Below are 57,671 nucleotides of genomic sequence, written 5' to 3'. Positions count from 1 at the left end.
CTTGTTGCCAAAAGAAATGATTGTCGAATTGCAAAAGCTACAGGACAATGTGGAGGCAAAGCCTATTGAAGTAAAAGAACTGCTGTGCAAAGATTTGAACATAGACACGGAAGCTTATTTCTCACATATTGACGAAATACCTTTTGCCTCGGCTTCCATTTCCCAGGTTTATAAAGCTACGCTGATTACCGGAGCGGATGTTATTCTAAAAATTAAACGGCCAGGAATTCGCGAAATCGTGACCTCTGATATGTTGATCATGAAAGACATTGCTAAAGTACTCATCAGTTATAGCGAGGTATTTCGCAGGATTAATTTGGTGGAAGTGCTCGAAGCATTTGAAAAATCTATATTTCATGAGCTTTCTTTTGTGAATGAACTGGATAACATTGAGCGCTTCTCCCGGAACTTTAAAGGACATCGCTCTATTTACCTTGCTAAGGTATTCCCCGAACTTTCTAATGATAATATCCTTTGCATGGAGTTTATAGAAGGGGCGAAAATTACCGATAAACGGGCTTTGATTAAGATGGAATTGAAACCCGATCAGATTGCAGAGAATGGGTTAGATTTATACCTGATTCAGGTACTCGAGCATGGTTTTTTTCATGCCGACCCACATCCAGGAAATCTGATCGTCTTACAAAGTGGACAAATTGCCTTTATCGACTTCGGTTCTATGGGCAGTATGATGCCGATTGAAAAAGAGATGTTAGAAGATTTCATTTCTCATTTTATGGCTCAGGATGCAAGAAGATTGATCATGACCTTGAAAAGAATGGCTATCCGTTTTAATGTAAGTGATGAAAATCGACTGGAACGTGACATCCATGGTTTCTTTAATTTACTGGAAGGCGCATCGCTTCAAGAAATGGATATCAAAGAGGTACTTACGAAGTTCTCCGCTATTTTGAATCAAAATGAAATCTTGATGCCCGATCATCTTTACCTTTTGGTTCGTGGAATTGTACTCATTGAAGGGATCGGAAGAGCGCTGGTTCCTGATTTGAATATTGTAGAAAGCTTAAGGCCCTACATTTTAAAGATTGCGTTGCGGAAACTCAGTCCGGATGAAATGAAAAAGAATGCGTTAAACCTGCTGAGAACGCTTACGGAAGCATTGAAAACCATGCCGGAAGAATTTCAGTCGGTTTTGAGCAAACTAAATAATGGCGAGTTAAAGGTGATTCAGGAAGTGCCACAATTGGATACTACCAGAAAAATGATGGTTAGCCTGATGAATAGATTGGTGATGGCGCTACTCTTGTCGGGCTTATTGATCGGCTCAGCAATTCTGATTTCTGCAGATCGGCCGCCAAAATTCCATGGCGTCCCAGTAATGGCTGTCGCCGGATTACTACTCAGTTTGATCCTTGCCTTCTGTATTTTTATTCCCCTTCTTTTTAAAAGAAAATGAAAATCATGAATTTTCATGATGAAAATATGGAGTTTATTAATGAAGCGAAATTTTGTCATAAAAATGAAAAATTGACACCTAAGAATTTGTATTACAGTGTTTTTGTTGCTTGTGGCATACCTGTTGCTATGGACTAACTGTGAGGATATAATTTATGGTTTTACTAAAAGGAAAGGAGGTTTTTTAAATGTTAAAGATGTTCCGAAATGAAAAATATAAGAACGATTTGACCACTAATGTAGGTGATTTTTTGGATTCTCTGCTTGGTGATATTCCTGTTTCTGCAATAAATAGCGCTCATAAAATACAGGTAACCTGCACTGTACCAGTGTTAAATAATGGGGTTGCTGCCGTGTCTGGTGAATTTGATCAGACAAATTCCTGTAAAGAATAAACCTTTTTGAAGATTTTTTGTTGTCTTCATAATTGTCTTTATGAGGAATGACGCTTTCATATACTTGCCATTATATATTGGTTAATAGATTTGATGGATTCGACATAAAAATAACGATCAGTACAGACATCAAATTTTTAATATAAAATCAATACTATGGAAACACAAGTTTTAGGAAACATCAGAAAGACGGTTAAATATTGGTATTTACTGGCTTTATTGGGCATAGCCCTAATTTTAGTAGGTATATGGGTCTTCATGACCCCCTTAGCATCTTACATTACCCTTTCTATGTTGTTTGCGGTAACATTTCTTTTTACCGGAATTATGGAACTCGTGTATGCAATTTCCAATCGCAAGTCCCTGGATAATTGGGGCTGGTCACTGGCAGGTGGTATTGTAGATTTCCTAATTGGGGTCATGTTGGTTGCAAATCCCCAAATCTCTTTATTGGTGCTTCCGTTTTATGTCGGTTTTGCTATTTTATTCCGTTCGATCATGGCTATCGGCTGGTCGATCGCATTAAAAAAACAACATGTACAAAGCTGGGGTAGCTTATTAGGGATCGGCATTATAGGATTAATTTTTTCTTTTATCATGCTTTGGAATCCAATTTTTGCAGGAATGACAATCGTTTTTTATACTGCCGCATCATTTATTGTCATCGGAATTTTTCAGGTTTATCTTTCGCTAAGATTGAGGAAACTTAAAGATTAATTGTCCCGGAAAAAATATAAAAATGCCTAAATAAGAAAGGGATAGTCATGACGATTATCCCTTTCTTATTTAGTATTTATCGTTGGTTGTTTGGTATTTGAAATGTAATTGAACAGCGGGAAGAAAGAGCGTATATAGGCTAAGAAGGTGGAACTAAGTTTAATTTTTGTGAAAGCATTTATTTTTTGATAACATTGCATTGGCTCTCATTGAACGAGACAGATTAATTGCTTTTTCATGAACTTGTTGTGCATCATTTTACTCTCTCTATCTACGATTAATAGCCTTGCACTAATTTTTAAAACCGGGAATCAACTCCTAAAGAATAAAATGTTGGGCATTGCGCTACTTTGCTATAACATTTCTTTACTGGTCTATTTCCTCTGGATAGATACCGGGTTTATAGTCGAGTACCCACATCTATTGCGCTCTATCAGCCCCTTAATGTATCTTAATGCACCATTCTTTTATTTTTACATCAGAAATTCTCTGACAAATAGGAATGGATTGGAAAAATACGACTACCTGCATTTTCTTCCGGCAGTACTTCATTTGGTTGATTTGATCCCATTTTATCTCTTACCACTTGCTGAAAAACGGGAGATCGCTGAGGCTATATTTAAGAATAAAGACCTCTTGAATTACGTTGGTTCAGGAATTATTCCCATCTCATTCCATTATCTTTCCAGATTGGTATTGCAGGTGGGATACCTTTTTTATAGTTTTTATCTAATTCACAAGTTACAACCGCAGTTTTTGAAATCCATTCAGAAAATACAATTTAAGAACTGGTTGTTTATTTCTATAGCGGTGATGGGGATCATTATCATCAGCAATTTTTGCTTTATGATGTTCACTTATTTTGGGGAGAATCAGGATCAATATTCCGGGCCCAAATTTATCTGTTCTGTAGTTGCTTTCTTAGGGATCCTTTTTCTCAATGCCTATATTAATTTTAAACCAGAGTTGGTTTATGGATTTCATCGGGAGATTTCGACTCTTGAAACAACAGAGCCCAAGCTCAGTATGGAAGAGCTGAATCCGGTAGAATTGGAAATTAAAGATATGGATAGACTCATGGAGAAGATCAGATTTGCCTTGGATGAAGAGCGAATTTTTCTTCAAAAAGGCATTACCATTCTTGATCTGGGAAAGAATGTAGAAATTTCCCCAAAGGTATTATCTGTACTGATCAACCGTAAATTTAAAACGAATTTCAATGAGCTGATCAATAATTATCGCGTAGAATACGCGAAAGAGTTACTCGAACAGCATATTCTTGAACGCTATTCTATTGAAGGATTAGCCTTAATGGTAGGGTTCAACTCTAGAATCACTTTTTTTAATGCTTTTAAAAAGAAAGAAGGACTTAGCCCTAAAGAATATTACAAGTCTATGTTAACTGTTAGTGGTTCAGAGGTGTAAGATGCTTTTTTTGAGCTTTTATCCAATTTTTTAAAAGGATAAGTTGTTTCGAATTCCTCTTTTGAAACAACCAATGGTTGTGAGTACCCTTTAATTTGCGGTATTTTGTTTCAGCAAGTAACGTATTAAGCACATACGAAATCAATTAACAATCAAGCCTAGTTCCTCTCTTTCTAAAAGGAGAAATCAAGATAATTTAATACGCTCAATAAAGGGCGGCCGGAATTATTCGGCCGCTTGTTTTTTTATAGAAGTATATTTCCTGAAAACAGTTTTTATAAAACCAATACTAAGGTTCCTCCAATAATTAATACTGCACCTATTGCCGTTTTTATCGTTAGTGTCTCTCCTAAAAACAGTACGGAAAGCAAAATCGTAATCGCCACACTGGCCTTATCCACTGGTGCTACCTGAGAAACCTTCCCCATTTGCAAAGCTTTAAAATAAAAGATCCAAGAAAGACCGGTGGCAATACCTGAAAGGATCAGAAAAGTCCAGTTCATACGCGATAAACCGCTCAATCCGGCGCCTGCATGTTTATAAAAGACAATTGTCCAGGCCAGCAAAAGGATGACTACCGTACGGATGGCTGTCGCCAGGTCTGAGTCTACTCCTTTAATCCCAATTTTCGCTAGAATAGCTGTTAAAGAAGCGAAGAAGGCCGATAATAAAGCATATATCCACCACATAGGCTTTTTAATTTAAATATAAGGTATAATTCTGTAGAAATCTGGTAGTTGAACTTCAAAAAGTCCACAGATTCCATGGCTAGTTTTGAAGAAAAAACCGTAAAGCCATTTAACCCTTTTTCTATGCAAAGATTCCTGATTACTTTTTTACTGATGCTTGTTTCATCTTTAGGCTATGCACAGACCATTAAAATTACGCTCTCTGGACGTATTAAAGATGGCCATACCAAATTGCCACTGTCTTTTGTGAATGTTGGACTTAAATCTATTAAAGACAGTAGTTTTGTTGCTGGAACCGTTACCGATGAAAATGGGATTTTCCAAATATCAGCGTTAAATAGTGGCAGTTATCTCTTAGTAAGCTCATTTATGGGGCATCAAACGAAAAGCCAGGAGGTGCTGATCGGACAGTTGACGCCATTTCTAGATCTGGGGGTAATTTTGCTGCAAGCTGAGACTAATAACCTTGCAGAGGTTGTTATTTCAGGAAAACAGGAAGCGGTAGGTTCTAAAATGGATAAGAAAACCTTTAATATGGCTGATCAGTTAAGTCAGGCAGGCGGTTCTGTATTACAGGCCATGAAAAACTTGCCAGGTATCAGCACCACTTCGGATGGAAAACTGATGTTACGCGGTAGTGATAAAATATCGGTACTCATTGATGGAAGGCAAACGGCATTAACCGGTTTTGGCGGGCAAGCGGGATTGGATAACATTCCGGCATCAGCTATAGAACGCATTGAAATTATCAATAATCCCTCGGCTAAATTTGATGCAAATGGTAATGCAGGGATCATTAATATTATCTATAAGCAACAGAAACAAGAAGGATGGAATGGAAAAATAGGCATGACGACAGGGGTTGGAGCGCTTTGGGAGAAAAAGGCAAGCCTGCCAGGTATCCGACCTCAATACCAAGGGACACCTAAAATCAATCCTTCTCTTTCATTGAATTACCGAAAAAACAAGTTGAACACCTTTATACAAGCAGATTGGCTTTATACCCAAACGTTGAATCGCAATGAGTTTGCAACGCGGGCCTATGATGGCGGTGAAATCATTCAGCAACAGGTGAAGCGAAATAGAAATACCTCTTATGCAACAGTAAAAACCGGAGCCGACTGGAATCTCGATGAGCAAAATGTATTCTCATTTTCCGGGTTGTTTAATCGGGAAAAGATTATTGATAAGGGGGATGTGCCTTATTTTAATGCAGACCTATCGACGAGGTTACGCTTATGGCAGTTTCTGGAAGATGAAGTAAAGTATACAGCTACGGCTACAGCCAGCTATCAGCATAAATTTAAGCAAGCCGGACAGGTGCTTAACGCCAATTTTAACTATACCTTTCATCGGGAAGATGAGCAGTATTTCTTTACCAATATCATGCCTACATTTACTGGAGAAGATGCATTTAAGTTACTTTCCGATGAGCATGTAGCCGATTTGACGGTGGATTATGTGCGTCCACTCAAACATGGTAGGGTAGAAGGTGGCTTGAAATTTCGCAACAGAAGCATTCCTGTAAATATGCAGTTTTTCCCAGGCCTAAATTCTCCCTTGGATGTAAATGCAGGTGGTTGGGCAGATTATAAAGAAACCATTCCAGCTTTGTATGGCAATTATGTTTTTGAGAGCTCAAAAATTGAAATCGAAGCAGGGTTGAGGTTAGAATATGTGAAAGTGAGTTATGATGTAAACCCCAATCACCCGACCTATAAAAGCAGTGGATATGATTATACGCGCCCTTTCCCAAACCTACGTTTCGCTTATAAATTGGATGCACAAAATAAACTGTCTGTCTTTTATAATCGTCGGGTAGATCGACCAAATGAAGTGGACATTAGAATCTTTCCTAAGTATGATGAACCTGAGGTGATCAAAGTAGGGAATCCAGGATTGCGTCCACAATTTACGAATAGCCTGGAGCTAGGGTATAAGAACAATTGGGACAAAGGGTCGTTTTATTTTGCAGTCTACCATAGAAATACAGAAGGCACCATCAGCAGGATTGCCACACAAGCTCCGGGAAGCAACCTGATTTATAATGTGTTTCAAAATGCGGGTCATAGCAGCAATACCGGTGCTGAAATGGTAGCTCAACAGCAGCTGAGTCCATGGTTAACTGTAAATATGAACGCCAATGTTTACCAGAATAAATTTGATGCCTTTACCGTGGAGAACCTTTACCCTGTTCCGGTGATTTATACCGCGCAAAAAGATGAATTGATTTCCGGGAATGTAAAACTAAACGGGCTCTTTAAATTTCCAAAATTTGCAGAGTTCCAACTAACGGGTGTTTATTTGGCTCCAGACCTGATTCCCCAAGGAAGAATTGCCTCACGATTTTCTTTAGATATGGGATTGAAAAAGCAATTGCAAAAAGGAAAAGGAGAGTTATTTTTAAATGGTTCAGACCTTTTAAATACGCTGAAAATTAAGAAAACCGTTCAAGGGAATGGTTTTAACATGATCAGTACCGATTACTATGAAACTCAAGTATTCAGATTAGGTTATAGTTATAAGTTTTAGCTCGATTACAAGCCTGCGTAATAATCATAGCCCCTTTCAAACCAATAATCCGGAGGTCGCTCTTCACTAAAGGAGAGCACTCCGATTCTTTTTAAGCTTTTAATGCCATATTTAACGGGGATAATCAGCCTTAGGGGATAGCCTTGGTTTAGTGGTAAAGGTTTTCCATTCATCTCATAGCATAAAATGGTTTGAGGCTGCATAGCACTATCCATATCAATGCCAACATAGTACTCTCCATCCGGGGTAACCAGGCCAATGTATTTCTTATCCGTCAGTTTATCGAGGTGATAGGCTTTGATAAAATCGCTAAACCGGACGCCAGCCCAATCTGAAATCTGGCTCCAACCTTCAATACATTTAAAATTAAAGATAACTTGTGTTTTTGGAAGCTTTTGTAGGTCAGCAAGGGTTAGTTTTAAAGTATCCCCTTTGGCTCTGACTACATTTAACCGCCAGTTCTTATCATCAAGATCAGTCATTAAACCTAAAGCTCCATTTAGCCTGACCACTTTAGCTGCCGCAGATTTCGGGTAGGCTTTCGCCAGATTCTGCTTGCTAAAAGTCTTACTGAATACTTTCTCATTCGCATTCAATACCTTTCTCAATGGAATCTGTACGCCACCTGCAATGTCGTTATCGAGGGGTTGATTTTTTAGTTTTAGCCAGAAAAATATGGCTGCAAAAATAAATAAGGTAAACCCAGTAAGGGATAGCCAGTTTCTCCACCTGATTTTCCTGTCAATAGGAGACAAGTTTTGCTTCTTTGTATTTCCCATATCATTTCTTTTTAGAGGTTAAGATGTCAAAACCGGTTACCATGCTGCGGAAATTTCTCCATCCTGCACGAATCACCTGGGCAATATGGATCAGGAAAAATAAACAGTAGCCAATAGTCAGCATGAAGTGAATTAGCCTTGCCGATTGGTAACCTCCTAATAAATTACATAAAGTCTGAAATTGTATAGGTTTATAAATCGCCAGGCCTGTGAGTACAGAGCCCAATCCCATAATGATAATTGCAGAATAGGCGATTTTCTGAGCCCCATTGTATTTCATTTGGGGAGGAATAGTTTTGCTGAGATGAAGGTCATGGAGTAAAACCAGCCAGGCCTCTTTAAAGGAATGTTTGTTGGGGATCAGGTATCTCCATTCGCCGGAAATCCAAGTGTAAAGCACATAAAGGAATCCATTGATAAAAAAGACCCACATAAATACAAAGTGAAAGGCCATACCCTCTGCAAGGCGTTGCTCCAGGTTGAGCGATTGATAAAACCATTCCGGAAAAAAATGAAAGAGGGTAACTGAGCCTACAGAAATATGGTAAAGATCATTTGCCCAGTAAATGAGCAATCCACTCCAAATCATGATGGTTAAAATGGGGAAATTTACCCAATGGAACCACCTGATGGCGAAAGGATGTTTTTCCACTATCTTTTTCATACCAGATTGGTCCTGGTTAGGAATTCAATAGCAAGGGAAAGATGTTTTTTTCTTGTGCTTTTTGGAATGTAGCGTTGAGGTAGTGCTTTCATTATCTGATGTTTAATTGCCTGTTGACAATAAACAAGATAATCATTTTTTGAGCGTTTTTTATAAAAACCGGTTGGGAAAATTGATTCCCAACCGAGTTTTAAAATTATTTCTGTACGAATTCAGTGTTTGCAGTCAAAGTAACTTCTTCACCTAACATTGCTGAACCATATTTGCTACCAAATTTAAAGTCAGCTCTTTTGATTGTTCCTGTAACTTTGAAACCAGCAGTAGGTTTTTTAGACATTGGATTAGTAGTTACACCTCTTAAAACAGCATCTAAAGTAACTGGTTTAGTTACACCATGGAAAGTAAGGTTTCCAGTAACTTTGTATTTGTTACCACCAACTTTTTTCACTGAAGTGCTTTTGAAAGTTAATGTAGGGAATTTAGCCACATCAAAAAAGTCTTCGCCTTTTAAGTGACCATCTCTTTGATCATTGTCAGTGTTTACCGAGTTTAGATCTGCAGTCAAAGTAATTACTGCATCAGAGAAATCTGGTTTCGAAGAAACGATTGTAGATTGGAAGTTTTTGAAAGATCCTTCTACATCAGAAATCATCATGTGAGTGATTTCAAAACCTATTTTAGAGTGAGAGGCATCAGCTTCCCAAGTGGTTTGTGCATTAGATTTGAAAGAAAAAAGGGTAGTACCTAAGACTACAACAGCTAAGATTAATCTTTTCATTGTTTTTTTTATTGATGAGTTTTAAATATTTGATACAAAGAGAAGGATTAATCGCCACAGCTATCTTGACCTATGATAAGAAAAACAAAAAGATTGATTTAGATGGTGTTATTTCCTGGCGAACTTATCAGCGATTAGGTTTAAGTTAATGCCATGTTCCAGATAGGCTTTTAGCCCATCTAAGACGGTTGTGAAACCACCACTTGCATTATTAATTTCTACCAGTAACTCCTCACCAGTAGTTTGAAAATCATATTGTTTGATCGTCACATAGGTGGTTACCGGACCAGTGGCTTCAAAGAGGAAGTCTACGGGAGTAGCGTATTGATCCCATTCTATGGCGATTTTCTCATTAGGGATAATCTCTATGACCTGTACCTTACTGGATACCTGGTACATTTCCCATTCCCAGGTTACGCTTTTCCCGGCCTCCAGGTGGCCACTACCTTTTGTAAACCAAAAATTTTTTGTGATTTCGGGATCAATAAATGCCTGGAAAACGGTGGCGGCAGGTTTTCTAATCAACATTTGTGCAGTTACAGCAGCTCCGTTTTTTTTCATAAGATTTTGTTTAAATGGGAGAATATCAGGAAGGAGCAGCGCTCCTTCCTGAGGATTTTAGTATAATTTAAGTATTACAGCAAACCTCTTTTTGCCAACATTGGTTTGATATCCGGTTGATGACCACGGAAGTTATAGAACATTTTGCCCAGGTCTTCCGTGTTTCCTCTCGATAGAATCATATCGCGGAAGCGTTGTCCATTGGCTCTGGTTAACCCGCCGTTTTGTTCAAACCAGGAATAAGCATCGTTTTCCAACATGGAAGTCCAGGTATATGCATAATATCCGGCGGCATAACCATTGCTCCAAATGTGTAGGAAATAACTGGAGCGGTAACGCGGTGGAACCTCATAAAGGTCTAGTTTTGTTTTCTTTAATGCATTGGTTTCAAATTGATCTACATCCTGTAAAGGTAGGCCTGGGGCTAAAGTGTGCCATTGTAAATCAAGTTCTGCAGCAGACAGGGCTTCAGTAAATTCATAACCTTGATTAAAGGTACTTGCCTTTTTAATCTTATCCAGCAATTGTTGTGGCATAGGCTGACCGGTTTTATAATGTAGCGCATAATGTTTCAGGATTTTAGGATCTGTAGCCCAATGCTCATTGAATTGTGAGGGAAACTCTACATAATCACGGGCGACATTGGTGCCTGAAAGGCTTACATATTGTTGATCAGCAAAAAGACCATGTAAACCATGTCCAAATTCATGGAACATGGTGATCACATCATCAAAGCTGATGAGTGCAGGTTCCCCAGTTTTTGGTTTTGCGAAATTGCATACATTGTAAATGACAGGTATGGTACCTAGTTTTTTAGATTGTGGCACAATATTGTCCATCCATGCGCCACCATTTTTATTGTCGCGTTTGTAATAATCGGTGTAAAACAGACCTAGCTGACTCCCATCTTTGTCCATCACATCAAATACGCGAACATCCTTTTGATAAACAGGAAGGTCCTTACGTTCCTTAAATGTGATGCCATACAATTGGTTAGCCGCATAGAATACTCCTTTTTCTAGCACCGTATCCAGCTCAAAGTAAGGTTTGATTTCATTTTCATCCAGGTCGTATTTGGCTTTACGTACTTGTTCGGCATAGAAGTTCCAGTCCCATGGTGCTAATTTAAAGCCCCCTTTTTGTTGGTCAATAACGGCCTGTATGTCTTTTGCTTCTGCTCGGGCTTTTGCAGTCGAGGCTGGAACAAGTTTGCTAAAGAAGCTGGCTACCGCCTCTGGTGTTTTTGCCATCTGATCCTGAAGTTTCCAACTTGCATAATTTTTGAAACCTAGGAGCTGAGCTTGTAAAGCGCGAATTTGAGCAATTCTGGATATTACTTTTCGCGTATCATTCTCATCACCTTTTTCGGCGCGGGTCCAGGAAGCTTGGAATAGTTTTTCACGGGCAGTACGATCTGCCATACCCGAAAGGGGAGGTTGCTGGGTTGTATTGGCCAATCCTTTACCTGCAGCCAACAGTTTAGTGCCAAAACTAGTGCTTAATGTTGATTCTTCCTTATTTAATATTTTTAGTTTTTCTTTGTCGGCCTCAGAAAGTTTTGCCCCTGATAGTTCAAAGCGTTGATAGTAATAGTCCAGTAGTTTTTTAGATTCAGGATCTAGTTTTAGCTGCTCACGTTGCTGATAAACAGCTTCTACACGCTTAAATAGCTTTGTGTTTAGGTAGATCGCATCATTGTTTGCGGTTAATTTTGGCGCTTCTTCTTTCTGTATTTTTTGTAATTCAGGATTGGTATTTGCAGCGGTCAGTAAATTGAAAACCCGATTGACACGGCCTAGTAATTGTCCGCTATTCTCTATAGCTAGAATGGTATTGTCGAAGGTTGCTGCTGCTTGATTGTCAACGATCTTTTGTATTTCTTCCATCTGCTGCTTCATCCCTGCTTCAATCGCAGGTTGGAAGTCGCTGTCTTTAATTTTATCGAATTCTGGTGCCTGAAAAGGAAGCTTACTAGCCTCATAAAACGGGTTGGCAGAAGAGAAGTCTTCGCTGCCCGATGTGGTTTTATTTTGAGCCTGATTGCAGGAGCCAGTGATGGCAAGCAGGGCAAGAAAAGGGAGGTAAGATAGTCGTTTCATAGTTTTATAAAAATGGTTAGTTATTTATAAAAATAAGGTTTTATCAGCGATCTATTTCATCTGTATGGAAATTGTAATACCTGGGGAGGTAGTTGTTGTGGCTGCCATGCGGCTGAAAGATAAAGTATTATAAAACTATCCTTTATTTTTATAATTTCGTTCCGGGGACCTAAATGAAATGTTGCAATATAAAATACTCAGTGATCAGGAATTGACCAGCCTGCTCAGAGTAGGTGATAAATACGCCTACACTGAGATTTATAATCGTCACAAAAACTTACTTCAAAATCATTTGTATAAAAAACTGGGCGACTTGGAGTTGGTTAAGGATGTATTACAGGATCTATTCGTGAAGCTATGGGATCAAAAATCAGAGTTGCCAATCACGGATAATCTTCCTGGGTATCTGTTTTCTGCAGCGAGAAATCGTGTTTTTAACCATTTATCCCGTCAGCAAGTAGCTTCTAAGTATATTAGTTCCCTGCATACTTTTATCAATGAGGATAATTATATCACTGATCTGGCGATTAGGGAAAAAGAATTCGCCAAAATTATTCGTCAGGAGATTGAGGCTTTGCCAGCCAAAATGAGGGAAGTATTCCTATTGAGCAGAGATGGACATTTTTCCCATGAAGAGATTGCGAAACAATTGGGTATATCGCCTCAGACGGTCTCTAAACAAATTAGTAATGCCCTGAAAACCCTAAGACTTAGATTGGGCGTACTTTTCTATTTCCTGTAGCAAGCAAAAAATATTTTCTCATGATCTACCTGTTAGGGTACCCTTTAACTGTCATGGTATAAAGGAGAAAATTCTTGATCACTTATGCAAAAAGAAGAGGTAGCCGATTTATTAAAGAAGTATCTGGCAGGAAACTGCTCAGCTCAGGAGCGTGGATTGTTGGAAACCTGGTACCTTAAATATGAGGAAGCGGAATTGCCTGAATTTCCTCAGGAAAAGAAAGACCTGCAACTGGAAGAAATATGGGGATTCCTTGCTGATCAACTAGATCTCCCTCCGGTTATAGAAAGGGACGTAAAATCAACTCTTTTATGGCAAAAAATAGCTGTAGCAGCAATGGTATTGATTACTTTAAGCCTGGGCTATTATTTTTATAATTTCCAGGATAAGGTCATTTCCGATGTTCAGCAGAAAACTGTTCATCAAGAGCAATCATTTAACAATAAAGCCACACTGACCTTGGCTGATGGTCGGGTAATTTCTTTGGACGAGGCTAAAAATGGGGAAATTGCAAAGGAGGATGGTATTACGATCACGAAAACTAAGGACGGGCAGCTGGTATATGAAGGGAAGTCAAAACTAGATGCTTTAAACAACATTAGTACGCCTAAAGGTGGGCAATATCAAATCAATCTCCCTGATGGGACAAAAGTCTGGCTCAATGCAGTTTCTTCTTTAAGTTATCCCGCAGCTTTTAACGGAGATAAAAGAACCGTAAAGCTTATTGGAGAGGCCTATTTTGAAGTGGCTAAGAACAAAAAAATGCCTTTTGTAGTCAGTACTAACGGGCAGGAGGTAATGGTTTTGGGAACGCATTTTAATGTCAATGCTTATGGGGATGAATCGCAGACAAAAACAACCTTGTTGGAAGGTGCTGTGAAGGTGAAACTGGATAATTCAGAGGTAACAGCAGTCCTTAAGCCAGGCCAGCAAACCATTTTTAAAGCCAATCAACTTGAGATCACTCCTGTAGATGTCGAGGAAGCCATAGCCTGGAAAGATGGCTATTTCCTTTTTCAGGATGAAGACATCAGATCGATTATGAGGAAGATCGCACGATGGTATGATGTAGATGTGGTGTATGATAGAAACGTTAGTCCTAAAGAAATTGGCGGACGAATTTCCCGTCATAAATCTTTGAATGAAGTATTAAAAATGCTCTCTAATACCGATAAATTTAATTTTAAAGTTGAAGGAAGGAGGGTTACAGTTATGCCTTAATTTTTACGATCTAAAGGCCTGTAACAAAAAAAACCAGAAGCGTTGAAGCCGCTCCTGGCCAATTAATTTTTTACAGGTATCCATTACATAAAACACGAACGCATTACAAATGACCAGGAACGAGGGTTACAGCATTGCTATGCCTCGTTCATTAAAAACCAACTAAACCAAATGTATGAATTTATAACCTTTAATTCATATGGCTATCGCCGTATGAAACGTAAATTATTGTTGACAATGAAGCTTACAGTACTGTTATTATTGTCTTGTTTACTACAAGTAAGTGCTTCGGGTTTTGCTCAAAATAAAATTACACTTTCAGAGAAAAATGTCTCTTTGAAAAAAGTACTCAAAGAGATTTCCAGACAGAGTGGCTTCGATCTGGTATTTGTTTCAGATGCAGTCAAATTTGCCAAACCCGTAAACATCAATGTTAAAGAGGTGAGTCTGGAGGAAGCGCTACGACAGAGCTTTAAAAATCAACCGCTGATCGTTTATGACATTGAAGGACAGAGTGTGATTGTGAAAGATAAAAAGATGAGTCCAATATCACTAAATCAATTGATTGGTATCTTCGGGATTGAAGTCAAAGGAAAAGTACTGGATGAAACCGGGCAAGGAGTTCCGGGCGCAACGGTAAAGGTAAAAGGCACCGGGCAAGGGACGGTAACAGATCCCAATGGGCAGTTTATTTTGAAAGGTGTAGACGAAAATGCAACCTTACAGGTTTCTTACCTGGGCTATATCAGTCAGGAAGTGCCACTAAAAGGCCAAAAACAGCTGACTGTGAAATTGCAAGCAGATTTAGCTGAGCTAAGCGAGGTGGTGGTAGTGGGCTATGGTACCCAAAAGAAAGTGAATCTTACCGGTGCAATATCTGTGGTGAAGGGAGATGAATTGCAAAATAGACCCGTGGCGAATGCCACACAAAGTTTGCAGGGATTAGCTCCAGGGCTTAATGTTTCAGTGGGCGGAAATACTAAACCGGGTCAAAGTTTCAACCTCAATATCCGGGGGGCTGGAAATATTAGTGGTGGAGATGGTCCTTTTGTCTTGGTAGACGGACTAGCCATGTCCTTGTCTGATGTAAATCCCAATGATATCGAATCTATTTCTGTATTGAAAGATGCCGCTGCTTCTGCAATTTATGGCGCTAGAGCTCCTTATGGAGTAATTCTGGTGACTACAAAAAAAGGTGTGGCCGATAAAACCACTTTATCTTATTCCAGTAATGTTGGTTTAAGCTCCCCGTTACTGTTGCCTAAGATGGCCAATTCCTATGACTTTGCTACTTATTTTAATAGTGCAACATTCAATGCCACAGGAAGTAAACAGTATTCTGAGGAGAAGCTAGCGCTGTTGCAACAGTACATTAAAGACCCTAAGGGAATGAATATTTTTCCGGAGGCAAATGATAATTATTATTCTAATTGGGAGAATACAGCAAATGGGGTAGCGAATACCGATTGGTTCGCTTTTCATTATAAGCCTTATGCTGTGCGCCAGTCGCATAATGTAAGTGCCTCCGGTGGAAATAAAAATACGCAGTTTTTTGTTTCAGGAGCCTATTATAATGAGGGTGGTACCATGCGTTATGCGGATATCAATTACGACAGGTACAATTTGAACGCCAGCATCAGTTCACAGTTGGCCAGTTGGGTAAAACTGAAATTGAATACCAAATTCACACAATCTAATTATAAATCACCGTTCGCAGATTTTGAAGGCTTATTTTTTCATAATCTGGCCAGAATGAGACCCAATGTTTCTCCTTACGACTTGAACGGGAATTTTTCTGAGATGTCTAATGTTCCTTATCTACAGTCTGGTTCCAGTGATGTGGTCAAAGAAACTACGCTGGCTATTTTACCCGGTTTAGAATTGGAACCAGTTAAGAACTGGAAAATTATGGCTGATTTTAATATCCTGAAGAAAAACAACAATGAGGATATTCTGAAATTGCCGGGCCTGATTTACGGAATTGATGGGACACCGAAGTTTGTCAACAGGTCGGAATATAATATTCCATTGTTAGGTGGATATTCCCGTAACATGGGTACTACCGATTACTTTTCACCAAATATCTACAGTTCTTACAATTATACCCTGAACGAAGACCATAATTTCAGCGTCATGGCGGGTTTTCAACAAGAGTTAAATGAATATAAATGGCTTTCATCTTCTGTTCAGGATTTAATTAGTGCCGACAGACCTGGTATTTCTCTGGCTACTGGAAGCCAAACTACTCAGGAAGTGCGGAACCACTGGGGAACACAAGGTTTTTTTGGCAGGTTCAACTATAATTACAAAAGTAAATACCTGGTAGAGATCAATGGCCGTTACGATGGTTCTTCCCGCTTTGCTTCAGACAGCAGGTGGGGATTTTTCCCTTCTTTCTCCCTAGGGTATAACATCGCTCAGGAGAAATTTATGGAGCCTATAAAAGAACAAATTAGCATGCTTAAGCTTCGCGGATCTTATGGATTCCTGGGGAATCAATCTGGAGCAGGTCTTTATTCTTATGCACAATCCATGAACATCACCGTTCCTGGTCCATCAGGAGCTGGCGGACCATGGTATTTTCAAAATGGCAGAGAAGGTTACATCAATGCACCGGCACCATTTAATCCTGGTATCACCTGGGAGAAAGTGCAGAATGGAAATATAGGTTTGGATTTTGAAGCCCTGAAAAGTAGACTGAGTGGTAGCATTGATATCTTCCAAAGAAGTACAAAGGATATGTTAGGCCCCTCTCTTGATATTGCAGATATGTATGGGGGTACTCCGCCAAAAAGCAACAATGCGAACCTGAGGACAAATGGATGGGAGTTGTCATTAACCTGGCGTGATAAATTGGATAATGGCATTCAATATTCGCTAACGGCCATGTTATCCGATAATAAATCTGTGGTCACTAAATATCAGAATCCAACCAATAGTGATCCTGGAAGTGCCTGGTACGAAGGAAAAAAAGTAGGTGAAATTTGGGGATATAGAGCTTCTGGCCTGATTCAGACTCCGGAAGAAGCTGCGGCTTTTAATAAATTAAACCACTCTTTTCTTTCTGCAGTAAACTGGGTTCCAGGCGATGTAAACTATCTGGATTTGAATGGGGATGGGAAGCTTAATAATGGTAATAATAAAGTTGGTGATTCTGGAGATATGACCATTATTGGTAATTCTGCAGCGAGGTATGCTTACTCCTTTAATGGGTATATCCAATGGAAAGGGATTTCCGTTTCTGCGCTATTCCAGGGGATTGGCAAAAGGGATTACGTGCCAGGATCCGGGGATGTTTATTTCTGGGGAGCAGGTCCTTTAGCACAGGTGACTGTGTTTAGAGAACACATGGACTATTGGACACCACAAAATCCAGGTGCTTATTATCCTAATCCTTATGCTGCGCCAGCAGGTTCTGTTGGCTCATTTACGAGTAAGACACAACAGGTGGTGGATAGATACATTCAAAATGCCGCTTACCTCAGGTTGAAAAATGCCACCATCAGCTACGCTTTACCTGAGCAATGGATCAAAAGACTGAAGTTAAGTAAGGTGAATGTATTTGTAACTGGCGAGAATCTGTTTACGATTACTAAACTGGCAAAAATGCTGGATCCGGAAACGATTGTCGGTGGATATGCTCCAGGAAAGATCTACCCTTTAAGCAAGGTGTATTCAATGGGTGTAAATATTGGGCTATAAAAAGATAAGAAAATGAAAAAGAATTTAAATATATGTGTGGTGATAGGCCTGCTGTTTGTTTTTTCTGCTTGCAAGAAAAACTTTCTTGATCTTCAACCATTAGATACCTTAAGTACCGCCAATAGTCTTGCCTCTACCAATGAGTTGAGGATGTACATGAATCAGTTTTATCAGAATACTTTTCCCGCTCAACCAGGCTCTGTTGGCGCTGCAGGGATTGCTTTTAATGATGCAGGAACAGATAATATGATTTTTTCCTCGGTAAACAATCGCACCAGTGGACTGACTACTTTAGGTAATGCACCTTCAATTGGAGAATATACCACCATTAGAAACCTGAATTATTTCTTTGAGAACTTTAAAAATGCAAAGGGACAGGCGGTAGAAAACAATAAGTATTTGGGGGAAGCACGTTTTTTTAGAGCATACATTTATTTTAATATGCTGAAAAAATTCGGTGGGGTAACCTGGGTGAATCGTGTATTGCCTGGAGAACAGGAGCTGATGGAAGTACCCAGACAATCCAGAACTGTAATTGCCGATTCGGTATTGGCTGATTTAGATCAGGCAGTTGCCTTATTGCCAACGGCAAGCAATAGTGCCAGTATGCGCCTGCATAAAGATGTTGCCCTGGCTTTTAAGTCGAGGGTAGCATTATATGAAGCGACCTGGCAGAAATACCATAAGGCTAAAAATGATCCCTTTTTTACCAAAGATATCAGCACGGAAAAGATTCAAAACTATTTTGAGCAAGCACGTGATGCTGCTTCAGCGGTGATGACTAAGGGTAAGTGGTCTGTTTATAGTACCGGCAAACCTTTGGAAGATTATGGGAATTTATTCATTACGACAGACCTCTCTACCAATCCTGAAATTCTGCTGTGGAGGAAATACAATGCGAATGATAACATTGCCCATAGTGTCAGTAAATATACCTCTACAGGGGGAGCCGATTTGGGCTTAACCCTATCTCTGGTAGATGATTATTTAACGCGTGATGGCAGGCCATTTCTTGGTGCTGAACGTGCAAATGCACAGAAATTATATGCTCAGGAATTAAATCCGGTGTTGAGAGATCCGCGTTTGGGGCAAACAGTAGCCATTCCTGGTCAGCCTTTAAAGCCTGGAGTGGTGGTTCCGGTTTATCCGCCGGTCAATCAAACCGGCTTTAATAAAAGTACAACAGGCTATCCGCTGTATAAGTATTTGGAATATAACAATGCTGCTGCTGTGGCTGATGATTTTAAAAGTATTGCCCCTGCAATTACTTTTCGCTACGCAGAGGTCTTGTTAAATTATGCAGAGGCAGTTGCCGAATTGGGAGGTGATCCGGTATCCATTGCCAATGCGTTAAATCCATTGAGAACGCGTGCTGGAATGCCTGCTGTTGATTTTGTTAGAGAATACAATACTGATGCGGCTTATCCTTTTAGAAATCTGAGCAATATCATTCAGGCAGTAAGAAGAGAGCGGAGAGTGGAGTTGGCTGCAGAAGGAATGCGCTTAGATGACATCATGCGTTGGGCTGCAGCAGGAGAGTTGCTCATCGGAAAACGCCAGTTAGGGACACTTTTTGTTGGCAGTGACATGAGCAGTCAGAATGTTGCGGGCGGATTTTATAGTGCTTCACTTTTGTATTATGATACTGCTCCAACAGGTAAATCGGTAAATCTATATCTGAATGGCAACCCTGGTGATACCCAACGTTATATTGATCCCTTCAAAAGTATCCTGCCAAATGGCTCAGCTTTTAATCCGGAAAGGGATTATTTACTACCCATTCAACAAAGGATGTTTCAATTAACTGCGGGTAAATGGGTTCAAAATCCAGGATGGTAATCACATTTAAATAAAAGGAAATGAAAATATTTAATTATAAATTGAAACTGGTGCTTTTTGTTATGGCCATTGGCCTGACAATCTCCTGTAAAAAAGAAAATCTTTCGCCAAAGCCTGAGCCTACGCCTTTTTCGGCAGCACTGGAAGCTGGTGTAAGTAGCCTTCCTGCTGCGGGTGGAAAACTGAATATTGTCATCACTGCGGGAGCCGACGGTTGGTGGATTACCACGCCACAGACAGATTGGGTGACGATTACCAGGATGTTTGGCTCCGGAGATTTTAAACTGCCGGTAACCATAAAGGCAAATACGAGCGGTGTTGCGAGAGTTGTTACTATTAAAGTAAATCCTACCTTTAACCTTCCCCCGGTTACTTTTAATATAAACCAGGATAAATAAAACCTTTCAGGCGGTAGGTTAGGCCGCCTGAATTTTAAACCTAAACACCAAAAAATGAAGAAAATTTCCCTGTTATTTTTATTGCTCTGCGGACACTTAACCTATGCCCAGCAGCAGCCCAACATCATCATTATTGTTTCCGACGACCATGCTTTTCAATCCATTGGTGCTTATGGCAGTAAACTGATGAAAACACCATCTATTGATAGAATTGCGAAAGAAGGGGTGCGCTTTGACAAAGGATATGTTACCAATTCTATCTGTGGCCCTAGTCGTGCGGTAATTTTAACTGGTAAATACAGCCATAAAAATGGTTTTAAAGACAATGAAAATTCCAGATTTGATGGAAGTCAGGATTCTTTTATCAAGCAGCTGAAAGGTGGTGGTTACCAAACTGCCTGGATTGGGAAATGGCATTTGGAAAGTACCCCCCAAGGATTTGACCATTGGCAGGTATTACCTGATCAAGGACAATATTACAACCCGGATTTCCTGATGCAGGATGGAACAAAGAAAAGGTACGATGGCTATGTGACCAATGTGGTAGAAGATGTAGCAGAAGAATGGTTGGATCAGCGAGATCAGGCTAAGCCTTTTTGCCTGGTGATTGGCCATAAGGCGACCCACCGCGTATGGCTGCCAGATACTGCAGACATGGGGATGTTTGATCAAGTAACTTTCCCTTTGCCGCATAATTTCTATGATGACTATAAGACCCGTGAGGCTGCGAAAGTTCAGGACATGAGCATTGCTAAAACCATGATCATGGGCTATGATTTGAAGATGTTTGGATCTGAGGCCGCAGCAGATAGAGAAGGTTCCGTGAAAAGAATGAACGCTGCGCAAAGAGCAAAATTTAATGCGTATTATCAACCTATTGAAGCGGATTTGAAAGCCAGAAATTTATCTGGAAAGGCCCTGACGGAATGGAAATACCAGCACTATATGCGTGATTATTTAAGTACAGCAGCTTCTTTAGATCGTAATATTGGTAGAACATTGGATTACCTGGATAAAAAAGGTCTGACAAAAAACACCATTGTGATTTACATGTCCGATCAAGGTTTTTACTTAGGTGAGCACGGTTGGTTTGATAAGCGTTTTATTTATGAAGAGTCTTTCCGTACGCCAATGGTGATGCGTTATCCTGGGGTGATTAAACCTGGTTCTGTATCAAAAGATTTTGTGATGAATCTGGATATCGCGCCAACCATGTTGGATGCTGCGGGGATTGCTATTCCAAAAGATATCCAGGGGAAATCAATGCTTCCTCAGCTGAGAGATAAAAAAACAGCAGGTAGAAAGGTGATGTTTTACCATTATTATGAAAATGGAGAACACAGCGTGTCGCCACATTTTGGCATCAGAAACAGCAGATATAAGCTCATCCGTTTCTATAAACGAGTAAACAGTTGGGAGCTTTTTGATTTGAAAAAAGATCCTAATGAGCTGAATAATCTGTATGGTAAGCCAGGTTATGAGAAGATCACTGCTGAAATGAAAAAAGAATTGGATGCACAAATCGCATCTTATGAAGATCAGGATGCTGCAGCGATTTTAGCACAAGGGATTAAACCGGAAAAATAAAATAAGTTTGTTCTAAAAACAGTTAACAAGCCGGGTTGTATCTTTTACAATCCGGCTTGTTTGTTTATTAATGTCTTTGATTGGCGCCAGTTTTGGCTGTAGTTTCAATTTTGAAGAAGTTCGTATGTATGTTTTTAATTACTAAAGTCAGGCAGGTTCCCGCCACAAAAGGGAAGGTCAGCAAAGTGAAGTCATACTTACCCATAAGCCATGCGATAAATAAGGCCAATGCGACTGATAGTAATACCCAAAATCCATCCATTACTTTAGTTCCTGCAAAAACAATTGCACACAATACCGCATTATAACTACCTAGTCCCAAAGCAATGCTTTCCTCTGGATTTAGGGATAAGCATTTTGAAATCATAGCTGCAAACACAGCTGCAGCCATTGCATAAAGTGCTGAGATCGGAGAGCTGATAAAAACAGCGATAAAAAACAATAAACCGGCAAAGGTGCTACCTTGAAAAATTACTTGTCCGAAGCCACGTAAGGCATGAGCGAAATCTTGATTCAGGTGTGTTTCCATCATCAATACATCAGAAGGTGCTACCGGATATACCTGATGAAAAACATAGAGTAAAATCCAGGTGATGAACACGAAAGGAAAGGTAAATACGGGGATCTTTTTTACGATAAAAAAGTGTTGTATTATGGTTGCCAAAATAGCGCCGATCACAATTGCGATCCAGATGATGGCCACAGATTGAAAATAAAAAGGTAAGGCTACACCAACTAAAGCGGCGCTGAATCCATATAGACCACTTGCGATCTCTTCTTCCTTATACTTTAAAAGTTTGGCAGTGACTGTACCGGATAAAGTGGCAAGGAGGGCACCAACCCCCATTTGTACAGAACCGCAAAATATGCCTGCTAAAAACAGCAGACCAGTCCATGCATTTTCTTGTAACATGATTTGCCCTATTCCCTTTAGTAAAGGGTCAAGCAGAGGGATTCTTTGCGTTAATGATTTCATTTGAGTGCTTATAAAAAATAATAACAACAGCCAGACGAAGAGCTGCTGCATTAAACTTAGCAATAAAAACCAAGGGATCATGTTGAAAAAATCAATTAAATGATATATTTGTGGCAATGAAAACGATAAAACACTTATTTCTATTGGTTTGCGCGGTGGTATGCTTTGCAGGCTGTGCTAAAGAATTTGATCAGGAAAAGCAATTTGCAAAAGATAAAGAGCTCATCAGAAAATTCGTTGCGGATCAGAAGATCCCTGATGTAGTAGAAGATCAGTCTGGATTATTTTACCAGATTATAAAAAAAGGAGAGGGGACTGTAGTTTATAATGCCAATACAGCCATTACTGCGGAATATGAAGGAAGATTGTTGAATGGTAATGTTTTTGACAATGGCGGTGGAAAAGCGATTAATTTCACCTTAGGAGGTGTAATTCCAGGATGGCAGATCGGTATCACTAAAATTCAAAAAGGCGGCGAAATCCGTTTACTGATTCCTTCTAAACTGGGTTATCAGGATGAAGCACAAGGTTCAATACCAAAAAGTTCAGTGCTTGATTTTACGGTGAAATTAAACGATGCTAAGTAATTTAATGGTTAGCTGAATATTTAGATAACAAACTCAGCATTCATTGCTGTTCAAATAAAACGCCTTGCAATTCTGTCAATAAGATTGTAAGGCGTTTTTGTTGATTTTGGTTTTATCTTTTTATCGCATAGAAAAATCCATTGGAGTCGCCAAAATAGACCTGGTCGTTTTCTACTGTTGGGCTAGAGAGGATTGCACCTAAAGCAAGGATTCTTCGTTCTACTTCCAGGTAGTTTTTTCCATCAGGATCAATGTCTTTTCTTACTTTATCTTTTTCATCAAATAAAGCAGCATAATTTTTTTTGCTTTCCTCAGTTTGAAAACTTGCATTTACCTTCCCGGATTCCGGATTTACAAAATAAATTCGGCCATTGAAACATCCGAAAACCAGTTCATTATTCATCATGCTGGCCGCAGCATAGACCCTCATATTGAGTGGTAATGTCCATTTTATATCACCGTAGGTGGTTCCCATACTGTGAAATTGATGTGTATCTGATGTGCCCACATAAAGTTTATCCTGATAAAGAAGGGGAGGCGCAATGATCCAGCTACCAGGCTCTTTCCTATTCCACTGTCCCGTTCCTGTTTTTAAGTTCAGGGAATAAATGTTGTAATCCCGGCTTCCAAAAAATACATCTTTTTCGTTTGTTACTGCCGCTCTTTGTATTTCTCCTTTTGGAAAATAAAGGTCGCCCACGGTTTTGAATTTCCAGATAAGTCCACCAGTCTTCGCATTCAATGCATAAAAAAATCCATCATAACTGCCTATCAATACTTTTTCATCTTTAATCACAGGGCTGGCATGGACAATTCCTCCAGTTTTAAAAGACCAGATCTGTTTCCCGGAGGCTAAATCCAGCGCATAGACACTGCTATCCCCGCTCCCCAGGTAAACGATATTTTTTGACACAACAGGAGAAGAAAGGTAATAATCCCAGGCATCATATTGCTGTTCCCCCTTGGTCGTATAACTCCACCGTAATTTTCCATTGCGATGGTCTAAAGCATAAACCTTCCCATCTGCACTGGAGAAGATTACTATATCTTCATGAATCAATGGATCTGAATGAATGGCTCAATTTGTTTTAAATTTCCAAACTACTTTACCTGAAATTTTGTTTAATGCATAGAAATTATGGTTGCCACTTCCGAAATAAACCATTTGGTTGTGAATGGTTGCTGTGCCGTATATAGCAGTACCAGTGTCGAATTTCCATAATACTTTTGGTTGTGAACTGCTTTTTAGGCTGAAAAAAAGAAAAGACAGGAGCATTAGGAATGGGCTTGATAGCCTGTGAGTTGACCGCGTTATTTTTATCATTATAAAGTTCTTTATAGCTGCACTCCTTTTTAGAGTGCGAAATGATACTGAAATTGAACCTATTTATAAATATATAAAAATAACTTAGCTGTAAAATTATTGCCTATTTTTAATAAAATTAATATGATGGGGACGAGTGACCACACAATAGCTAATTATGCCTGATCAATCCGCTTTTTTCCTTCATAAACGATTGATGTTTTTTTTGTGGTTCCTGACTTTGTTGTTGGGTAGTAAAAGCACATTCTCTCAAATTTCAGAGGTCAAGATCTTGGAATCTAGACTTCCTGAAATTAAGGATAGTATTAAGTATATCGATGTGCTCAACCGTATTGGTATGCTTTCGCATCTTCAATATCGTGACTCCTGTCTCTATTATGCGCAGAAAGCAGAGGGAATTGCCCTCAGGCACAACTATGATAAAGGTATCGCTGACGCGCTGAATTGTCAGGGGATCTACTATATCGCAATCAATAATTACCTTTCTGCGAAATATTTTAACGATGCTCTTCAGATTTATAAAGAATTAAAAGACCAGGTTGGCATTTGTGAGGTGCAAATGAATATGGGTAGTTTGATTTTCGTGAACAAATCAGGAGGAGATGCACAGCATTACATTCAAGAGGCTTATGAGCATAGTAAGTCTTTAAAAAAGGACTCCATCCGTTCTATCCTCATTAGTAAATACCTGAATATTGATACGGCTATGAGTAAATCTCGTTTTAAGGTGCTGTTTGATGAGGGGGCTGCGATTGCCAAAAAGTATAAGGATCGCCGGATGATGATTTTTTATGCAGCCACTGCAGGAGTTACTTCGTATGAAGCGGGAGAAAAGCAGGCCGGATTGGATTCCGTACTGAATGCATTGAAGCAGGCTAATTTGGAAGGCTATGAAAGTGTAAAGGTTTGGACTTATGCTGCATTGAGTGATATCATGTTTGATCAGGGAAAGGATCAAATAGGCATAAATTACCTCACCAATGGGCTGGAAGCATCGGAAGAATTCGGTTATGCAGAATACTATACCACCTTTGCCGAAAAGTTATACAGGTATTATAAAGCCCATGGTCAACCTGAAAAAGCATATTACTATGTTTCTCTTTTATTGGGAAAAAGAGATCTCATTGCCAGGGCCGCAGATAAATCAGGCTTTAACTATTTGAATTTCGCGTTGCGTGAAAATGAAAATCTGGAGCTTAAGAATAAAGCGGATTCCAGATTCCGAATGATTGCACTATTGGGATGTTTATGTGTGCTCAGTGTGGCCTTGTTGTTTTTTGTTTATCGCTCATTACGGGCAAAAAAGGAATATGCAGAGGCTCAAAAAAAACTCCACGAATTGACTTTAAGTCAAAATACGGAGTTGCAGAAAACGAATCATTTTAATACGATGCTAATTTCTGTGATTGCCCATGATGTACGACAACCCTTTAGTACAGTAGTGATGCTTTCCAGTATTTTCAATGAAGAAGTGGATTTGTTAGGCGAGGAAGAAAAGTTGGAAATCATGAGGGAGCTAAATGGGACAGCACAGAAAAGCCTTTCCTTTATGGACGGGTTATTGGAATGGATTAAATCTAAGAAGAATGGCTTCGAATACCATCCTGAAAAATTGATGCTCCGAGCGTTGATTGAGGAAGCCAATACTTTCTTTAAGATGGGGCAGCAAAAGAAAAAGATTCGCCTGGAATTTGATGTTCCTGAAGACATTAGCGTCTGTGCACATAAACAGATGCTACTTTTTATTCTTAGAAATATGTTGAATAATGCCACCAAGTTTTCTCCGGTTGGAGGATTGATTACCGTTGGCCTTGAGCTTAATGAAACAGAAATGGTGGTCAGTGTTAAGGATGAAGGGGCAGGAATGAGCCAGGAAAAAATAGACCATCTTTTTACCTTAGCTGCTTCCGATGGAGAAGAAAGTCAAAATCATGGGGCTGGCCTTGCACTGAGTATTTCTTATGAGATGGCTACGATCATGAATGCGAAAATTCATGCCTCCAGTGCTTTAGGACATGGGACTACCTTTTTCCTTACGTTGAAAAAGTAATCTGCCGTAGTAGCGCGCATTGGAAAAGGACTCTTTGTTTGAATTGTGTAATTTTTGTTTTTGACCTGAATCTCTGCTTAGTTATTATAGCATGTTAATGCCCTTTTTAAGGGGATTTAGGGTTTTGTTTAGTTGATTTGTGTAATAGCGTCTTTGATTCTCATAATTCTTACTGCCGGTAAAATGTTAATTTTGCCGCATCTATGATGACAACTCTATTAAAAACAAAAACAATTAAAGAAAAGCACCAGCGGATTGCGACATGGCTTGCTTTTGCTTTGCTTCCTTTATCGGGGTTTGCCACCGATATTTATATTCCCTCATTACCCACTATGGCAGGAGTATTGAATGTTTCCAGTATCCAGGTGCAGCTTACGTTGAGTATTTTCTTAATCAGTTATGGGATATCTCAATTGTTTATTGGAAGTGTGTTGGACAGCTTTGGCAGGTATAAGGTTTGCCTGGTTTCGCTCTTGATATTCGCAGCCGCCAGTTTGGTGATCGCGCTTAGTCACAATATTTACCTGATTTATGGGATGCGCGTAATCCATGGCCTTACGGTTGGTGCGATTGTAGTCGCAAAAAGAGCTTACTTTGTGGATGTTTTCAAAGGAGATCAACTGAAGCATTACCTAAGCTTATTCTCGATTATCTGGTCTACAGGGCCAATTGTTGCTCCTTTTGTTGGTGGTTACCTGCAAGCAGTATTCGGTTGGGAATCTAATTTCTATTTCCTGGCAGGCTTTGCCCTGGTTTTTGCAGCATTAGAGCTAATGTACAGTGGTGAAACCCTGGTTCATGTCACGGAGTTTAACTTTAGGAAGATTGTAAATATCTATTTGGATATGATAAAAACAGCCAGTTTTACCCTGGGGATTGTGATGCTTGGCCTGGCATACTGCATGGTGATGGTTTACAACATGACCGGTCCTTTTATCATTGAACATCACCTTCATCTTTCACCTATAATCGCTGGTTATAGCTCGCTGGTATTGGGTTTCGCCTGGATGGTAGGAGGCTTTATCGGAAAAGCAACGATTAATAAACCTTTTTTTAGCAGATTGGTATGGAATGTCTCATTGCAACTGGCATTTGTGGGCCTGATGATTTTTAGTCTTAATTACATCACTAACCTGTATTCTCTAATTTTCTTTGCGTTTATCATTCATGTGGGTGCAGGTTATACCTTCAATAATTATTTTACTTTCTGTCTAAGTAAATTTCCTAAAAATGCGGGGATTGCAGGGGGGCTTACCGGTGGAATCACCTATGTAATTGTTTCTTTTTTAAGCTACGGTATTGTGAATGTTGTGCCGGCACAGGATGAAAGGAACCTCAGTTACAGTTACTTGATCTTGATTTTGTTGTCTATTGTGATTATGTTTTTTATCTTTAAGATGAACAAGAAACAGCCAGAAAGTGTAGCGGCATAGGTTAATTTAAATTTTGTTTTTGCTAAACTTTGGTTAATTTAGATGTAATCATGCTCGAATCTACCTCTCAGGTGACGATAGATCACCAAACCCATAGCATACATTATCTTTATGATAGGCATGCGGGAAAGCTATTAGGTTTTATTTTTGAAGTGGTAAAAGACCGAAAATTAGCCGAAGATTACTTAGTGAAAATATTTTCAGCCCTTTCATTGCAGCATAATCAGCAGGGAGAAGAGGGCATCCATACCTGGTGTCAGTTGTTGAAATTTGCAAAGACAAAATTGCAGCAGCTTCCTGTGGAGCATCGGGGTATGGAAGCTTATGACCGTTCAGCAATGACCGTAATGCATCCTTCCAATACTTACCTTGATCGACTAACTGAAATGCAAAGAATGGTTTTCTGTGAAGTTTATCATCATGGCAAAACTATTTCCGCGTTATCCATAGCGCTAAATACAACAGAAGATTTAACCAGAAAGACTTTAAAAGAGGCTTTCCTAATTATGAGAAGCAATGGTTAAAATAAACGAGTACTTAGAAAGCGGGGCCTTGGAATCCTATGTATTGGGTTCTGCCTCTAAAGCTGAAATTGAAGAACTATTGTCCCTTAAATCCAAACATCCTCAGGTTGAAGAAGCATTGGCTATCCTGGAAGCTGATTTGGAATGTATTGCGGAACACATGGCTATTACACCACCTCCAAATACCTGGCTCAAGATTGAAGCCAGTATGAACGAATTGGTGGAGCGGCCAAGGATGGAATATCTTATTGGTGATGAACCGGTAGAAAGCAGTCGTCCCAAATCAAGGTCAGGTAAAAGTGAGCAGTTTATTGAGGTTGAGGGAGAGTCCGGTCATATGCGTATCCACAAGATATGGAGATGGATTTTCGCCGCCGTATTTGTATTGGGCAAGATATTTTTAGCATTTGCCATCTATTATTACCTGGAAAACAAACATACACAAGAAGAAATTCAGCAGTTGAAAATAGAGCTTCGTAGTATGAGGCAATAATTATAAATGAAATCCGGATTTTCCTTGCTTCCAGCAGGACAATCCGGATTTAAATAGATATGAGGCGTGAATTCTGATTAGTCAAACAAATGAATAATCTTTTCGTATGACAAATCCTGATAGTCATTGATGTATAAATCACATTTCGGAAGTTCTTCAATCGAATGGGAGGTCAATACGCCCACTACACGCATTCCTGCATTTAAAGCTGCCGAAATCCCAGAATAAGAATCTTCAAATACCAGACATTGGGCTGGTGATACCCCCAGTTTCATTGCAGAGCTCAGGTAAACTTCCGGATCTGGTTTGTGTTTTTTTACATCTTCACTGGCCATGATCGAGCCTAATTTATTCCTGATATCCACTTTACTCAATATCAATTCAAGATTAGCATAAGGGGCAGAGGTAGCCACACCAAGTTTTACGCCATGGCTTTCGAGATCAGAGATGAATTCAACGATCCCTGCGATCGGTTCAATATGGTCTTTGTATATTTCGCGGAATAATCCTTCTTTTTCTTCTTCCAGTTCTAGCAGTTCAGTGCCGCTAACCGGTCTGTTAAAAAAGTGACTGAAGATATAGCTATTACTCTTTCCAAACATATGTTGGGCAAATTCTTCTTCGGTAGGGGCCAGGTTTCTAAGGGAAAAAAAATGACGAAAGGCAAGGGAATGATAAGGATTGGTATGGCAGATGACGCCATCCATGTCAAATATGACTGCAATTTCTTGATTCATCCTGTAAAGTTAATCACTAATCAGGAAGAAAAAACAAACGTCTGCATTTTCCGGGGAGAAAATACAGACGTTGTTAATGGTTTTTACACCAATAGGGTAACAAATAAAATTTATTTATTTGTTCTTTTTCGGTTATTGTCTTTGTTCGAGGTTTGATCTGATCGTTGTCCGCCTCCATTGGTAATCCCTATTTTTTTCTTATCTTCTTTAACACTGTGATAGGCACGATCTGAGGTTGGATTCCCTTGGCTGGCAGGATTGTTTTTGGGATGTTGTTCTTTGTTCATGATGTTTCCTTTCTTGTTTATTTTTTAAAACAAGCGTCGGTACATTTAGTTTCAATTGAAAATGATTTTGAAAGGTAATTGCTTATTATGTTGTGGTTTAGCAAGGGTTCTTAGATTTTGGTTGTTGAATTTACGGGGATTTCGAGTAAGCTTGCCAGAGGGCTTTCTTCTAATACAAATCGCTTGGAGCCTGTAACAGGGTGGAACTTCCATTTGATCAATCTGATTTTTCCATCTTCGATTTCTATTCCGGTAATATCACCATCATTAAAACAACAACATCCGGTATTGAAATAAGTATTTTTGGAATATTCCAATCTTGGGGAGGTATCTCCACTAATTTTTCCGGCAATTAATTCGGACTCTAGTTTTTGTACGATTTCCAGTTGCCCATTTTTTCTGGCTTCCTCTAAACGAATATAAGTTCTTTCCAGGTGGGTTAGGGAGTTGAAAACAGGTTGATGGGTATGTCCGGTAACCAAAGCCATCCCGGATTGTAATGCTGTCCAGTTATACATCATTGCATTGTGTGTAGATTTCAGCTGATTGTCGAAGGCTGGTGTATTTGGATTGATACGGAGGTACGCTTGAAATGGAGCCCAAACATTGGAGACAAACCATTTGCTAAACCAATTTCCGTCACTTTGAAGATCGCCTTGATGTCCATGCGTTAAAAAAACGTCAAGCTTTCTATTGTCAATTGGGATGCGTAAAATTATTCCTTCGTAAACTTTTAGTTTTTTGCCATATACTTTTTCCAGGTGGTATGCGGCAAGCGGATCATTGTCCCAATATAAATCGTGGTTTCCGAAAATCTTAAAAAAAGCACCTCTTTTTAAGAAGTTTGCCTCTAGTTCGAAAGTTGCCTTATTGTGTCTAAGGACACTCAATACAGGGTATTTCCAGAATTCTTCGCTGTCTCCCAAGCTGCAAAAAAGAAATTGCTGATTGTTGTAATGTTGTAATGCAGCAAGGTAGTTTTTTTCCGATAAGGCGAAATCATCGCCAGGATTTCGGTTACCCTTGTGCTGATCTGAAAAAATAATGAGTTTGGAGGAGGGCGCAAAATCAAGGAGTAAACCATGCTTTTCCTTGCCGCTGTTAATGTGCTCAAATAAGGACGTAAGGGCTTCGTGAACATGTTTTTGATCCGGTCTGGAAGTATATTTGTTCGCCAGTTTAATCACCCGTTCAGTCAGTAGTTTCTGTAGAAATAATCGCATTTTTATAAAATATTTTCAATTTCATGTAACCTTCTGCCGCTCAAGGGCATCTTATATTCAAATAAACAAGATCACCAAAACCTTTCACCTCAACAGATGATATGCATAAAAGCATAGGTGGAAAAAATATGTCTATATGAAAACGAAAATATACTACTTCTTTCCCTTGTTGCTCAGTACTTTGTTGTTTTTTTTCAATAAAGCACAAGCGCAAAATGCAGCAGTTGTTACAGGAGAGATCTCAGGGAAAGTCCTTGATGAAACGCAGAAAGTATTTCCTTATGCAAGCGTTAGCTTGTTGAATGCTAAAGACTCGAGTTCGGTTAGAGGGACGTTAACCGGTGATGACGGTGTTTATGAGTTCAAAAGCATTCAGGCAGGTAAATACCTGGTTGCCATTTATGTAGTTGGCTATCAAAAAATGGTTAAAGGTCCTTATCAAATTGGGGCGGATCGTCGTTTGCATGCGGTAGGGATGGTTCAAATGGTAGTTGATGCAAAACAGCTGAAGGGTGTAGATATTGTGAAACAAAAACCATTGATAGAAAGGCAGATCGATAAAACGGTATTGAACATTGAAAATAGCATTTTGGCAACCGGAAATACGGCATTGGAGATTTTACAGAAATCTCCAGGAGTCACTGTAGATAAAGATGGTAAAATAGCTTTGCGTGGAAAACAAGGGGTGACTGTTATGCTGGATGGTAAACCGACCTATCTTTCCGCGGAGCAGCTGGCTAATTTATTGCGTTCTACGGAAGGAAGTGCCATTCAATCCATTGAATTAATTACGAATCCTTCAGCTAAATATGATGCTGCGGGGAATTCGGGTATCATCAACATCAAATTAAAGAAAAATCGCAATTTCGGGACCAATGGTACAATATCAGCTGGTGCCGGTTATGGTACTTATCATAAAGCCAATGGTGGATTGAATCTGAACCATAGGGAGAAGAAGTTTAACATTTTTGGAAACGCAGATTACGGACTAAATAAACGATTTGGGGAAACAGATATTGTAAGGGTGAATAATACGGCTGAGGATCAAACTTACTTTGACCAAACCAGTCATTCTATAAATACAAGGAAAAATGGAAACTTTAAAGCAGGAATGGATTATTTTATCAATGATCACCATACACTCGGTTTTTTTGTAAATGGTTACCGAAGCACCAGGAAATCAGCAGCAGATGTATTGACACTGATTGGTGATCAACCTGGAAAAACAGATTCTTCTGTGGTGGCCCCAAACACGGGTAGTTCGAAATATACCGGAATTACTTATAATTTAAACTATCGCGGGACTTTGGATACCTTGGGGCAGGAGATCAGTGTAGATGCTGATTATTCACGCTATAACGGAAATGAAGATAATATCTTCAATAATATGTTTAAAAACGCAGTAGGACAACCTCTAAAGCCATCATATATCTTCAGAAATGCAGCTCCTTCTACTGTGAAAATTTGGGGAGCTAAACTGGATTATACTTATCCTATTAATAAGGATATGAAGTTAGATCTTGGTCTGAAGTCCAGTTTTGTAAACACGGATAATAATTTCTTATATGAGAATTTTGTTCAGGAACAATGGCAAAATGATGTGACCAGAAGTAACCGCTTTGTTTACGATGAAAATATTAATGCAGCCTATGCGAATTTTAAAACCAAATTTAAGAATACAACGGTGCAAGTTGGATTGAGAGCTGAACAGACCAACTCTAAAGGCAATTCGATCACTGAAAGTAAAATAGTCAACAGAGATTACATCAACTTGTTTCCAAGTGTTTTTATCAACCAGGAATTGTCAAAAGATCATGAGGTTGGCCTGTCTTATAGTCGCAGGATAGATCGTCCGGACTATGGCAACTTGAATCCCTTTATCAGTTATTTGGATTTGTATTCCTACAGACAGGGGAATCCATTCTTAAAACCACAGTTTACCAATGCCTTTGAATTCTCTTATTCCTTCAAAAAGAGCTTGAACGTAACCTTAGGTTATAGCCATACGAGTGATGTCATGACTGATGTATTGTTAACGGATACCGCCAAGAAAACTATTTTTATTTCCATACAAAACCTGGCTAAACAAGATTCTTATAACCTAAATCTGAGTTATCCAATAGCCATTACCCCATGGTGGAGCACCAATAATAATTTAACTACTTATTACAATAGTTTTCAGGCACCCGATATTTTAGGTGCTGAATATAAGAGTGGCAGATTGGCTTTTAACCTGAATACGACACAGTCGCTAACCTTAAATTCTTCTACAAAATTTGAATGGTCTGGTTATTTTCAGTCTAAACAAGTATATGGAACTTTGTTGATTGCAGCACAATATGGAGTCGATTTAGGCGCAAGTAAGTCCTTTTTGGACAACAAGCTGAACCTTAAATTCTCTGCCAATGATGTGTTTAAATTACAAAAAAGTAAGATTACCAGCGCGTTGCCTTCTCAAAATTATGTGGTCAATGAAAGATGGGAAAGTCAGGTATTTCGCTTAACTTGTACCTATCGTTTCGGAAGCAAAGATGTTAAGGGGGCCCGTCAGCGCTCAAGTAGTTCCGAAACAGAGGGGAGACGGGTGAAATCCGGCCGATAAGGCCATATAAAATGCTGGCTAGATGATGTATACCTCTGAAAGAGATTATCATTCGACAAAATTAATTAAAAGAGGAGAAAGAGCGCTTGATGGTTCTTTTTCCAAATTTGCGGATTGGATTTTAGAAGAATTTGGATGGAGACCCATCAACATAATTTATGATAAAATTGATCCCAATGACCGACCTAAACTCAGTCTGATTTTTGAACTTCAGGGTCAGGCATCTGTGTTTCATAATGGTTCTGGTTATGATGAGGGGAAAAGAAAGGCTGTTGTTGATCAATTCAGGTCTTTTAGAAAAGAAAATACCGGGATCTCTGATAATTCAGACATTTGGGTGATTTTTCAGGAGTTTGAACCTGCAGAGCAGGCGGCCTGTAATGAGAAAATTCCTCAGGAAGAAATTAATACTTTTAGAGCTAAATTCATGGATAAGAATCTCTGGGAGATTGCTCGATTCGGTGCTTATACCACTTTTTTCTTCGAAACAAAAGAACAGATGATCAATAGCAAAGTGAATGGGCTTCAAGCGGAAATTAGAAAGGAGTATCTAGCTCTGCTGAAACCTTACGATGAGTTTAATTATTTTAATCTGGAAAATTTACCGGTAGTTTTTGATAATAAGGAGAATTTTGAGGAGAACTACCAAGGAAACTGGGATCTGTTTTATAAGTAAAATTCTTGATTAACCTTGAAAAACCAGGATCAGCCATGGAGTTATTCCGGATTTATTTTTGGAAGCAATGACGCTGGGTTATGATCAACTTCAAGTAAATGTCCGGTTTCATTAATCTAAAAGCCAATTTTTCTCTATTTATAGTTTTTAGGAGTATAATGAATGAATTGAACGCAGCTAATCAATGCATTATTCGCTAATTTTAATAATATACATGAAGCAAGATGCGCTCCCAAATCATATTTATTAAAGCTGAAGGTTCCCCTTCAGCTTTTTTTTTGCCCTTCCTGGTAGATGTTTTGGGTAATTAATTGTGTTGTTTTTTGCTGATTTAGTCACTTATTGCCGTTTTTGTTCTAAATTTTGTATCATTAGCTAAGCGTTTGAACCACAATCGAAACACAAAAAACCAGATATAAGATGAAATATCTAATGCGCGTTAAGTTTTCTTTACGCTGTTGCTTGCTATTGGTATTGTTAAGCAGCAGTTCTTTTGCTAAAGAGCTTTATGTTTCCGTTAAAGGAAATGACAACAATCCGGGAACCAAAGAGAAACCCCTCGCCAGTCTTCAGAAAGCGCAGCTTTTGACCAGGAAAATCAATGATGCCGTTACCGTATATGTCCGTGGAGGGACCTATTACCTTTCTGCTCCGCTATTATTTACAAAGAAAGATGACCGGTCTCTAAAAACTGCTGTAGTATATAAAGCGTACCCTGGGGAACAGGTGAAAATAAGTGGAGGAAAACCATTGCAATTAACCTGGGAGTCATTTTCCAGCGGTATTAAAAAAGCGAAGGTGACCAATGATGTGGCTTTTGATCAGTTGTTTGTGAATGGGAAGCAACAGCGTATGGCCAGGTATCCGAATTACAATCCAGACCTGAGATTTTTTGGTGGTGCCTCTGAGGATGCCATTAGCCCGGAGCGCGTAAAAAGCTGGAAACATCCGGAAGGTGGTTTTGTACATGCGCTACACCGACATGAATGGGGAGGGTACCATTATGAGATCAACGGAAAAGATAAAGATGGGAAACTAGATTTGCGCGGTGGTTTTCAAAACAATCGTCAGTCGGGAATGCATGATAAATACCGTTTTGTGGAGAATATCTTTGAAGAGTTAGACACCGTTGGAGAGTGGTATTTCGATAAAAGGGACAAAACACTGTATCTATATCCGGAAAAAAACACAAACCTGGCTAAAGCTTTGATCGTGGTTCCACAATTAAAATCACTCTTTGAGTTTCGTGGAACGGCTGCGGAGCCGGTAAGAAATATCCGGATCGAAGGGATGGAACTCAGTCATACCTTAAGAACTTTCATGGAAACGAAAGCGCCTTTGTTGCGTAGCGACTGGACGATTTATCGTGGTGCTGCAGTAGTGATGGAAGGTGCGGAGCATTGTGTAATCAGCGACTGTTTTTTTAATACAGTTGGTGGGAATGCTGTTTTTATGAGTAATTACAACAGGAACAACGTCGTGACTGGTTGCCGAATCGTCAATGCAGGAGCCAGTGGCGTTTGCTTTGTTGGGGACCCAAATGCTGTGCGTTCTCCGAGTTTTGAATATGCGCAGTTTGTCCCATTAAAGGATATTGACCGGGTACCGGGGCCAAAGACCAATAACCATCCTGCAAACTGTACGGTAGAAAACACATTAATGCATGGACTTGGAAGTGTTGAAAAGCAGGTTGCCGGAGTAGAAATTTCTATGTCGATGGATATTAAAGTGAGTCACAATACGATCTATGATGTACCCAGGGCAGGAATAAACATTAGTGAAGGGACCTGGGGTGGCCATCTGATTGCTTACAATGATGTGTATGATACGGTATTGGAATCTGGCGATCATGGGGCCTTTAACTCTTGGGGAAGAGATCGTTACTGGCATCCGGATTACGCAGTAATGAGTGAGATCGCTAAAAACAATCCTCAGTTGATTAAAGCTGATGTGATTAAGCCCATTGTGATTCATGATAACCGGTTCCGCTGCGATCATGGCTGGGATATTGATTTGGACGATGGATCTGGGAATTACCATATATACAATAACGTGTGCCTCAATGGCGGGTTAAAACTCAGGGAGGGCTTTTTTAGAACGGTGGAAAATAATGTGATCCTGAATAACTCCTTTCACCCTCATGTATGGTTTGTAAATAGTGGCGATATTTTTAGACATAATATCGTGATGCGTCCTTATTATCCGATCCGGGTCCAGGATTGGGGTAAAGCAGTCGATCATAACCTTTTTCCTGATAAGGAATCTTTATTACAGGCTCAAAAAGAAGGGACTGATGCTCATTCTTTATTTGGTAACCCAGAATTTATCAACCCAGAAAAAGGGGATTATAGGGTCAAAGCGAGCTCTCCGGCATTGAAAGTAGGCTTTAAAAATTTTCACACAGATCAGTTCGGTGTAACCAGTGCAGCTTTAAAAGCATTGGTACGTCCGGTTAAATTGCCTGTTATGGTTTCAGAATTAAGCTCAGTGGGAGTCGAGTATTATGATTTTTTTGGTGCAAAAGTAAAAAATCTAAATACCCTTGGCGAGCGCTCTGCAACAGGCATGGCTACCGAAACGGGTGTATTGGTGCTGGACGTGCCGAAGAAGAGTTTATTACATGGCATATTAATGGCCAACGATGTGTTGTTGATGTGCAATGATCAGCAGATTAAAAACTGGAATGACCTGGCCAGGGTTCAATCCGGTCTTCAATTGGCTCAGAAGATTCCAATAGCGATATTTAGAAACCAGGCATTGAAGAAAATGGAAATACCAGTAAAATAAAGGGTAACAATATGACTCGGTTTTAAGGATACTTGAATGGGTTTCTTTAAGTTTGGGTGTTTAACCAAGCACCCAAATTTAGATTCCGATGTCAGATTTTCGTTTAGAAGTATTCTATACCGTGGCCAAGCGTCTCAGTTTCACAAAAGCAGCTGAAAGTTTATTCATTACTCAGCCAGCAGTGACGAAACACATTCATGAACTGGAGCAGCAGTATAATAATAAGTTATTTGTTCGCAAAGGAAATCGGATTGAGTTGACACCTGCAGGCGAATTATTATTGCGGCATGCAGAAGACTTGTTCGCGATTTATAGGAATATAGATTTTGAGATGAATGCATTGGTTGATAAAAAAGAAGGCTTGTTAAATTTGGGCGCTAGTACAACCATTGCCCATTACGTAGCTGCTCCGCTACTCGCCAGTTTCAGAAAGAAATTTCCAGACATTCGTCTGAATCTTATCAACGGAAATACAGAACAGGTTGAAAAAGCTTTGATTGAAAAAGAAATTGATCTGGGTATTGTAGAAGGAAAGTCTAAAAATCAAGAAATCAGTTACACGGAGTTTATCAGGGATGAGATTGTTTTGGTTTGTGGGAAGGATCATCCTCTAGCCAAGAAAGACCAATTGAATCCGGTAACGCTAAAAGATTATGCTTTTGTTTTGCGGGAACAAGGATCGGGAACCAGAGAAGTAATTAGTCATGCGTTAAAATCTGTAGGTTTAAAAATGTCTGATCTGAAACTGGAAATCCAGTTGGGAAGTACAGAAAGTATGAAAGCATATTTAATGAATTCTTCTTGTCTGGCATTTATCTCCATTCATGCTTTAACGAAAGAACTACAAAATGGAAGTCTGAGCGTGATTGATGTAAGTGGATTGAATATAGAGCGGTATTTTTACTTTATTCATTTACAAGGTAAACTAGACGGCTTGTCTGAAGTGTTTTTACGTCATGCACAGTTGACTCATAATTTAAAGTAATACCGGATCAGGTTTTTCAATTTGACCAGCAGCTCCATTCTTCTCAATTTTGTCTCAGAAATAAGATTGATTATGGAACTTACTGAGAGAAAAAGGGAGATTGTTTTTTTGACCGCCGCATTATTCTGCTTGTTGCCGTTTATGTCGGCTCCCTTAGCTCTATTACTAGGGTTAATACTGGCGCAATTGATGCAACATCCCTATCCCGAACTTAACCATAAGGCTACCAATTTATTGTTGAAAATTTCCGTGGTCGGTCTGGGTTTTGGAATGAATGTTTTTGCGGCAATGAAAGCAGGAAGGGAAGGGGTATTGTTTACAGTGGCCTCCATCGTAGGGGTGCTGACGCTTGGTTATGTGCTCGGAAAAATCTTCAAAATTGAGCGTAAAACTTCCTATCTGATTTCTGCAGGTACCGCGATCTGTGGAGGTAGTGCCATTGCTGCGTTATCTCCGGTAATGAAAGCAGAAGAAAGGGATATTTCTGTTTCTTTAGGGATTGTTTTTATTCTGAACGCTGTTGCTTTGTTTCTTTTTCCTGTGGTTGGACACGCATTGGGCTTAACGCAAAGCCAGTTTGGAATGTGGTGTGCAATTGCCATTCACGATACCAGTTCTGTAGTTGGAGCTGCGGGTAAATATGGCGTAGAAGCCCTGCAGATTGCGACAACAGTAAAACTAGCCCGTGCTTTATGGATTGTACCATTGGCATTTGGGACGGCTTTTCTCTTTAAAAGTGACCGCTGTAAAGTGCAGCTACCTTATTTTATAGGCTTGTTTATCTTGGCTATGCTGGCGAATACTTATCTGCCTTTTGTGCATACCTTGTCACCTTATATTGTGAATGTTGCTAAAGCCGGTTTGACACTAACCTTGTTTCTGATTGGTTCTGGATTGTCTTTTAAAGTGGTTCGTATGGTTGGTGCTAAGCCATTTTTGCAAGGACTAATTCTTTGGCTGGCTATATCTGGAGCCTCGCTCTGGGCGATTATGACCTTATATTAAATTTCCCGCCGGGGTTTTTCAATTAAAATGAGGAAAGATTAGCTGTTTTTGTCGATTTTTGAAAGTATACCTAAACATAACATGAAAAAACAAGATTACATCCATATTTACGAAAGAGACCTTCAAAGATTGATTACAGAAATTGAGGCCTATCCTCAAAAGGAAGAAATGTGGCTAACTGCTACTGGGATCAGTAATACCGCTGGTCATCTGGCACAGCATTTAATCGGGAATTTAAGAACTTTTGTATGTGCGCCAATGGGCGACTTTCCTTATCAACGTGATCGCGAAGCTGAATTTAAGACGATTAGATTTAGTGATGAGGAATTGTTAAAAGAACTTTACGCTTTGAAAGCAGATGTAAAGACAAGTATTGAAAAATTGGAAGACCTCAATGCGGCTTATCCGATAGAGATCAAAGAGGTGCATGATGGCCAAACGAACGATTTTATGTTGTGTCATTTATTGGCGCATTTGGCCTATCATACCGGTCAGATCAATTACCATAGGCGATTACTGACCAACGCTGTTATTCCAGTTCAAAAATAGCCTGGATCTCTACAGACGAATTCATAGGGAGAGAAGAAGCACCAACAGTAGCCCTGGTGTGCATGCCATTCTCTCCTAATATTTCTACCAACAGGTTAGATGCTTCATTCATTAAGACCGCATGTTTAGTATATCCAGCAGCAGTATAAAAGAACCCTGTCAGTTGTACCGCTTGTTTCACATGGTCTAAATCACCGCCAGCTGCTTGTTTTAAAACCGCAAGAACGTTTAGTAAAGTCTGTCGGGTAGCTAATTTTGCTTGTTCTTCTGTGACCTCTGTACCCACCATTCCCGGATGATCTACTTTTCCTGCGTTTAATGCAATCTGGTTAATGAATACTTGTTTTCCTGAGATACGGAATGGTTTGTAGTTTCCAACGGGCGCCGGGGCATCGGGTAGTATCAGGTTTAATGCTTTCAAGCGCGCTTCAATTTTACTTGTTTTAGGCGCGACGGAACTGGCGGTACCAGTAACCGCTGTAATATCTTTTGTCAATTGGTTCCCCTTAGCTGCCTTAGCCAAGGCATAGCCTTGAAGTGCAGCAATGTGTAATTCCCCTTCAGAAGGTCTGCTCACTGCCGTTGCTCCAGCCAGCGAAGTTGCTCCAAAAACAGTATTTCCCTGAGGGATGGTTTTATCAATTTCCTGATTTCCCATGATTCCTGTGGGGATGATCACCATGCCATGAACGGCTAATGTACTCCAAAACGAGAGAATTGCTGCCTCACGTCCAGCACCACTTCCTGCCGACATAAACACAGTTGCAGGCATCCCTTCCAGTTTATGAGCTGTCCAGATCCCTACTGATTGGTCCAGAAAATACCTCATGTCTGCCGACATATTTCCAAAATGAACCGCTGATCCGAAAGCGATGCCATCATATTCAGGTAATTCTGAGATGGTCGCATAAGGGATCTGACCAAATGCTTGTTTCTGCTCATTTTCTAAGGATTTAATCCTTGGAACTTGCTTTAGTACTGCTGTTGCACCAGGGAATCTCTCTATGCCACCAGCGATTGCTTTTGCCATTTTATAGGTACCGCCACTTTCTGTGTTAAATAATACCAGAATTTTCATAGCTGAAGGTTTTGTGTTCTTTGTAGACTGTGCCTTTAAAATTGTAATGCTCAACAAGCATAATAATATTAAAACACCTGCTTTTAGAGGGGTTGAATTTATAAAATTCATTGAATATTTATTTAATGAGGTCATAAGACCCCAAAGATCGGTAAACCTGTTTGTCTTTAAATGTCTATATTTGCCAATAACATGTCATTTTACGACACATGGATAAAGCAAGATTTTGTCATTTAACTGTTGATTCGGTTAAAAAAGAAGCCTACGTATGGCATGAAGCAGATTGGAAGTTTTCTGACGAATGGCATACCCACCAGATGGGGCAATTGATTTTTGTAGAAAAAGGGCTTCAATACCTTCATACTGCAGAGAGAACTTACTTATTGCCCAGTCAGCATTGTGCCTGGATTCCTCCGGGATTGGCGCACCGGACTTCAAGCCCGATCAATCCGGTGTACCTCCGCTGTATATTTCTAAATAAAACCAGTGATAGTCCGTTTTTTAAAGAACTGAACATTTTTCATACGCCAAAGGTATTAAGAGAAATGATTTTGTTTACTGAGCAATGGTCGAGATTGGAAGAAGAAGAACCGGTGGAACAAGATTTTATAAAAGCTCTGGTGGGAATTTTACCACTTACTTTTAATACCTCCATACCTTTGGTGCTTCCAGTGCCCAGAGATCCGCGCATTGCCAGAATAGTAGACTATCTCACAGCATGTGTAGACAAAGGGGGGGCGGTGATGAATGAGCTTAAAATTCCTGAGGTAGCCGCCACATTCAACCTTTCTGCAAGAACCATGGAAAGGTTGTTTAAACAGGATATCGGGATTACCGTAGCTGGATACCTAAAATTATACAAAATGATCAAGGCGGTGGAGTTACTTTCTATATCAGGGGAAAATGTGAAAAGCGTTTCTATGAAGGTGGGATACGATAGTGTGTCGACTTTTAGCAATACTTTTCAGCAAGTATTAGGACTACGCCCACAGGAAATGATGGCACCATAAAAACAATTAATGAAAAAATGAAAGGCTCAGTTTTGATTGCTGAGCCTTTATGTTATCATGCGGGGGAATTGTTGACTGGTTTAAATTTTAATACCTGTTTTTTAGACTTTAGAAGGGTCGTAACTTAATCCAGGCGACAACCAATACAGCAGGATCATCCTAGAGTACCTGTAGTTGAATGGGGAACATAGTAATACACCCACCAGTAGGATACCTACATAGTACCATAGGTTTTCATAAGTTAAAGGCAAGCCTAAAACGTAGGCAGCAACACTCATCGCAATCATTTGTGCTACATTCATGGCATAACTCACAAACATGGCTACATAGAAATAACCAGGTTCGCGCTCAAACTTCAAACCACAATGAGGGCATAATTCATTCATTTTCTGTACTTTGAAACCGTAAGTAGCACCTGTAAAAACATTACCTGTACGACATCTTGGACATTTAGAATGGGTGATACCATACCATTGGGAAACATGCGGTGTTTGATTTAATTGGTCCGTACTGCTCATATCTGTGTGTTTTATTTATCTTGTTTTCTAAATTTATCTGGGGTTGAATCCACTTGTTTTTTGAAGAATTTTATAAAATAGGAGGGGTCACTAAAAGCCAGCTTCTCCGATATTTCCGCTATGGAAAGCTCCATATTGATCAACAAACGTTTCGCCTCTAAAATCACTCTATCCCGAATAAGCTGACCTGCAGAAATACCCAAAAGATCGTTGCATAATGCATTTAAATGATTTGGAGTAATGTACAGAAGTTCGGCATATTGTTTAGGAAACCTCAATTCTATAAAATTGGTTTCAATTAATTTTTTAAAACTTTTAAGCAGGGTTTGGTTGTAGGAATTGGTCTGGGGTTGCTGCTTTAAACTCAATCCTCTGGATACCTGAATAAAAATATTTAGCATAAGTAACTTTACCAGATCGGCATCAAATGGCCTTGATTCCTTTCCTTCATGAAGGATCTCTTCAAAAAGGGAGACTACCTTTGTCATGGTTTGCTCTGGTAATACCAATACTGCATCACCGGAATGCTCATCAAAGAAACTGAAATTCTCCAGATAGAGTGGATTGTATAAAAATGACTTGAAGTAATTTTCAGAGAAATTGATGATGTATCCTTCCACTTCAGATTCAAAAGCCCAACTGTGTACTTGTCCAGGGGTCATGAAGTAAATCATTCCAGGTAATACAGGGTAGTTTTTGAAATCTATCGTCTGAAGTCCGCTCCCTTTAGTAAAACAAACCATGTGGTAAAAGGAGTGACGGTGTGCCGAATGTAAGTGTAAATACTGCTTTGAATAATGGCCAAACCTGCTGACAAGGATACCTGCATTTTTGTATTCTTCAAAAGTACTGATGTCATAAACAGGAATGTCATTCTTCATATACAAAGATACTGCTTAACCGGGATTTTTAAGCGGTACTAATTGGCTATAAAATGGTACTTTTTACTGATCGGTGTTTTGGTCTACCTCTATAATACGTTGATTAGCTATTTAGCTCTGATACCTGTGGTGTTTTTGAATCACTTTCGGTTTTTTTAAATACCCAATATTTTTGTAGGGTGTAATTGAAACCCAGGGAAACCAATATATCCACCATGATCCTGGTGATCTTATAATCCAGGCGCAGCATATTCGTAAAAAGATAAGTTCCGGAAGATTTCAGAAAAATACTACCAGCAACTACAAATATAAATTTGATCAGTTGCTTGCCGACGGGAAGCTGATTAGATTGGTTGGCACTAAAGGTCCAGTAACGGTTGATAGAAAAGTTAACGATGGCACCAATGATGCCACCAATAGCGATAGAAATGGTATAGTGAATGTGCAATAGTTCTGTGCAAGCGATCATGATCAGGTAATCGATAATGCCACCAGAGAAAGCAGAAACCTGTGCTTTTGCAAAAACGAATGCAGATTTCTTAATGCTCATTAACGTGCCTTTTGTTGTTTTGCTTCTCGTTCTGCGTTATCCCTGATGTCACCTAGTTTTAACAGTTTCTTCGTGTCCAGGAAGTTGATGATGAATAAGACCACACAGATACCAGTGGCAAAATATTCAATTAGATGGCCAAAAAGTACTTCTAAGATAATGATAATCGCCAGAATGATTCGAATTTCAGTAGGTCCCACCACACCTGCATCGATACTGTAAATATCAGTGATTTTATAACGCAGCTGGGAGATGATCATGGCCCATCCATATAATGCGACAAATATAAAAGCAATTAATTCATATTCATTTCTGGCATAAACCAGGTAACCTAAGCCAATCAGGACCGTACTTACCCAATCCATAATGATATCTAATGAAAAACCGTACCATTTACGGGGAATGTTTCTATAATAAGCGATTCTTCCATCTAAGGAATCACCAAACCAGTTGATCGCTAAGCCTATTGGGCCTAATAGCAGGTATTCTCTACCTACATAAGTACCAAGGATGAAACTTAATAGTACAATTACTGAACCAGCTGTGCCTATAAACGTCAGCATATCTGAAGTGATAAAGGTAGGAACACGCTTAACCAACCAGGAAATTGTGCTTTGCTCTACACCGCTTAAAATATTGGTTCTTTTTCTATCCTGGAATATTCTTTTTAAAATACTGTTGTCGCCAGTTACTTGATGCGCCTCTTCTCTCAATTTATTTTCTTCCATTCAGGTTGTGTAATTATACTCTTATAGAATATGCTGCAAAAATATGGAATTGAAACTTTAAATACTGTCAAAATCCGTTATTTCTTAGGTAGAATTAGCAATTATATGACCAAAATTGAAAAATGAATAAATATTTCAATAAAGACTATTGATTTGGTAGACTTTATTGTATCTTTGTCACTAATAAAGTTCATACATTTATTTACTTATCCAGAAAGACTGAGGGAAAGGCCCTGTGATGTCTTAGCAACCTGTTAAATTAATAAGGTGCTAATTCCTGTCCGCCATTGGCGGAAGAGATAAGTTGTTAGAAAACAAGGTTTAATTTTCTAAGAAACTCGTCCAATGCCTTTACTTGTGTACTGATTAAGTAGATTATTTTTTAATCTATTAAACCAATTCGCATGAGAATTTATTTAGACAATGCCGCAACGACACCTTTAAACAGAGAAGTATTCCTGGCCATGGAGCCCTACTTTTTTGAAAATTTTGGAAATCCATCTTCTTCGCACCACCATGGTCGGAGCGCCAAGGTTGCTATTGCCCAGGCTAGAGGGATTATTGCTGACCTCCTCAATGCCAGTCCAGACCATATCGTATTTACTTCCGGGGGCTCGGAGGCCGATAATACGGCCATCATTTCTGGCATTCGCAGTAATGGCATCAAACTGGCCATCACTTCTGCTTTTGAACACCATGCGGTGTTGCATACTTTGCAGGCTTTGGAGAAAAATGGAGAAATCCGGATTGCTTACCTTCAACATGATGCGTTGGGAAATCTTTCTTTAGGACATTTAGAACAATTGCTGGGTGCCAATGAGCGTGCCTTTGTTTCTGTGATGCATGGGAACAATGAGATTGGAAACTTAAACGATATTGAAGCCATTGCTGAGATTTGTAAAAGATATCGCGCTGTTTTTCATTCTGATACGGTCCAGTCTATGGGGCAGTACCGTTACGATACACGTCAATTGAATGCGGATTTCCTGGTCGGTTCTGCCCATAAATTCCACGGACCGAAAGGAGTGGGGTTTTTATATAGAAATACCAGACAAGCCCTTTATCCTTTAATTAATGGAGGTGCGCAGGAGCAAAAACAGCGGGCAGGTACGGAAAATGTAACTGGTATTGTTGGCTTGGCTAAAGCATTAGAAATAAGTTATCGGAATCGGGAGGTTACTCAACAACATTTGATCAGACTAAAGGAACGTCTGATTTATAGATTGAAGGATAGAATTGCTGATATTGACTTCAATGGAAATTCAGCAAATACGGAAAAGAGCTTAAATAGTGTGTTGAGTGTTTCTCTTCCTGATCCGCAAAGCGGAATTCAGCTGCTTTCTCATCTGGATCAACATCAGATTTCAGTATCCGGAGGAAGCGCTTGTAACAGTCATTCCGCTGCGGCTTCTCATGTACTCAATGCACTAGGAACTCCATTTGGGAGGTCTACCATTAGATTCTCTTTTAGCAGATACAATACCGAAGAGGAGTTAGATTATGCGGTTGAAAAGCTGGCGAAATGTTATACGAAAGTAGGGATATCCGCTTATGCAGATGTATTTTAAGAGAAGTTTCAGCTAAGATTTTTGGTTGTATATTAATCTTGAATTAAAGAGAACGGGACTTATCGTCTCGTTTTCTTTAATTCAATTACGGTAATTTCTGGCCAAATTCCCACTCTGCCAGAAAAACCAAGGAAACCAAATCCCCTGTTAATATTCAGGTATCTGCCATTTGCACTCGTGATTCCTGCCCAATGTGCATATCGGTATTTCACAGGACTCCATTTAATCCCAAATGCCTCAATGCCAAATTGCATCCCATGGGTATGGCCAGATAAGGTCAACTGGATTTTTGAAGGCCATTTTTTCACTTCGGCATCCCAATGGGTAGGGTCATGTGAGAGCAATACCTTAAAATCATCAGGATTTACCTCTTGTAAAGCTTTCTTCAAGTCGCCACGCTCTCCAAAGCCAATCCCCCAGTTTTCTACGCCCGCAAGGATAATGTGTTGGCCATTTTTTTCAATGCGTACATGTTCATCTAAAAGTAATCGATAACCCATTTCTGCATGATGTTTTTTTAGGGCCTCCAGGTTTGCTTGTTTGGCAGCTTCGGTTTCCCATTTGATGTAATCTCCATAATCATGGTTTCCGAGTATTGAAAACTGCCCATGGCGAGCCTTAACCTGCGAAAAATGCCCCATCCATGGGACAATTTCTTCCGCTTTATTATTTACAAGGTCTCCGGTGAAGACGAAGAGGTCTGAATTCTGTGCTTTGATAAGGTCAATGCCTTTTTGTACTGCTTTCGCATTTTTGAAACTACCTGCATGTACGTCTGAAATCTGAGTAATGAGGAAACCGTCAAATTGTTCAGGTAGTTCGTCGAAGAATAGGGTGTGTTTAATGATTCGATAAGCATATTTGCCTTTAATAATGCCGTATAGGAAAATCAGAATGGTAATGAAAAATAACGCCAGGCCAAATTCTACCCAATAGACACTTCTTGATCCTCCGGTAATCAGGCGATAGCCATCTCCAATCATTAAAATGAGAATAAAGATCAACTCACTGGTCATCAATACTAAAAAAGTATGCGTGGTAATTTTGAAAAAGATATCCATTCCATTATTGCGCATACGCTGAATGGAATAGGCCAGTGAAGCCAAAATGAAGATGAGGAAGCCCCAAAATATTGGACTCAGCCAGCTGCTACTAGTCAGGGTTTCAATTCCGGAAAGGACATACCAGTTGATTAATAAAACGAAACCGGTGATAATGGCAAAAGGTAAAAGGTTGATTTTTCTTTTCATAAAAGGCTTACAATTATAAATGTAAGTTTTCAGAAGGGATTTTGTTTTGATCGTTGTCAATTTGACATTTTCCCGATGATTAGGAAATGGATCAGATGGCTGGAAATCGGAGTAAAGTTTGTGGGTTGGAAATTGGAAACAGAAAGGAATTTCGGAATCAATCTTGAAAAATATGGATTAAAAGCATAGGTGGTAATCTACTAATAATCAATCTATTTTGTTTGTTTATAATTAATCCCATAGAATTGGTAGTAAATTAATCATCTGAAAAACAACGAGTTATAAATTAGTTGTCTGGATTATGTACTACTAAACCTATATACTTTATATATTTGTTTTATGAACCAAACGATTTACAACGGGAATCTAATGTTAAACCACTGTATGTGTGTTTAATGATTTCGGCTGTAAAGAGAAAAAATATTTAAAAGCTTCTTCAGTCTCCCGACAGAAGAAGCTTTTTTCAAATAAGACCAAACGTACTATGCAAAGTTTTAGAACAGAGTTAGAAAATCCTGTTGTTGAGAAGGATATTATTGATCTCGAGAAAAAGATCAGAGCCTTCCGGGAAGGAAAAATCCATGAGGAGAAATTTAGAAGCCTGCGCCTTGCTCGTGGTGTTTACGGACAAAGACAGCCTGGTGTACAAATGGTGCGTATAAAATTGCCTTTTGGGAAAGTTACCTTCAAACAACTATTACGCATCGCAGATGTTTCTGATGAGTATGGCAGTGGAAATCTCCACTTGACCACCAGGCAGGACATTCAGATTCATTATGTGAGTTTAGACAGAACCCCGCAATTGTGGGAAGAGTTGGAACGCGATGACGTAACGATCCGTGAAGCTTGTGGAAATACGGTAAGAAATGTAACCTCCTCTCCGGATTCAGGGATCAACCCAAATGAACTGTTTGACGTTTCTCCTTATGCCCATGCATTTTTCACTTACTTCTTACGCAATCCAATTTGCCAGGAAATGGGCAGAAAGATTAAGTTTTCTTTCTCTTCAGATGAAAAAGATACGGCCTATAGCTATATCCATGATCTTGGTTTTATTCCTAAAATCAACGAAAAAGGAGAACGTGGTTTTAAAGTAATGCTGGGTGGTGGTTTAGGTGCACAACCATTTCTTGCCAGTTTGGTGCATGATTTTCTTCCGGAGGATCAGATTATTCCTTATGCAGAATCCGTATTGAGAGTCTTTGACCGTTACGGAGAACGTACAAATAGAAATAAAGCACGTCTTAAATATTTAGTGCAGAAACTGGGATTAGAAGAATTATTGAGATTAATTGAGGAGGAAAGAATCGCCAATAAATCAAAATCTTTTAAGATCGATAGGGATTCCGTTCTTTCTCCTGAGCCACCTGCGCTATTGGACTATCCTCACCTGGATGTAGTGGATACTTTAGATTATCAACATTGGCGCGCTACAAATGTAGTGGAGCAAAAGCAACCAGGCTTTTATGGCGTATATATAAAGGTACCGGTTGGCGATATTAAAACTGATCGTGCCCGTAAATTAGTGGCAGGGATTAGCGCTTATGTGGCGGATGAAATTCGCATCACACAAAACCAAGGGCTACTTTTAAAATTTGTTAGAGCAGGCGCTTTACCAGCTTTGTATGTCGAATTAAAGGCATTAGATTTTGCTACCCCCGGATTCGACAGCATCGGTGATGTAACCACTTGCCCTGGAACAGATACTTGTAACCTGGGGATTTCAAACAGTATGTCGCTTTCTGTAGCATTGGAAGAAGTGATCTATGAAGAGTTTCCAGAGTTGATTTATGATAAAGACATCAAAATCAAAATCAGCGGCTGTATGAATTCTTGTGGTCAGCATGGTTTGGCGCATATCGGTTTCCATGGCAGTTCAGTAAAAGCAAATGGGAAGGTCGTACCTGCAGTACAGGTCATGTTGGGTGGAGGCACCGTTGGTGACGGTGAAGGAAGAGTTGCGGAAAGAGTGATTAAAGCACCTTCTAAGCGTGCTACGGCGGTGTTAAGAACAATATTGAACGATTTTAGTGCCAACAGCAATACGGTAGAAAGTTTCCACCATTATTACGACAGACAAGGGAAAGATTATTTCTACCAGTTGTTAAAGCCGCTGGCAGATTTGACTACTTTGAAAGAGGAAGAATACGTAGATTGGGGGCATGAAGAGATCTTTAATACCGCTATTGGTGTTGGAGAATGTGCGGGTGTAGTGATCGACTTAGTGGCGACTTTACTTTTAGAAGCAGAAGAAAAACTAGGTTGGGCGAAGGCCTCCTTTGAAGCGGAAGCCTGGTCTGACGCCATTTACCATACTTATGCGGTATTTGTTAACGCAGCAAAAGCACTTTTACTGGATAAAGCGGTAAACAGCAGTACGCAAATCGGTGTGATTCGTGAGTTTGATACCCATTATGTAGAAACAGGAGCGTTTAAACTGAAAAGTACTTTTAATGAACTGGTATTACAGATTAATAAGAATGAGCCTACAGCAGAATTTGCTACCGCTTATCTGGCTGATGTAACAGATTTTTTTAATCAGATTAATGCAAAAAGAGAGGAGCAAATCTAATGAGCACTAAAAATATAAACAACAAAGAGCCAAAAATTACTTTGGTAGGTGCCGGCCCTGGTGATCCTGAATTGATCACAATGAGAGGCGCAAATGCATTGAAATCAGCGGATGTGGTTTTGTACGATGCTTTAGTGAATGAAGGGGTATTGGATTATGCCAACCCGGAGGCGATTAAAGTATATGTAGGAAAGCGTTCCGGAGAACATTCTTATTCGCAAGATGCAGTGAACAAACTGATGATTGATTATGCCCTTAACTATGGTCATGTAGTGCGCTTAAAAGGTGGTGATCCTTTTGTGTTTGGCAGAGGCTATGAAGAATTGGATTTTGCTGCAGGTTATAGTATCCCGGTAACCGTGATTCCTGGTTTATCGAGCTCGATATCTGTTCCAGGATTACAACAAATTCCGGTGACACACCGCGGATTAAGCGAAAGCTTTTGGGTGGTTACAGGAACCACAGCCTCTGGGAAAATTTCTAACGATTTGTATGAAGCAGCAAGGTCTAAAGCTACTGTGGTCGTATTAATGGGATTGGGGAAACTGAAAGAAATTGTGAAACTTTTCCAAAATGAAGGAAAAGGTCAGCTACCTGTAGCAGCAATTCAAAGCGGCTCTACGCAAAATGAAAAACTAGCGATTGGGGTGGTTGATACTATATTGGAAACCGTAGAAGAAAAAGGAATTGAAGCCCCTGCACTATTGATATTTGGTGAGGTGGTGTCTTTACATCCTTCTTTTCAACCCATCAGAGAATTTTTCAATGCACTTAAAGAAGAACAATAATTAATATGGAAGGCAACCAGTTATTTCCTGTCTTCATCAAATTGAATACCATTCACACTGTGCTGATTGGTGCAGGTCCGGTTGGACTTGAAAAATTAGCAGCCATCTTGTCAAATAGTCCGCATGCCCATGTCACCGTCATTGCAATTGATGTTTTACCGGAATTGCGGGAACTGGCATCGGCCTATGAACGTGTGGAAATTATCCAAAAGGAGTTTAGTCCTGAGGATCTGGACGATGCTGACCTGGTGGTAGCCGCTACAAATAACGTAGCTTTAAATCAGCAGATCAGAGTTGAATCCGATCATCGGAATTTGTTAGTGAATTTTGCTGATAAGCCGGATTTGTGTAATTTTTACCTTGGTTCTATCGTGAAAAAAGGAGACTTGAAAATTGCGATATCTACCAATGGAAAGTCGCCAACGATTGCGAAACGTCTGAAAGAAGTATTGAATGATGGTCTGCCGGAAAGCCTGAATGATACTTTAGGAAACATGGAGGCCTTAAGAAATACATTAAACGGGGATTTTGCGGAAAAAGTGAAAAAGCTCAATGAAGTAACGTCTATTTTGGTGACTGAAAAGAAGGTCGACAAGGTGAAGAAGAACTTCAAATGGCTGATTTGGACCTCCATTGTCCTTTCTTTTATAATCGTGATTGCAGCTTTCTGGCATAAGGAACCTGAATTTCAGACCTACCTGACACAATTGGATCCACTATTTTATTGGTTCCTCATTGGGGGATTTGTTTTTGCCATGATTGATGGTGCGATTGGGATGTCTTATGGCGTTACTTCGACCTCCTTCTCTCTGGCAATGGGTGTTCCTCCGGCTTCAGCAAGTATGGGCGTTCATCTATCGGAAATTCTGAGTAATGGAATTGCTGGCTGGATGCATTACCGTTTTGGAAATGTGAACTGGAAATTGTTCCGCATGCTGTTGGTACCGGGAATTGTGGGGGCTGTAGTTGGCGCTTATTTACTATCCTCTTTGGAACATTATAATCATTATACGAAGCCAATCATTTCGGTGTACACACTGATCCTTGGTGGAGTGATCCTTTCTAAAGCCTACAAAATCAACCGGAAGCAGAAAAATCCGAAAGGCAAAATCAAGAAGATTGGCCTTCTTGGGTTGTTTGGTGGTTTTATTGATGCTGTTGGGGGTGGCGGATGGGGATCAATCGTATTGTCGAGCTTGATTGCCGGTGGAAGAAACGCGAGGTTCTCGTTAGGGACGGTGAAAATTACGCGCTTTTTTATTGCCTTAATGAGCTCTCTTACTTTTATCACGATGTTAAATGGTGCCCATTGGGAGGCTGTAGCAGGTTTAGTAATTGGTAGCGCATTGGCCTCGCCGATTGCTGCCAGGGTATCTAATAAGATCTCCGTAAAAACAATTATGGTGTCGGTAGGGGTGTTGGTGGTATTGGTTAGCTTACGTAGCATCATCAGCTTTATCCTCAAAGAATTTTAGTTATGAAAGAAGACTTAGCAGCAATAGCTGCACAAATAAAAGATAAATCCCCGGTAGAGGCGCTTCGATATTTCGCAGTTACCTACCCAGGAAAGATTGTGTTTTCTACCAGTTTTGGTTGGGAAGATCAGGTGATCACTCACATGATCTTTTCAAATGATATTCCCATTGAAGTATTTACCCTGGAAACTGGCAGGCTTTTTCCTGAAACTTATTATGTTTGGAATAGAACTTTAGAAATTTATAAAAAGCCAATTATGGCCTACCATCCACAAGCAGAAGCTTTACAGGAAATGGTAAATGCCAAAGGCCCAAACAGCTTTTATGAATCTGTAGAAAATAGAAAGGAATGCTGCTATATCCGTAAACTCGAACCTTTAAAAAGAGCAATTACGGGTAAAGATTGCTGGGTAACAGGTATCCGTTCCGAACAATCAGTAAACAGAACCGATATGACCAACCTGGAATGGGATGAGCAGAATAACTTGCTGAAATTTCATCCTATCTTTTTCTGGTCGCTCGAAGAAGTAAAGGCCTATATAAAGGAGCATAACATTGTATACAATACCTTGCACGATAAAGGCTTTCCGAGCATCGGATGTGCTCCTTGTACCAGAGCGGTACGCGAAGGGGAGGATTTCAGAGCCGGACGCTGGTGGTGGGAAGATCAATCAAAGAAAGAATGTGGTTTACATGCCACTAAGTAAAATATAAGAAAATGAGTAAGTATAATTTAGATTATTTAGACGAACTGGAGGCCGAAGCGATTCACATTTTACGTGAAGTAGCCGGGCAATTTGAAAAGCCAGCATTGTTATTCTCCGGAGGAAAAGACTCTATTACCCTGGTGCGACTTGCTGAGAAAGCATTTCGCCCGGGAAAGTTTCCTTTCCCGCTGGTACATATAGATACGGGACATAATTTCGAAGAAACGATTAATTACCGTGATAAAATGGTGGAACGACTTGGTGAAAAACTCATTGTTGGTCATGTTCAAGAATCTATCGATCAGGGAAAAGTAGTAGAGCAAACCGGGAAAAATGCAAGTAGGAATTCCTTGCAAACGGTCACTTTACTGGATACAATTGCCAAACATGGTTTCGATGCTTGTATCGGTGGAGCACGCCGCGATGAAGAAAAAGCGAGGGCCAAAGAAAGAATTTTTTCTGTAAGGGATGAATTTGGACAATGGGATCCTAAGCGTCAGCGCCCGGAGTTGTGGAACATCTATAACGGTAAAATTCATAAAGGAGAAAACGTTCGCGTTTTCCCAATCAGCAACTGGACAGAACTCGATGTTTGGAACTATATCAAAAGAGAAAATATTGATCTTCCTTCCATCTACTTCGCACATCGTAGAGATGTGATTACCAGAAATGGTCAGCTAATGGCAGCATCGCCCTTTCTGAACATGGATGCAGACGATATCGTAGAAAATAAAATGGTTCGTTTCCGCACCGTAGGTGATATGAGCTGTACTGCAGCAGTAGAATCGGAAGCCGATCAAATCGAAGACATCATCAGGGAAATCAGTGCATCAAAAATTAGTGAACGGGGCGCCCGCTTAGACGATAAGGTATCGGAAGCTGCGATGGAAGACCGTAAAAAAGGAGGGTATTTTTAATGAATTTATTGAAATTTTTTACAGCAGGAAGTGTAGACGACGGAAAGAGTACACTTATCGGAAGACTGCTTTACGATACAGGTTCTATTTTAGCGGATCAACTGGAAGCCTTACAGCAATCTAACCGAAAAAATGACGATGGTACCATTGATTTGGCCATCTTAACAGACGGACTAAGGGCAGAAAGAGAACAAGGGATTACCATCGATGTGGCCTACAAATATTTCCAGACAGAAAAGCGTAAATTCATTATCGCGGATACCCCTGGTCATATTCAATATACCCGGAACATGGTAACTGGTGCTTCTACAGCCAAACTGGCCATCATCTTAATCGATGCCAGAAACGGGGTAGTAGAACAAACGATCAGACATTCGTACCTGGTTTCTTTGTTAGGTATTGAGCATGTGGTGGTCGCCATTAATAAAATGGATATGGTCGACTATAGTGAAACGGTGTTCAATGCAATCACAGATAAGTATACATTATTGGCCGCAGAATTGGACTTGAAAGAAGTTACTTTCATTCCTGTAAGTGCATTAAAGGGCGATAATATCGTTCATGAGTCGCAGAATATGGTTTGGTATGATGGACGTAGTTTGTTGCATTTTCTGGAAACAGTTGATGTAGATGATAAACTAAGTTATAACCTGGCAAGAATGCCGGTGCAGTGGGTAGTGAGACCACAAACTGATGAGCTTCATGATTATCGCGGTTATGCAGGGCGGGTGTTAAGCGGTTCCTTTAAAGTGAATGATAAGGTGACGGTATTGCCTTCTGGAAATAGCTCTGTAATTGATAGAATTGAGATTTTTGACCTTAGGCCAGAAGAGGTTCATGCCGGTCAGTCGGTTACACTTCACCTGAAAGATAACATAGACATAAGCAGGGGTGATGTTCTGGTAAATGCCGATCATCTACCACAAAATGCTAAACTGATAGAAGCAGATGTTTGCTGGATGGATAGTCGCCCGCTTGATGAGAGTATCACCTATTTATTGCAACACAATAGTAAGGTTACCAAGGCGAAGATTAGTGAAATTATCTATAAAGTGGACATCAATACTTTAGAGAAGCAGAATGCAACTGATTTCAAGCTGAATGATATTGGCCGGATTTTGATTAAAACAGCTGATGAGTTGGCTTTTGACCTTTATACAGAAAATAAAGCAAATGGTGCTGCGATTTTGATTGATAGCAGAACGAATTTGACGGTTGCAGCACTGATGTTCAGAGCAGTTGCTGATTATTAATTTTTTGAACTAAAAAAAGAAGCATTACTAATAAAAGGTTGAAATCTTTTGCGCTGAAGGGCACAAAACTTTCTATACCTTTTCTTAGAATGCTTCTTTTTTTTATAAATCCTGCAATGAAATAGTTCATGCCGTTCTGGATGCTTTCCCTTGCGCCAGTTTTCGTGGTCATTATTGCTGTCACCATGGCGATTCAGTTTAACTTTTTTTTTCCTTTTAAGCGCCCTGTTTAGCTTCTCCCTCAACTTTACTATAAATCAAGTCCCAATCTATTGTCACCGCTGTGATTCGGTTTAACTTTCCTTTTCTCTTTAAGCATCCAATTCAGCGCTCTTTCCCCTCTACAAGTATCCTGCGTTAATTTTGCAGTTGATAAAAAAGTTTTGCTGTATAGAGACCTAGAAAATTTTGCACCCTTCAGCGTAAAAGATTTCAGGCTCGAACAGCAAACTTTTTTTAAGTAAAATTATTTCCAGGAATAATTGCCTTTTCACCTTGTATTACCTAATTTAAGATACTTTTTAACCCCCTTGAGAATTATGGAGATTATCCACCTGAGTGCAGAATGTTACCCTATTGCTAAAGTAGGTGGTCTAGGCGATGTAGTAGGCGCTTTGCCGAAATATCAGAACAAGCTTGGCCATGTTGCTAAAGTGGTAATGCCCGCTTATCAGACTAAATTCATGCAGGAAAATGAGTTTGAGGTTGTTTATGATGGTTGGGGGAAGCTGGGTTTTCATGATTTTCCAGTAAGAATATTCAGGGAGCTAACCAATAAATTGGGCTTCGACTTATATCTGGTTCACATCCCAGGTTTAATGGACCGACCAAATGTTTATGGATATGATGATGATACAGAGCGTTTTTTGGCGTACCAAATCGCCGTATTGGATTGGATTGCGCAATGGGAGCACAATCCGGATGTGATTCACTGTCATGATCATCATACAGGATTGGTGCCTTTTATGATGGCGTATGGACATCAGTTTAAAAAGCTAAGCCAGGTACCTTCTGTTTTGACCATTCATAATGCGCAGTATCAGGGACAGTTTGGCTGGGATAAACTCCATTATTTGCCGCCATTTGATTTATGGAAATCTGGGCAATTGGATTGGAAGGGTTCCATAAATCCGCTTGCTGCTGCCATTAAATGTGCCTGGAGGGTGACTACAGTATCACCGAGTTATTTAGAAGAAATTAGTTTTAAAGCCAATGGACTGGAAGACTTGCTCGCTCAAGAGCGCTCCAAATCTGTGGGCATTTTAAATGGAATCGACAATGAGGTATGGGATCCGCAGCATGATCCTATGCTGGAAAAGAAATATACATTACGTACTTTAGAAAATGGAAAAAAGGCGAATAAGGCGGCATTATGTCGGGTATTTAACCTGGATCCTGAAAAGCCGTTATTTACCTTTATAGGGAGGTTAGTAGGTGAGAAGGGGGCAGATTTGTTACCGGAAATCTTTTACAATGCCTTATCAAAGGGTAATGGTGCAATAAATGTATTGGTATTGGGATCTGGAGATCCTCAGGTAGAGGGTAGGCTGATGCAGTTGAAAGAGGCTTTTCCAGGCAATTATAATGTGTATATTGGTTACAATGAACAGTTATCACACCAGATTTATGCTGGGGCAGACTTTCTGCTGATGCCAAGTAGAGTAGAGCCATGTGGACTGAATCAGATGTATGCTTTACGCTATGGGACAGTTCCTATTGTCCGCAGGATAGGAGGATTAAAAGATACGGTGGTAGATATTGGTGATGGAGGTTTTGGGATTTGTCACGATCAGACCAGCGTTTGGGATGTAGGACACGCGATTGGTAGAGCTTATGAACTGTATGGAAATCAGGAGCAACTGAAGGAAATTCGCAAGTATATGATGCAATTAGACCACTCATGGGATAGAGCGGCACAACAATATATTGATTTGTACCACATATAAACTGAATATTTATGACTGATAAAGTATTAGGCGTTATCCTCGGTGGTGGCCAGGGATCCAGGCTTTCCCCACTAACACAAACACGATCCAAGCCTGCTGTTCCTATTGCCGGAAAATACAGATTGGTCGATATTCCTATTTCTAACTGCTTAAATTCGGGTATTCACCGGATGTTTGTCCTGACGCAGTTTAACTCTGCATCATTAAATAAACACATCAAGAATACTTATCATTTTAGCCATTTTAGTGCTGCTTTTGTAGACATTCTGGCGGCAGAACAAACCCCTGATAATCCGACCTGGTTTCAAGGAACCGCCGATGCCGTTAGACAGGTAATGCACCATTTGCTGAACCATGAGTTCGAGTATGTACTCATCTTATCTGGCGACCAGCTCTACCAAATGGACTTCAATAAAATGGTAAATGCCCATATTGAAAGTGGCGTACAGATTACTCTGGCTACCATTCCGGTAACGGCAAAAGATGCGCCGGACTTTGGTATTCTTAAAGCGAATTCCGACAATATCATTACCTCGTTTATTGAGAAACCAGCCACAGAATTACTGAAGGATTGGACTTCTGATACTGGCGAAGAAATGCGCGCGGAAGGTCGTGAATACCTGGCTTCCATGGGGATTTACATTTTCA

49 protein-coding genes and 1 riboswitch (2 of these 50 running past the window's edge) are annotated in these 57,671 nt (G+C 39.8%); of the genes, 32 read left to right on the top strand and 17 right to left on the bottom strand.

Features of this window, described 5'->3' with window-relative positions; all coding sequences use genetic code 11:
- From GM920_RS10165 to GM920_RS10150, 4 genes are all read left to right on the top strand, one after another.
- On the top strand, positions 1–1,417 hold the 3' portion of the coding sequence (locus GM920_RS10165) for an ABC1 kinase family protein (RefSeq protein WP_182956577.1). It extends 212 nt beyond the left edge of the window; only the last 1,417 of its 1,629 coding nucleotides appear in the window; its start codon lies off the left edge, out of view; the stop codon is at positions 1,415–1,417.
- Positions 1,418–1,613: 196 nt separating this feature from the next.
- Entirely contained in the window at positions 1,614–1,811 is a 198-nt protein-coding gene (locus GM920_RS10160; RefSeq protein ID WP_182956575.1) for a hypothetical protein, read from the top strand.
- A 156-nt stretch (positions 1,812–1,967) separates the two neighbouring features.
- Positions 1,968–2,528 (top strand): HdeD family acid-resistance protein, encoded by a 561-nt coding sequence (locus tag GM920_RS10155; protein WP_182956572.1) that lies wholly within the window; start codon positions 1,968–1,970, stop codon positions 2,526–2,528.
- 237 nt (positions 2,529–2,765) lie between these two features.
- Positions 2,766–3,953: a helix-turn-helix domain-containing protein gene (locus GM920_RS10150; RefSeq protein WP_182956569.1), complete on the top strand. Its 1,188-nt coding sequence runs from the start codon at positions 2,766–2,768 to the stop codon at positions 3,951–3,953.
- A 275-nt stretch (positions 3,954–4,228) separates the two neighbouring features.
- Here GM920_RS10150 and GM920_RS10145 read toward each other — a convergent pair whose 3' ends face one another.
- The gene (locus GM920_RS10145; RefSeq protein ID WP_182956567.1) at positions 4,229–4,642 is read right to left on the bottom strand and encodes an EamA family transporter; all 414 of its coding nucleotides are present in this window, start codon (positions 4,640–4,642) and stop codon (positions 4,229–4,231) included.
- 123 nt (positions 4,643–4,765) lie between these two features.
- Here GM920_RS10145 and GM920_RS10140 point away from each other — a divergent pair, with 123 nt between their 5' ends.
- A complete protein-coding gene (locus tag GM920_RS10140) occupies positions 4,766–7,174 on the top strand; it encodes a TonB-dependent receptor domain-containing protein (RefSeq protein ID WP_182956564.1) in 2,409 nt (802 codons plus the stop codon).
- A gap of 5 nt (positions 7,175–7,179) precedes the next feature.
- Here GM920_RS10140 and GM920_RS10135 read toward each other — a convergent pair whose 3' ends face one another.
- From GM920_RS10135 to GM920_RS10115, 5 genes are all read right to left on the bottom strand, one after another.
- A complete protein-coding gene (locus GM920_RS10135; protein ID WP_182956561.1) occupies positions 7,180–7,953 on the bottom strand; it encodes a molybdopterin-dependent oxidoreductase in 774 nt (257 codons plus the stop codon).
- 1 nt (position 7,954) lies between these two features.
- Entirely contained in the window at positions 7,955–8,617 is a 663-nt protein-coding gene (locus GM920_RS10130) for a cytochrome b/b6 domain-containing protein (protein ID WP_182956559.1), read from the bottom strand.
- A gap of 196 nt (positions 8,618–8,813) precedes the next feature.
- Complete coding sequence (locus GM920_RS10125; RefSeq protein WP_182956556.1) at positions 8,814–9,395, bottom strand: YceI family protein; 582 nt, start codon at positions 9,393–9,395, stop codon at positions 8,814–8,816.
- A 108-nt stretch (positions 9,396–9,503) separates the two neighbouring features.
- Positions 9,504–9,956, bottom strand: coding sequence for an SRPBCC family protein (locus tag GM920_RS10120; protein WP_202986079.1), 453 nt, complete (start codon positions 9,954–9,956; stop codon positions 9,504–9,506).
- A 74-nt stretch (positions 9,957–10,030) separates the two neighbouring features.
- Positions 10,031–12,055, bottom strand: coding sequence for a M3 family metallopeptidase (locus GM920_RS10115; protein WP_182956554.1), 2,025 nt, complete (start codon positions 12,053–12,055; stop codon positions 10,031–10,033).
- A 178-nt stretch (positions 12,056–12,233) separates the two neighbouring features.
- On the opposite strand from GM920_RS10115, the gene GM920_RS10110 reads away from it, so the two are divergent.
- The 6 genes from GM920_RS10110 (at position 12,234) to GM920_RS10085 (ending at position 21,544) form a co-directional block, all read left to right on the top strand.
- Complete coding sequence (locus GM920_RS10110) at positions 12,234–12,797, top strand: RNA polymerase sigma factor (protein WP_182956552.1); 564 nt, start codon at positions 12,234–12,236, stop codon at positions 12,795–12,797.
- Between the two features lie 84 nt (positions 12,798–12,881).
- Positions 12,882–14,018 carry a FecR family protein gene (locus GM920_RS10105; RefSeq protein ID WP_182956549.1) on the top strand — a complete coding sequence of 379 codons (1,137 nt, stop codon included), beginning with the start codon at positions 12,882–12,884 and terminating at the stop codon, positions 14,016–14,018.
- Between the two features lie 237 nt (positions 14,019–14,255).
- Complete coding sequence (locus GM920_RS10100) at positions 14,256–17,720, top strand: SusC/RagA family TonB-linked outer membrane protein (protein WP_202986078.1); 3,465 nt, start codon at positions 14,256–14,258, stop codon at positions 17,718–17,720.
- A gap of 12 nt (positions 17,721–17,732) precedes the next feature.
- Positions 17,733–19,559, top strand: coding sequence for a RagB/SusD family nutrient uptake outer membrane protein (locus GM920_RS10095; protein ID WP_182956543.1), 1,827 nt, complete (start codon positions 17,733–17,735; stop codon positions 19,557–19,559).
- A 20-nt stretch (positions 19,560–19,579) separates the two neighbouring features.
- Entirely contained in the window at positions 19,580–19,957 is a 378-nt protein-coding gene (locus GM920_RS10090; protein WP_182956541.1) for a BACON domain-containing protein, read from the top strand.
- Positions 19,958–20,011: 54 nt separating this feature from the next.
- A complete protein-coding gene (locus tag GM920_RS10085) occupies positions 20,012–21,544 on the top strand; it encodes a sulfatase family protein (RefSeq protein WP_182956538.1) in 1,533 nt (510 codons plus the stop codon).
- A gap of 67 nt (positions 21,545–21,611) precedes the next feature.
- Here GM920_RS10085 and GM920_RS10080 read toward each other — a convergent pair whose 3' ends face one another.
- The gene (locus GM920_RS10080) at positions 21,612–22,520 is read right to left on the bottom strand and encodes an urea transporter (protein ID WP_182956536.1); all 909 of its coding nucleotides are present in this window, start codon (positions 22,518–22,520) and stop codon (positions 21,612–21,614) included.
- 116 nt (positions 22,521–22,636) lie between these two features.
- On the opposite strand from GM920_RS10080, the gene GM920_RS10075 reads away from it, so the two are divergent.
- Positions 22,637–23,107, top strand: coding sequence for an FKBP-type peptidyl-prolyl cis-trans isomerase (locus tag GM920_RS10075; RefSeq protein WP_182956533.1), 471 nt, complete (start codon positions 22,637–22,639; stop codon positions 23,105–23,107).
- Positions 23,108–23,219: 112 nt separating this feature from the next.
- On the opposite strand, the gene GM920_RS10070 is transcribed toward GM920_RS10075, so the two are convergent.
- Positions 23,220–24,167 carry an outer membrane protein assembly factor BamB family protein gene (locus GM920_RS10070; RefSeq protein WP_182956531.1) on the bottom strand — a complete coding sequence of 316 codons (948 nt, stop codon included), beginning with the start codon at positions 24,165–24,167 and terminating at the stop codon, positions 23,220–23,222.
- A 421-nt stretch (positions 24,168–24,588) separates the two neighbouring features.
- Here GM920_RS10070 and GM920_RS10060 point away from each other — a divergent pair, with 421 nt between their 5' ends.
- The 4 genes from GM920_RS10060 to GM920_RS10045 all read left to right on the top strand — a co-directional run bounded on the left by GM920_RS10060 (position 24,589) and on the right by GM920_RS10045 (position 28,931).
- Positions 24,589–26,481 carry a sensor histidine kinase gene (locus tag GM920_RS10060; RefSeq protein ID WP_182956525.1) on the top strand — a complete coding sequence of 631 codons (1,893 nt, stop codon included), beginning with the start codon at positions 24,589–24,591 and terminating at the stop codon, positions 26,479–26,481.
- Between the two features lie 203 nt (positions 26,482–26,684).
- A complete protein-coding gene (locus GM920_RS10055) occupies positions 26,685–27,914 on the top strand; it encodes an MFS transporter (RefSeq protein WP_182956522.1) in 1,230 nt (409 codons plus the stop codon).
- Positions 27,915–27,964: 50 nt separating this feature from the next.
- Positions 27,965–28,438 (top strand): hypothetical protein, encoded by a 474-nt coding sequence (locus tag GM920_RS10050; RefSeq protein ID WP_182956520.1) that lies wholly within the window; start codon positions 27,965–27,967, stop codon positions 28,436–28,438.
- Positions 28,431–28,931, top strand: coding sequence for a hypothetical protein (locus GM920_RS10045; protein WP_182956517.1), 501 nt, complete (start codon positions 28,431–28,433; stop codon positions 28,929–28,931). Before GM920_RS10050 ends, GM920_RS10045 begins: the two co-directional genes overlap by 8 nt.
- A gap of 77 nt (positions 28,932–29,008) precedes the next feature.
- Here GM920_RS10045 and GM920_RS10040 read toward each other — a convergent pair whose 3' ends face one another.
- The 3 genes from GM920_RS10040 to GM920_RS10030 form a co-directional block, all read right to left on the bottom strand.
- Complete coding sequence (locus tag GM920_RS10040; RefSeq protein WP_182956515.1) at positions 29,009–29,668, bottom strand: HAD family hydrolase; 660 nt, start codon at positions 29,666–29,668, stop codon at positions 29,009–29,011.
- Positions 29,669–29,778: 110 nt separating this feature from the next.
- Positions 29,779–29,955: a hypothetical protein gene (locus GM920_RS10035; RefSeq protein ID WP_182956512.1), complete on the bottom strand. Its 177-nt coding sequence runs from the start codon at positions 29,953–29,955 to the stop codon at positions 29,779–29,781.
- A 110-nt stretch (positions 29,956–30,065) separates the two neighbouring features.
- Positions 30,066–31,178, bottom strand: coding sequence for a metallophosphoesterase (locus GM920_RS10030; RefSeq protein ID WP_182956509.1), 1,113 nt, complete (start codon positions 31,176–31,178; stop codon positions 30,066–30,068).
- A 136-nt stretch (positions 31,179–31,314) separates the two neighbouring features.
- Between GM920_RS10030 and GM920_RS10025 the strand changes: the two genes are divergently transcribed.
- From GM920_RS10025 to GM920_RS10000, 6 genes are all read left to right on the top strand, one after another.
- On the top strand, positions 31,315–33,780 hold the full coding sequence (locus GM920_RS10025) for an outer membrane beta-barrel protein (RefSeq protein WP_182956506.1): 2,466 nt from the start codon (positions 31,315–31,317) through the stop codon (positions 33,778–33,780).
- A 22-nt stretch (positions 33,781–33,802) separates the two neighbouring features.
- Positions 33,803–34,456: a hypothetical protein gene (locus GM920_RS10020; protein WP_182956505.1), complete on the top strand. Its 654-nt coding sequence runs from the start codon at positions 33,803–33,805 to the stop codon at positions 34,454–34,456.
- 420 nt (positions 34,457–34,876) lie between these two features.
- Positions 34,877–37,243: a right-handed parallel beta-helix repeat-containing protein gene (locus GM920_RS10015; protein ID WP_182956502.1), complete on the top strand. Its 2,367-nt coding sequence runs from the start codon at positions 34,877–34,879 to the stop codon at positions 37,241–37,243.
- An 88-nt stretch (positions 37,244–37,331) separates the two neighbouring features.
- On the top strand, positions 37,332–38,228 hold the full coding sequence (locus GM920_RS10010; protein WP_182956500.1) for a LysR family transcriptional regulator: 897 nt from the start codon (positions 37,332–37,334) through the stop codon (positions 38,226–38,228).
- 72 nt (positions 38,229–38,300) lie between these two features.
- Entirely contained in the window at positions 38,301–39,233 is a 933-nt protein-coding gene (locus GM920_RS10005; protein ID WP_182956497.1) for a YeiH family protein, read from the top strand.
- 81 nt (positions 39,234–39,314) lie between these two features.
- Positions 39,315–39,782 carry a DinB family protein gene (locus GM920_RS10000; protein ID WP_182956495.1) on the top strand — a complete coding sequence of 156 codons (468 nt, stop codon included), beginning with the start codon at positions 39,315–39,317 and terminating at the stop codon, positions 39,780–39,782.
- Here GM920_RS10000 and wrbA read toward each other — a convergent pair.
- Positions 39,763–40,860 (bottom strand): NAD(P)H:quinone oxidoreductase, encoded by a 1,098-nt coding sequence (gene wrbA / locus GM920_RS09995; RefSeq protein ID WP_202986077.1) that lies wholly within the window; start codon positions 40,858–40,860, stop codon positions 39,763–39,765. The genes GM920_RS10000 and wrbA overlap by 20 nt on opposite strands.
- 209 nt (positions 40,861–41,069) lie before the next feature.
- Here wrbA and GM920_RS09990 point away from each other — a divergent pair, with 209 nt between their 5' ends.
- Complete coding sequence (locus GM920_RS09990) at positions 41,070–41,870, top strand: AraC family transcriptional regulator (RefSeq protein ID WP_182956490.1); 801 nt, start codon at positions 41,070–41,072, stop codon at positions 41,868–41,870.
- A gap of 101 nt (positions 41,871–41,971) precedes the next feature.
- Here GM920_RS09990 and GM920_RS09985 read toward each other — a convergent pair whose 3' ends face one another.
- The 4 genes from GM920_RS09985 to GM920_RS09970 all read right to left on the bottom strand — a co-directional run bounded on the left by GM920_RS09985 (position 41,972) and on the right by GM920_RS09970 (position 44,547).
- A complete protein-coding gene (locus GM920_RS09985) occupies positions 41,972–42,388 on the bottom strand; it encodes a DUF983 domain-containing protein (RefSeq protein ID WP_182956488.1) in 417 nt (138 codons plus the stop codon).
- Positions 42,389–42,399: 11 nt separating this feature from the next.
- Positions 42,400–43,269, bottom strand: a complete 870-nt coding sequence (locus tag GM920_RS09980) for an AraC family transcriptional regulator (RefSeq protein WP_182956486.1) — start codon at positions 43,267–43,269, stop codon at positions 42,400–42,402.
- A 103-nt stretch (positions 43,270–43,372) separates the two neighbouring features.
- Positions 43,373–43,819 carry a GtrA family protein gene (locus GM920_RS09975; protein WP_182956483.1) on the bottom strand — a complete coding sequence of 149 codons (447 nt, stop codon included), beginning with the start codon at positions 43,817–43,819 and terminating at the stop codon, positions 43,373–43,375.
- Positions 43,819–44,547, bottom strand: coding sequence for a CDP-alcohol phosphatidyltransferase family protein (locus GM920_RS09970; protein WP_182956481.1), 729 nt, complete (start codon positions 44,545–44,547; stop codon positions 43,819–43,821). Before GM920_RS09970 ends, GM920_RS09975 begins: the two co-directional genes overlap by 1 nt.
- 203 nt (positions 44,548–44,750) lie before the next feature.
- A riboswitch (SAM riboswitch) is annotated at positions 44,751–44,853 on the top strand.
- 98 nt (positions 44,854–44,951) lie between these two features.
- Between GM920_RS09970 and GM920_RS09965 the strand changes: the two genes are divergently transcribed.
- Positions 44,952–46,115 carry a cysteine desulfurase family protein gene (locus GM920_RS09965; protein WP_182956478.1) on the top strand — a complete coding sequence of 388 codons (1,164 nt, stop codon included), beginning with the start codon at positions 44,952–44,954 and terminating at the stop codon, positions 46,113–46,115.
- Between the two features lie 59 nt (positions 46,116–46,174).
- On the opposite strand, the gene GM920_RS09960 is transcribed toward GM920_RS09965, so the two are convergent.
- Positions 46,175–47,365, bottom strand: coding sequence for a metallophosphoesterase (locus GM920_RS09960; protein ID WP_182956476.1), 1,191 nt, complete (start codon positions 47,363–47,365; stop codon positions 46,175–46,177).
- A gap of 484 nt (positions 47,366–47,849) precedes the next feature.
- Between GM920_RS09960 and GM920_RS09955 the strand changes: the two genes are divergently transcribed.
- The 8 genes from GM920_RS09955 to GM920_RS09920 form a co-directional block, all read left to right on the top strand.
- On the top strand, positions 47,850–49,937 hold the full coding sequence (locus GM920_RS09955; RefSeq protein ID WP_182956473.1) for a HEPN domain-containing protein: 2,088 nt from the start codon (positions 47,850–47,852) through the stop codon (positions 49,935–49,937).
- Positions 49,937–50,725: a uroporphyrinogen-III C-methyltransferase gene (cobA, locus tag GM920_RS09950; RefSeq protein WP_182956470.1), complete on the top strand. Its 789-nt coding sequence runs from the start codon at positions 49,937–49,939 to the stop codon at positions 50,723–50,725. Before GM920_RS09955 ends, cobA begins: the two co-directional genes overlap by 1 nt.
- Before the next feature lie 5 nt (positions 50,726–50,730).
- Positions 50,731–52,200, top strand: a complete 1,470-nt coding sequence (locus GM920_RS09945) for a TSUP family transporter (RefSeq protein WP_182956467.1) — start codon at positions 50,731–50,733, stop codon at positions 52,198–52,200.
- Between the two features lie 2 nt (positions 52,201–52,202).
- Positions 52,203–52,907, top strand: coding sequence for a phosphoadenylyl-sulfate reductase (locus GM920_RS09940; RefSeq protein WP_182956465.1), 705 nt, complete (start codon positions 52,203–52,205; stop codon positions 52,905–52,907).
- 11 nt (positions 52,908–52,918) lie between these two features.
- Entirely contained in the window at positions 52,919–53,824 is a 906-nt protein-coding gene (gene cysD, locus GM920_RS09935; RefSeq protein WP_182956462.1) for a sulfate adenylyltransferase subunit CysD, read from the top strand.
- Positions 53,824–55,077: a sulfate adenylyltransferase subunit 1 gene (locus GM920_RS09930; protein WP_182956459.1), complete on the top strand. Its 1,254-nt coding sequence runs from the start codon at positions 53,824–53,826 to the stop codon at positions 55,075–55,077. Before cysD ends, GM920_RS09930 begins: the two co-directional genes overlap by 1 nt.
- Before the next feature lie 539 nt (positions 55,078–55,616).
- Positions 55,617–57,023 (top strand): glycogen synthase, encoded by a 1,407-nt coding sequence (locus GM920_RS09925; RefSeq protein ID WP_182956456.1) that lies wholly within the window; start codon positions 55,617–55,619, stop codon positions 57,021–57,023.
- Positions 57,024–57,034: 11 nt separating this feature from the next.
- A protein-coding gene (locus tag GM920_RS09920; RefSeq protein ID WP_182956453.1) for a glucose-1-phosphate adenylyltransferase crosses the window boundary here: on the top strand, positions 57,035–57,671 show its 5' portion. 635 nt of this gene lie beyond the right edge of the window; the window shows 637 of its 1,272 coding nt (coding positions 1–637); its start codon is at positions 57,035–57,037; its stop codon lies off the right edge, out of view.

The sequence above is a fragment of the Pedobacter gandavensis genome (genome assembly GCF_014172405.1).
Classification (GTDB): domain Bacteria; phylum Bacteroidota; class Bacteroidia; order Sphingobacteriales; family Sphingobacteriaceae; genus Pedobacter; species Pedobacter gandavensis.
The sequence above is the reverse complement of the archived record's forward strand: the minus strand, read 5'-3'. Positions and strand labels throughout refer to the sequence as shown.

What these genes read in the sequence shown, in the direction of transcription:
- GM920_RS10160 (WP_182956575.1), top strand. Translation starts at nt 1,614, where the DNA reads ATGTTCCGAAATGAAAAATATAAGAACGATTTGACCACTAATGTAGGT.
- GM920_RS10155 (WP_182956572.1), top strand. Translation starts at nt 1,968, where the DNA reads ATGGAAACACAAGTTTTAGGAAACATCAGAAAGACGGTTAAATATTGG.
- GM920_RS10150 (WP_182956569.1), top strand. Translation starts at nt 2,766, where the DNA reads ATGAACTTGTTGTGCATCATTTTACTCTCTCTATCTACGATTAATAGC.
- GM920_RS10145 (WP_182956567.1), bottom strand. Translation starts at nt 4,642, where the DNA reads ATGTGGTGGATATATGCTTTATTATCGGCCTTCTTCGCTTCTTTAACA.
- GM920_RS10140 (WP_182956564.1), top strand. Translation starts at nt 4,766, where the DNA reads ATGCAAAGATTCCTGATTACTTTTTTACTGATGCTTGTTTCATCTTTA.
- GM920_RS10135 (WP_182956561.1), bottom strand. Translation starts at nt 7,953, where the DNA reads ATGGGAAATACAAAGAAGCAAAACTTGTCTCCTATTGACAGGAAAATC.
- GM920_RS10130 (WP_182956559.1), bottom strand. Translation starts at nt 8,617, where the DNA reads ATGAAAAAGATAGTGGAAAAACATCCTTTCGCCATCAGGTGGTTCCAT.
- GM920_RS10125 (WP_182956556.1), bottom strand. Translation starts at nt 9,395, where the DNA reads ATGAAAAGATTAATCTTAGCTGTTGTAGTCTTAGGTACTACCCTTTTT.
- GM920_RS10120 (WP_202986079.1), bottom strand. Translation starts at nt 9,956, where the DNA reads ATGAAAAAAAACGGAGCTGCTGTAACTGCACAAATGTTGATTAGAAAA.
- GM920_RS10115 (WP_182956554.1), bottom strand. Translation starts at nt 12,055, where the DNA reads ATGAAACGACTATCTTACCTCCCTTTTCTTGCCCTGCTTGCCATCACT.
- GM920_RS10110 (WP_182956552.1), top strand. Translation starts at nt 12,234, where the DNA reads ATGTTGCAATATAAAATACTCAGTGATCAGGAATTGACCAGCCTGCTC.
- GM920_RS10105 (WP_182956549.1), top strand. Translation starts at nt 12,882, where the DNA reads ATGCAAAAAGAAGAGGTAGCCGATTTATTAAAGAAGTATCTGGCAGGA.
- GM920_RS10100 (WP_202986078.1), top strand. Translation starts at nt 14,256, where the DNA reads ATGAAGCTTACAGTACTGTTATTATTGTCTTGTTTACTACAAGTAAGT.
- GM920_RS10095 (WP_182956543.1), top strand. Translation starts at nt 17,733, where the DNA reads ATGAAAAAGAATTTAAATATATGTGTGGTGATAGGCCTGCTGTTTGTT.
- GM920_RS10090 (WP_182956541.1), top strand. Translation starts at nt 19,580, where the DNA reads ATGAAAATATTTAATTATAAATTGAAACTGGTGCTTTTTGTTATGGCC.
- GM920_RS10085 (WP_182956538.1), top strand. Translation starts at nt 20,012, where the DNA reads ATGAAGAAAATTTCCCTGTTATTTTTATTGCTCTGCGGACACTTAACC.
- GM920_RS10080 (WP_182956536.1), bottom strand. Translation starts at nt 22,520, where the DNA reads ATGAAATCATTAACGCAAAGAATCCCTCTGCTTGACCCTTTACTAAAG.
- GM920_RS10075 (WP_182956533.1), top strand. Translation starts at nt 22,637, where the DNA reads ATGAAAACGATAAAACACTTATTTCTATTGGTTTGCGCGGTGGTATGC.
- GM920_RS10060 (WP_182956525.1), top strand. Translation starts at nt 24,589, where the DNA reads ATGCCTGATCAATCCGCTTTTTTCCTTCATAAACGATTGATGTTTTTT.
- GM920_RS10055 (WP_182956522.1), top strand. Translation starts at nt 26,685, where the DNA reads ATGATGACAACTCTATTAAAAACAAAAACAATTAAAGAAAAGCACCAG.
- GM920_RS10050 (WP_182956520.1), top strand. Translation starts at nt 27,965, where the DNA reads ATGCTCGAATCTACCTCTCAGGTGACGATAGATCACCAAACCCATAGC.
- GM920_RS10045 (WP_182956517.1), top strand. Translation starts at nt 28,431, where the DNA reads ATGGTTAAAATAAACGAGTACTTAGAAAGCGGGGCCTTGGAATCCTAT.
- GM920_RS10040 (WP_182956515.1), bottom strand. Translation starts at nt 29,668, where the DNA reads ATGAATCAAGAAATTGCAGTCATATTTGACATGGATGGCGTCATCTGC.
- GM920_RS10035 (WP_182956512.1), bottom strand. Translation starts at nt 29,955, where the DNA reads ATGAACAAAGAACAACATCCCAAAAACAATCCTGCCAGCCAAGGGAAT.
- GM920_RS10030 (WP_182956509.1), bottom strand. Translation starts at nt 31,178, where the DNA reads ATGCGATTATTTCTACAGAAACTACTGACTGAACGGGTGATTAAACTG.
- GM920_RS10025 (WP_182956506.1), top strand. Translation starts at nt 31,315, where the DNA reads ATGAAAACGAAAATATACTACTTCTTTCCCTTGTTGCTCAGTACTTTG.
- GM920_RS10020 (WP_182956505.1), top strand. Translation starts at nt 33,803, where the DNA reads ATGATGTATACCTCTGAAAGAGATTATCATTCGACAAAATTAATTAAA.
- GM920_RS10015 (WP_182956502.1), top strand. Translation starts at nt 34,877, where the DNA reads ATGAAATATCTAATGCGCGTTAAGTTTTCTTTACGCTGTTGCTTGCTA.
- GM920_RS10010 (WP_182956500.1), top strand. Translation starts at nt 37,332, where the DNA reads ATGTCAGATTTTCGTTTAGAAGTATTCTATACCGTGGCCAAGCGTCTC.
- GM920_RS10005 (WP_182956497.1), top strand. Translation starts at nt 38,301, where the DNA reads ATGGAACTTACTGAGAGAAAAAGGGAGATTGTTTTTTTGACCGCCGCA.
- GM920_RS10000 (WP_182956495.1), top strand. Translation starts at nt 39,315, where the DNA reads ATGAAAAAACAAGATTACATCCATATTTACGAAAGAGACCTTCAAAGA.
- wrbA (WP_202986077.1), bottom strand. Translation starts at nt 40,860, where the DNA reads ATGAAAATTCTGGTATTATTTAACACAGAAAGTGGCGGTACCTATAAA.
- GM920_RS09990 (WP_182956490.1), top strand. Translation starts at nt 41,070, where the DNA reads ATGGATAAAGCAAGATTTTGTCATTTAACTGTTGATTCGGTTAAAAAA.
- GM920_RS09985 (WP_182956488.1), bottom strand. Translation starts at nt 42,388, where the DNA reads ATGAGCAGTACGGACCAATTAAATCAAACACCGCATGTTTCCCAATGG.
- GM920_RS09980 (WP_182956486.1), bottom strand. Translation starts at nt 43,269, where the DNA reads ATGAAGAATGACATTCCTGTTTATGACATCAGTACTTTTGAAGAATAC.
- GM920_RS09975 (WP_182956483.1), bottom strand. Translation starts at nt 43,819, where the DNA reads ATGAGCATTAAGAAATCTGCATTCGTTTTTGCAAAAGCACAGGTTTCT.
- GM920_RS09970 (WP_182956481.1), bottom strand. Translation starts at nt 44,547, where the DNA reads ATGGAAGAAAATAAATTGAGAGAAGAGGCGCATCAAGTAACTGGCGAC.
- GM920_RS09965 (WP_182956478.1), top strand. Translation starts at nt 44,952, where the DNA reads ATGAGAATTTATTTAGACAATGCCGCAACGACACCTTTAAACAGAGAA.
- GM920_RS09960 (WP_182956476.1), bottom strand. Translation starts at nt 47,365, where the DNA reads ATGAAAAGAAAAATCAACCTTTTACCTTTTGCCATTATCACCGGTTTC.
- GM920_RS09955 (WP_182956473.1), top strand. Translation starts at nt 47,850, where the DNA reads ATGCAAAGTTTTAGAACAGAGTTAGAAAATCCTGTTGTTGAGAAGGAT.
- cobA (WP_182956470.1), top strand. Translation starts at nt 49,937, where the DNA reads ATGAGCACTAAAAATATAAACAACAAAGAGCCAAAAATTACTTTGGTA.
- GM920_RS09945 (WP_182956467.1), top strand. Translation starts at nt 50,731, where the DNA reads ATGGAAGGCAACCAGTTATTTCCTGTCTTCATCAAATTGAATACCATT.
- GM920_RS09940 (WP_182956465.1), top strand. Translation starts at nt 52,203, where the DNA reads ATGAAAGAAGACTTAGCAGCAATAGCTGCACAAATAAAAGATAAATCC.
- cysD (WP_182956462.1), top strand. Translation starts at nt 52,919, where the DNA reads ATGAGTAAGTATAATTTAGATTATTTAGACGAACTGGAGGCCGAAGCG.
- GM920_RS09930 (WP_182956459.1), top strand. Translation starts at nt 53,824, where the DNA reads ATGAATTTATTGAAATTTTTTACAGCAGGAAGTGTAGACGACGGAAAG.
- GM920_RS09925 (WP_182956456.1), top strand. Translation starts at nt 55,617, where the DNA reads ATGGAGATTATCCACCTGAGTGCAGAATGTTACCCTATTGCTAAAGTA.